This window comes from Candidatus Nanopelagicales bacterium (assembly GCA_030700225.1).
GTDB lineage: Bacteria > Actinomycetota > Actinomycetes > S36-B12.
In genome coordinates this window covers 1-43,714 of record JAUYJT010000028.1, presented here as the reverse complement: position 1 = coordinate 43,714, position 43,714 = coordinate 1, and the positions used below count along the sequence as shown (strand labels likewise).

Annotated in this window: 39 protein-coding genes and 3 pseudogenes; 28 read left to right on the top strand and 14 right to left on the bottom strand. The window is 64.7% G+C overall.

The genetic code is table 11. From position 1 onward, the window contains the following. Positions 1-729: 729 nt before the first annotated feature. Positions 730-1,005 carry a hypothetical protein gene (locus Q8P38_04045; GenBank protein ID MDP4013777.1) on the bottom strand — a complete coding sequence of 92 codons (276 nt, stop codon included), beginning with the start codon at positions 1,003-1,005 and terminating at the stop codon, positions 730-732. 334 nt (positions 1,006-1,339) lie between these two features. On the opposite strand from Q8P38_04045, the gene secG reads away from it, so the two are divergent. Together secG and Q8P38_04035 are read left to right on the top strand one after the other, a co-directional pair. Further along, positions 1,340-1,573, top strand: coding sequence for a preprotein translocase subunit SecG (gene secG / locus Q8P38_04040; protein MDP4013776.1), 234 nt, complete (start codon positions 1,340-1,342; stop codon positions 1,571-1,573). Positions 1,574-1,711: 138 nt separating this feature from the next. After that, a complete protein-coding gene (locus Q8P38_04035; protein ID MDP4013775.1) occupies positions 1,712-2,050 on the top strand; it encodes an RNA polymerase-binding protein RbpA in 339 nt (112 codons plus the stop codon). Between the two features lie 45 nt (positions 2,051-2,095). On the opposite strand, the gene pgl is transcribed toward Q8P38_04035, so the two are convergent. From pgl to tkt, 5 genes are all read right to left on the bottom strand, one after another. Next, on the bottom strand, positions 2,096-2,851 hold the full coding sequence (pgl, locus tag Q8P38_04030) for a 6-phosphogluconolactonase (GenBank protein MDP4013774.1): 756 nt from the start codon (positions 2,849-2,851) through the stop codon (positions 2,096-2,098). Next, complete coding sequence (locus Q8P38_04025) at positions 2,848-3,783, bottom strand: glucose-6-phosphate dehydrogenase assembly protein OpcA (GenBank protein MDP4013773.1); 936 nt, start codon at positions 3,781-3,783, stop codon at positions 2,848-2,850. Before Q8P38_04025 ends, pgl begins: the two co-directional genes overlap by 4 nt. Further along, positions 3,780-5,306, bottom strand: a complete 1,527-nt coding sequence (gene zwf, locus Q8P38_04020) for a glucose-6-phosphate dehydrogenase (protein ID MDP4013772.1) — start codon at positions 5,304-5,306, stop codon at positions 3,780-3,782. The genes Q8P38_04025 and zwf overlap by 4 nt, the downstream gene beginning before the upstream one ends. Beyond that, positions 5,303-6,418, bottom strand: coding sequence for a transaldolase (gene tal / locus Q8P38_04015; GenBank protein ID MDP4013771.1), 1,116 nt, complete (start codon positions 6,416-6,418; stop codon positions 5,303-5,305). Before tal ends, zwf begins: the two co-directional genes overlap by 4 nt. 99 nt (positions 6,419-6,517) lie before the next feature. Beyond that, the gene (tkt, locus tag Q8P38_04010; protein MDP4013770.1) at positions 6,518-8,596 is read right to left on the bottom strand and encodes a transketolase; all 2,079 of its coding nucleotides are present in this window, start codon (positions 8,594-8,596) and stop codon (positions 6,518-6,520) included. A 150-nt stretch (positions 8,597-8,746) separates the two neighbouring features. Here tkt and Q8P38_04005 point away from each other — a divergent pair, with 150 nt between their 5' ends. From Q8P38_04005 to Q8P38_03995, 3 genes are read left to right on the top strand one after another with little or no spacing between them, the layout of a single operon-like run. Continuing rightward, positions 8,747-11,122: a phosphoketolase family protein gene (locus tag Q8P38_04005; GenBank protein ID MDP4013769.1), complete on the top strand. Its 2,376-nt coding sequence runs from the start codon at positions 8,747-8,749 to the stop codon at positions 11,120-11,122. Beyond that, complete coding sequence (locus tag Q8P38_04000) at positions 11,119-11,781, top strand: ABC transporter ATP-binding protein (protein ID MDP4013768.1); 663 nt, start codon at positions 11,119-11,121, stop codon at positions 11,779-11,781. Before Q8P38_04005 ends, Q8P38_04000 begins: the two co-directional genes overlap by 4 nt. Continuing rightward, a complete protein-coding gene (locus tag Q8P38_03995) occupies positions 11,778-13,199 on the top strand; it encodes an ABC transporter permease (protein MDP4013767.1) in 1,422 nt (473 codons plus the stop codon). Before Q8P38_04000 ends, Q8P38_03995 begins: the two co-directional genes overlap by 4 nt. Positions 13,200-13,280: 81 nt before the next feature. Here Q8P38_03995 and Q8P38_03990 read toward each other — a convergent pair whose 3' ends face one another. Next, a complete protein-coding gene (locus Q8P38_03990) occupies positions 13,281-14,648 on the bottom strand; it encodes an MFS transporter (GenBank protein ID MDP4013766.1) in 1,368 nt (455 codons plus the stop codon). 78 nt (positions 14,649-14,726) lie between these two features. Beyond that, positions 14,727-15,503, bottom strand: coding sequence for a tyrosine-protein phosphatase (locus tag Q8P38_03985; protein ID MDP4013765.1), 777 nt, complete (start codon positions 15,501-15,503; stop codon positions 14,727-14,729). 160 nt (positions 15,504-15,663) lie between these two features. On the opposite strand from Q8P38_03985, the gene Q8P38_03980 reads away from it, so the two are divergent. The 13 genes and pseudogenes from Q8P38_03980 to Q8P38_03920 all read left to right on the top strand — a co-directional run bounded on the left by Q8P38_03980 (position 15,664) and on the right by Q8P38_03920 (position 26,909). Beyond that, on the top strand, positions 15,664-16,359 hold the full coding sequence (locus tag Q8P38_03980; protein MDP4013764.1) for a transcriptional regulator: 696 nt from the start codon (positions 15,664-15,666) through the stop codon (positions 16,357-16,359). Next, positions 16,356-16,736: pseudogene (locus Q8P38_03975) on the top strand (Fe-S cluster assembly protein SufB). The gene Q8P38_03980 and the pseudogene Q8P38_03975 overlap by 4 nt, the downstream one beginning before the upstream one ends. A 213-nt stretch (positions 16,737-16,949) precedes the next feature. Continuing rightward, positions 16,950-17,176, top strand: a pseudogene (locus Q8P38_03970) (hypothetical protein). Positions 17,177-17,180: 4 nt separating this feature from the next. Further along, positions 17,181-18,206 (top strand): annotated as a pseudogene (sufB, locus tag Q8P38_03965) (Fe-S cluster assembly protein SufB). Continuing rightward, the gene (sufD, locus tag Q8P38_03960; protein ID MDP4013763.1) at positions 18,203-19,330 is read left to right on the top strand and encodes a Fe-S cluster assembly protein SufD; all 1,128 of its coding nucleotides are present in this window, start codon (positions 18,203-18,205) and stop codon (positions 19,328-19,330) included. Before sufB ends, sufD begins: the two are co-directional and overlap by 4 nt. 49 nt (positions 19,331-19,379) lie before the next feature. After that, complete coding sequence (gene sufC / locus Q8P38_03955) at positions 19,380-20,138, top strand: Fe-S cluster assembly ATPase SufC (GenBank protein ID MDP4013762.1); 759 nt, start codon at positions 19,380-19,382, stop codon at positions 20,136-20,138. Further along, complete coding sequence (locus tag Q8P38_03950) at positions 20,138-21,424, top strand: cysteine desulfurase (GenBank protein ID MDP4013761.1); 1,287 nt, start codon at positions 20,138-20,140, stop codon at positions 21,422-21,424. The genes sufC and Q8P38_03950 overlap by 1 nt, the downstream gene beginning before the upstream one ends. Continuing rightward, positions 21,421-21,894, top strand: coding sequence for an SUF system NifU family Fe-S cluster assembly protein (locus tag Q8P38_03945; GenBank protein ID MDP4013760.1), 474 nt, complete (start codon positions 21,421-21,423; stop codon positions 21,892-21,894). Before Q8P38_03950 ends, Q8P38_03945 begins: the two co-directional genes overlap by 4 nt. Continuing rightward, positions 21,891-22,214, top strand: a complete 324-nt coding sequence (locus tag Q8P38_03940; GenBank protein ID MDP4013759.1) for a metal-sulfur cluster assembly factor — start codon at positions 21,891-21,893, stop codon at positions 22,212-22,214. Before Q8P38_03945 ends, Q8P38_03940 begins: the two co-directional genes overlap by 4 nt. 8 nt (positions 22,215-22,222) lie before the next feature. Then, on the top strand, positions 22,223-23,818 hold the full coding sequence (locus Q8P38_03935; protein MDP4013758.1) for an ABC-F family ATP-binding cassette domain-containing protein: 1,596 nt from the start codon (positions 22,223-22,225) through the stop codon (positions 23,816-23,818). A 110-nt stretch (positions 23,819-23,928) separates the two neighbouring features. Further along, positions 23,929-24,141, top strand: a complete 213-nt coding sequence (locus tag Q8P38_03930; GenBank protein ID MDP4013757.1) for a helix-turn-helix domain-containing protein — start codon at positions 23,929-23,931, stop codon at positions 24,139-24,141. Between the two features lie 11 nt (positions 24,142-24,152). Beyond that, positions 24,153-24,947: an enoyl-CoA hydratase/isomerase family protein gene (locus Q8P38_03925; GenBank protein ID MDP4013756.1), complete on the top strand. Its 795-nt coding sequence runs from the start codon at positions 24,153-24,155 to the stop codon at positions 24,945-24,947. Between the two features lie 75 nt (positions 24,948-25,022). Beyond that, the gene (locus tag Q8P38_03920; GenBank protein ID MDP4013755.1) at positions 25,023-26,909 is read left to right on the top strand and encodes an ABC transporter ATP-binding protein; all 1,887 of its coding nucleotides are present in this window, start codon (positions 25,023-25,025) and stop codon (positions 26,907-26,909) included. Between the two features lie 41 nt (positions 26,910-26,950). On the opposite strand, the gene Q8P38_03915 is transcribed toward Q8P38_03920, so the two are convergent. Together Q8P38_03915 and Q8P38_03910 are read right to left on the bottom strand one after the other, a co-directional pair. Further along, positions 26,951-28,339, bottom strand: coding sequence for a metallopeptidase TldD-related protein (locus tag Q8P38_03915; GenBank protein ID MDP4013754.1), 1,389 nt, complete (start codon positions 28,337-28,339; stop codon positions 26,951-26,953). Continuing rightward, positions 28,336-29,847, bottom strand: a complete 1,512-nt coding sequence (locus tag Q8P38_03910) for a TldD/PmbA family protein (GenBank protein ID MDP4013753.1) — start codon at positions 29,845-29,847, stop codon at positions 28,336-28,338. Before Q8P38_03910 ends, Q8P38_03915 begins: the two co-directional genes overlap by 4 nt. 81 nt (positions 29,848-29,928) lie before the next feature. On the opposite strand from Q8P38_03910, the gene Q8P38_03905 reads away from it, so the two are divergent. Both Q8P38_03905 and Q8P38_03900 read left to right on the top strand, forming a co-directional pair. Continuing rightward, positions 29,929-30,441 carry a histidine phosphatase family protein gene (locus Q8P38_03905; protein MDP4013752.1) on the top strand — a complete coding sequence of 171 codons (513 nt, stop codon included), beginning with the start codon at positions 29,929-29,931 and terminating at the stop codon, positions 30,439-30,441. 199 nt (positions 30,442-30,640) lie between these two features. Further along, the gene (locus Q8P38_03900) at positions 30,641-31,573 is read left to right on the top strand and encodes a DNA adenine methylase (protein ID MDP4013751.1); all 933 of its coding nucleotides are present in this window, start codon (positions 30,641-30,643) and stop codon (positions 31,571-31,573) included. On the opposite strand, the gene Q8P38_03895 is transcribed toward Q8P38_03900, so the two are convergent. Continuing rightward, a complete protein-coding gene (locus tag Q8P38_03895) occupies positions 31,560-32,504 on the bottom strand; it encodes a NotI family restriction endonuclease (protein MDP4013750.1) in 945 nt (314 codons plus the stop codon). The two genes, Q8P38_03900 and Q8P38_03895, sit on opposite strands and share 14 nt — an antisense overlap. On the opposite strand from Q8P38_03895, the gene Q8P38_03890 reads away from it, so the two are divergent. Then, the gene (locus Q8P38_03890; GenBank protein MDP4013749.1) at positions 32,503-32,907 is read left to right on the top strand and encodes a hypothetical protein; all 405 of its coding nucleotides are present in this window, start codon (positions 32,503-32,505) and stop codon (positions 32,905-32,907) included. The two genes, Q8P38_03895 and Q8P38_03890, sit on opposite strands and share 2 nt — an antisense overlap. Before the next feature lie 48 nt (positions 32,908-32,955). Further along, positions 32,956-33,750 (top strand): ABC transporter ATP-binding protein, encoded by a 795-nt coding sequence (locus Q8P38_03885; protein MDP4013748.1) that lies wholly within the window; start codon positions 32,956-32,958, stop codon positions 33,748-33,750. 27 nt (positions 33,751-33,777) lie between these two features. Here Q8P38_03885 and Q8P38_03880 read toward each other — a convergent pair whose 3' ends face one another. Next, positions 33,778-35,277, bottom strand: coding sequence for a peptide MFS transporter (locus tag Q8P38_03880; protein MDP4013747.1), 1,500 nt, complete (start codon positions 35,275-35,277; stop codon positions 33,778-33,780). A 149-nt stretch (positions 35,278-35,426) separates the two neighbouring features. Then, complete coding sequence (locus tag Q8P38_03875) at positions 35,427-35,756, bottom strand: TfoX/Sxy family protein (GenBank protein MDP4013746.1); 330 nt, start codon at positions 35,754-35,756, stop codon at positions 35,427-35,429. Positions 35,757-35,890: 134 nt separating this feature from the next. Here Q8P38_03875 and Q8P38_03870 point away from each other — a divergent pair, with 134 nt between their 5' ends. The 5 genes from Q8P38_03870 to miaB all read left to right on the top strand — a co-directional run bounded on the left by Q8P38_03870 (position 35,891) and on the right by miaB (position 42,184). Continuing rightward, a complete protein-coding gene (locus tag Q8P38_03870; GenBank protein MDP4013745.1) occupies positions 35,891-36,436 on the top strand; it encodes a DUF4916 domain-containing protein in 546 nt (181 codons plus the stop codon). Positions 36,437-36,475: 39 nt separating this feature from the next. Further along, positions 36,476-38,569, top strand: a complete 2,094-nt coding sequence (pta, locus tag Q8P38_03865; GenBank protein ID MDP4013744.1) for a phosphate acetyltransferase — start codon at positions 36,476-36,478, stop codon at positions 38,567-38,569. Continuing rightward, positions 38,566-39,747 (top strand): acetate kinase, encoded by a 1,182-nt coding sequence (locus Q8P38_03860; protein MDP4013743.1) that lies wholly within the window; start codon positions 38,566-38,568, stop codon positions 39,745-39,747. Before pta ends, Q8P38_03860 begins: the two co-directional genes overlap by 4 nt. Before the next feature lie 80 nt (positions 39,748-39,827). Continuing rightward, a complete protein-coding gene (locus Q8P38_03855) occupies positions 39,828-40,748 on the top strand; it encodes a hypothetical protein (protein MDP4013742.1) in 921 nt (306 codons plus the stop codon). Then, positions 40,745-42,184: a tRNA (N6-isopentenyl adenosine(37)-C2)-methylthiotransferase MiaB gene (gene miaB, locus Q8P38_03850; protein MDP4013741.1), complete on the top strand. Its 1,440-nt coding sequence runs from the start codon at positions 40,745-40,747 to the stop codon at positions 42,182-42,184. The genes Q8P38_03855 and miaB overlap by 4 nt, the downstream gene beginning before the upstream one ends. 10 nt (positions 42,185-42,194) lie before the next feature. Here the strand turns inward: miaB and Q8P38_03845 are convergent, their stop codons facing one another. Further along, positions 42,195-42,491, bottom strand: a complete 297-nt coding sequence (locus Q8P38_03845) for an antitoxin (GenBank protein ID MDP4013740.1) — start codon at positions 42,489-42,491, stop codon at positions 42,195-42,197. Between the two features lie 53 nt (positions 42,492-42,544). Here Q8P38_03845 and miaA point away from each other — a divergent pair, with 53 nt between their 5' ends. Beyond that, positions 42,545-43,492, top strand: a complete 948-nt coding sequence (gene miaA / locus Q8P38_03840; GenBank protein MDP4013739.1) for a tRNA (adenosine(37)-N6)-dimethylallyltransferase MiaA — start codon at positions 42,545-42,547, stop codon at positions 43,490-43,492. Positions 43,493-43,714: the final 222 nt, after the last annotated feature.

Here is a 43,714-nt window from a genome sequence, read left to right as displayed (position 1 = left end):
CCCCCCGCAGGCGATCCATCCCAGCCGTGGTGGACCGTCACCCCGACACCGCGACACCGATGGCGAAGACCCCCGCCCTAGCCACGCGGGGGCGCGGGACGGGTTCCTCCGGGGGTCGAGACCAGTCCCCCACTTCGTTGGGGGACCCCCGGCGTGAGGCTTGAAGCCGCCGGGCGCGGCCCCGGAGGAAGCGGGCGCGGGCACCGGAGGAACCGGGCGCAGCCCCCGCAGCCGCCCACAGGGCAGCCCAACAACCCCGAATACAGGTCGCGTTCGACTGCCGGGGCGTCTAGCCCTACTGTCATCATCGGGTGCACTCCTATGCATCAAGACGACGGCCCTTCCGTGTCCGTTAAGACAAACGGAGGGGCCGTCGCCCATCCTTCGCTACATCCTCACTATGACGACGCACATGAACAACTACATGACGGGGTCCCATGCGGCCATCGCATCGCTGAAAGACCAGCCCACCGTGACGGCATCATCCTTAGCCAGCCTGGCGGTCAACACACAAGTCATGTCCCCGGCGTGCATCACGAATAGTGCCCGCGAAACACCCTCGGTGCATCAACTAGGAATGCCCGCGAACCTATGCACCAAGACGGCCCTTCCGTGTCCGTTAAGACAAACGGAGGGGCCGTCGCCCATCCTTCGCTACATCCTCACTATGACGACGCACATGATCAGCGGCATGACGAGGTCTGACGCGGCCCTCGCGTCGCTGAAAGATCAGCCCACCGTGACGGCATCATCCTCAGCCAGCCTGGCGGTCAACACTGGGCCGGCGAGGTCGGTGCGGGGTGTGGCCGGTGATGGTAGGGCGAGTGTGTCTTGGACGGCTCCGGCGTCTATTGGCGGTAGGGCTGTGACGGGGTATCGGATCCAGCGCAGGGCTGGGTCGGGTTCCTGGTCGACTGTCGTCAACAACACAGGCTCCACGGCTAGGTCGCGGGTGGTCACCGGTTTGTCGAACGGGACTTCGCACACCTTCCGTGTCGCGGCCATCAATTCCGCTGGGGTGGGGGCGTTCTCGTCGGCGTCGTCAGCTGTGAAGCCGGTCGGCAAGCCGGCCCGGCGGGCAAGGACACCAAGGCCTGGATGAAGAAGTAGTCTCGGCCGGTGCGCTGCCGCTCAGTGCCCGGCTGCGGTTGTTGTGGCGGCTACCGGTGGCCGTGTGGGTGTGTTGAGACGTTCCGAACCGAGCACGCGATCCTGCGACCGCTCACTACATAGTCGCGCGGCGGGCCACGCCCAGGACTTCTGCGAGTGGGCACGGACTGTCATCCGTCCATGGTCGGGTAGCCTCTGTGTGTTCGCCGGGCCGACGAGGAGATCAGCTGTGACGATTGTTCTGCAGGTGTTTCTTGTGATAAGCAGCTTGCTGCTGATCGCCCTGGTGCTCTTGCACAAGGGCAAGGGCGGCGGCTTGTCGGACATGTTCGGTGGCGGAATCAGCAGCAGTCTGGGCGGCTCGTCCATCGCTGAGAAGAACCTGGACAAGATCACGATCATCGTCGGAATCGTCTGGGCCGCGTGCATCATCGGGCTTGGCCTGCAAGTCAGCGCTGGCTGACTGAGCGCGTCTTCGCCGAAGTGCCGGAAACGCATCTGAAGTCCGGCGCGCCGTGCCTAGGATTAGCTGGTCTTCGCCGTAGGCTCCAGTGCCGTCGGGTTGTCCGGCGGGCACAGCTTCTTGGAAGGAGTCGCGCACATGGCAGGTGGTCACGCGATACGGGGCAGCCGAGTTGGCGCGGGCCCGATGGGGGAAGCGGAGCGGGGTGACGCGGCTCCCAAAGTGATCATCTCGTTCTACTGCGCTCACGGTCACGTCACGACACCGAGCTTCCTGCGCGGCGCGAACATTCCGCAGCAATGGGATTGTCCGCGCTGCGGCTGCCCCGCTGGGCGGGACCAGGAGGCCCCTCCGGCCCCGCCGCGGATCGAGCCTTACAAGACGCATTTGGCGTACGTCAAGGAACGCCGCACAGACTCAGAGGCCGACGCGATCCTAAGTGAGGCTCTGGGCGACTTACGTTCCGGCGAGTTCTAGACGGAGCCCGTATTCGCAGACCATCGCATCTGGCAGCCGCCGCAGTCAGTGAGCAAGTCCCGTAGCCGCTGATCGGTCTATCAACGCGAGGATCCGTCGCCGTCCCCTGGCACCTGCCGCGGGGAAGCGTGTCGGGTCCGCGCCGGGCGCGAGCGCCTCAGCTAGCGCGGCTGCCTTCTCGGCGCCGGCCGCGACAAGCCAAACCTCCTCGGCGGCCGCTATCGCCGGGAACGAGTAACTGATCCGCACTGGCGGCGGCTTGGGCGAGCCCGTGACCGGAACCACGGTCGCTGACGTGACGCGTGTCTGCGGGAACCCCGGGAAGAGCGACGCGACGTGGGCGTCAGGTCCGACTCCCAGCATCAGCACATCGAATCGCGGCACTCTTGCGCCGACGCCTGCCAGGATCGCCAACTCCTCAGCATGCCCGGCCGCCGCTGCTTCGACGTCATCGCCCCAGCGGCCGTCGCTGGCAGGCATCGCGTGGATCCGATCGGCCATGGCGCCTATGGGCGACAGAAACGCCTCCTGAGCCTGGGTCTGGTTGCGGTCCGGGTGACCTGATGGCAGGAATCGCTCGTCGCCCCAGAAGAAGTCGACAGCGCTCCAGTCGACAGCGGCGGACGCTGGACACGCCAGCACAGCGGACTGCGACCGCGTGCCCATGCCGCCACCTGTGAGCACGACCGACGCGGACTCACGGGCTGCCTGGGCATCAATCACCTTCGTGATCAACCTCGCTGCGACAGCTGCGGCCAAGGAGTCGGCATCCGGGTGGACGATGACCTCGACTTGGGTCACGAGTCCTTCCCCGCGCGGTCCAGGCGCCCACTGCCGACCTTGTGGAGCGACTTGAGCGTCTCGCCGTACACGTCGTCCGGGTCGAGCCGACGAAGCTCTTCAGCCAGCAGGTCTCCCACGTTCGGACGCAAGAGCGCGATCTTGGCTGGCGGCAGCCCAGGCCGGGTTAGCGTAGCGGCGCCTCTGTCGGGCCGTGACAGTACGATGTCGCCGGCAGTGGTTAGCAAGCGCACGCCCGATATCCCCGGATTCTTACTGGAGATCATGGACGTCGGCGCCTTCAGCCGACAGCACAGCCAGGAGGCCAGGAGGTGACTTGCCGCGTGGGAGCTCCTGGCCGTGACCTCGACTCCGGTGATCGATCCGTGAGGTTGGTCCAGGGCGGCAGCCAGCAGTGAGCGCCAGCTCGTGATCTGGGTCCAGGCCAGGTCCGTGTCTCCGGGCGTGTAGCCGGTCGCGCACGACGTCAGAGCGGCGACCTGCCTGGACGATGCTGGTGACGTCGTGATCCTGCGCTGCGCATGCTGCCCGATCAGGTCGGATGCGGGCACTTCCGGGGCGAGGTGCGGCCACCAGGCAACGACCGGGGTGTCAGACAGCAGCAGTGGGATGATGACGAATCCGCCGTGTTCGGCGAGCTGCCCCCGTAGACGCAGTTTGGCCACTTCCCCAGGGCCTTCGTCGCCTCCGACTCTTACCTCGGCATCCAGGCGCGGCGCGTTTCGTCCCGGTCGGGGGATCACGACGAGGATGCGCATGGGATGCTCCTGTGCCGCGAAGGCGGCCGCGTCTGATGCGGCGGCCTGAGTCTCCTCATCGGCGATGACGATGAGGGTGAGCACCATCCCAGTCGCCGGAGACCCCATGCGGTGGCGTTCCCGAGCGATCGCAGAGGCCACCGCGTGGCTGGTCGTGTTCTCCAGTCGGATCATGGCCGCCTCCAGGCGCGACCATCGTTGGCGAGCATCTCGTGCGACGAATTCGGGCCCCAGCCTCCGGACGTGTACTGGTCCGGCGCTCCGCTGCTAGCCCAGTGCTCCAGGATGGGGTCCAGAATCCTCCAGGACATCTCGACCTCCTCGCGGCGCGGGAAAAGTGGTTCGTCGCCGAGCAGCACATCCAGGATCAAGCGTTCGTACGCCTCGGGGGAGGACTGGGTGAACGACTCCCCGTACTGGAAGTCCATGGTCACATCGCGGATTTCCATCGTCGCCGGCACTTTGGACCCGAAGCGCACTGTCACGCCTTCGTCGGGCTGGATCCGAAACACGATGGCGTTCTGCGACAGCCCATCGGTGGCCGCCCGCGCGAAAGGCAAGTGCGGCGCCGCCTTGAATACGACCGCGATCTCGGTGACTCGCCGACCAAGCCGTTTGCCCGTCCTCAAGTAGAACGGAACGCCGGCCCATCGCCTGGTGTTGATGTCCAGCCGTATCGCCGCGAACGTGTCTGTTGTGGAGTCCGGCGGGATCCCGGGCTCCTCCAGGTAGCCGCGGACTGGAACGCCGCCTTGCCAGCCGGCCGCGTACTGACCGCGCGCGGTGTGCCTAGTGATGTTCCTTGGCCGCGAAGTGGCCTGCAGGATCTTCTCCTTCTCGTGGCGCACGGATTCCGCCGCGAGGTTGACCGGCTCCTCCATGGCCGTCAGGGCCAGCAACTGGATCAAGTGATTCTGGATGACGTCGCGTGCGGCACCTATTCCGTCGAAGTAGCCGGCCCGGCTGCCGATCCCGATGTCCTCGGCCATGGTGATCTGCACGTGATCGACGTAGTTGTTGTTCCAGATAGGTTCGAACATGTTGTTGGCGAAGCGGACGGCCAGCAAGTTCTGCACCGTCTCTTTGCCCAAGTAGTGATCGATTCTGAACACGGACGATGAGGGGAATACCTCATCGACTATCTTGTCCAACTCCTGCGCTGACCTAAGGTCATGGCCGAAGGGCTTCTCGATGACGACCCTGCGCCAAGCCGAACCCGACGGCGTGCTCAAGCCACACGTCTCCAGCTGCTTCACGACTACAGAGAAGAGTTTGGGCGGGATCGACAGGTAGAACGCGTGATTGCCACCGGTTCCTCGGATGCTGTCCAGCTCGGCTAGCGTGTCGCGGAGCTGGACGAATGCCGTGGCGTCCGACAAATCCCCTGCGACGAAACGGATGCCCTCGGCGATCTGGGCCCACACCTCCTCGCGGAATGGAGTCCGCGAATGTTCCTGCACGGCGTTGTGCACTATCTGCGCGAAACCTTCATGTGTCCAGTCCCTTCTGGCGAAGCCGACTAGAGCGAAGTTCGGGGGCAGGAGCCCGCGGTTCGCGAGGTCGTAGATCGCCGGCATGACCTTCTTGGTGGACAGGTCCCCGGAAACCCCGAAGATCACCATCCCGCATGGTCCGGCGATCCTCGGCAGCCGCCGGTCGCGTGGGTCCCGCAGTGGGTTGGTGGCCCGTTGGTTCATGTCGACGACCGGGACTCCAGGACCGATTCCAGCGAGTCGAGCAGGTCGTTCCAGGCGACGATGAACTTGTCGACCCCTTCGTCCTCCAACTCGGTGAACACCTCGTCCATGTCAATCCCGACTCCCGCCAGGGCTTCGAACACCTGGGACGCGTCGTCCAGGTACGGCTGGATTGTGTCGCCATGGACGACACCATGATCGGCGACCGCCCGCATCGTCTTCTCCGGCATCGTGTTCACGGTGCCGGCGGTGACGAGCTCGACGACATAGCGCGTGTCGTCGTAGGCGGGGTCCTTGACCCCGGTGGACGCCCACAACGGCCGCTGGGGCCTCGCGCCCGCAGCGGCCAGAGCCAGCCACCGCTGGCTGGCCATCACCTTGGAGAACTCGGCATAGGCAAGCCTGGCGTTGGCGATGGCGGCCTTGCCCAGCAGTCCAGCGGCGGTGTCCGTGCCGATCGCTTTGAGGCGCGTGTCGACAGCGGTGTCAACACGGCTGACGAAGAACGACGCGACTGATTCGATGGTTGACAAGTCACTACCCGCGGCTTGCGCGCTTTCCAGACCCGTCAGCCAAGCGTCCATTACGTCGACATAGCGCTTGGGGGAGAAGATCAATGTCACGTTCACGCTGATGCCCTCGCCGAGGGCTGCGGATATCGCTGGCAGACCCTCGACTGTGCCCGGGATCTTGATCAGCGTGTTGGGTCGGTCAACTGCCCACCACAGCGCGCGCGCTTCCGCGACCGTCTCGGATGTCTTACGGGCCAGGCGCGGGTCGACTTCGATGGACACCCGTCCGTCGATGCCGTTCGTGGCTTCCCAAACGGGCCGGAGCACGTCGCAGGCGGACCGCACGTCCGCACCTGTGAGGGCACGAACTGCCTCGCCTCGGCTGACCCGACGGATGGCGAGGTCGCGCAACTGATCCTCGTAGGCGCCAGCCTCCCTGGCCAGAGCGATGTTGAAGATCGACGGATTCGTGGTGACTCCGGTTACGAAGCTGTTGGCAACCAGGTCCGCCAGTCCGCCGGAGCGCAGCCGGTCACGGTCCAGATCGTCTAGCCAGATGGACACTCCGGCATCGGCCAGGGTACGCAGGCGCTCCGACATCGGTGTCTCCTTCCCGGCACCAGGCCGAGATCGATCGACTTCTCGCCGCGAGGCTACTCACCGGGCGGCATGAATGCCCACCTTGACATGCGCGCGGCCCTAGCTGCCGACAGAGGCCAGGGAGGCAGACGCGGCTGCCACGACTGCCTCGGCGGTAACTCCGAACTCGCGGAACAGGGTCGCACCGTCCGCCGAAGCGCCGAAGTGGTCGATACCAATCACCCGGCCGTGGTCCCCGACGTACTTCCACCAGCCCTGCGTCGCGCCGGCCTCGACGGAGACACGGGCCCGCACACCCGTTGGCAGGACTGACTCGCGGTATTCAGCGTCCTGCTCGTCGAACCACTCAAGACACGGCATCGACACGACTCGGGTCGGGATGCCGTCGGATTGAAGGGTCTGCCTGGCCCGCAGAGCCACGTGCACTTCCGACCCGGTTGCCAGGAGCAGGACCTGGGCCTCGCCACCGTCTGCTTCCGCAAGGACGTAGCCTCCCCGATCCACTCCCTCGAAGGTGGCGTCGGAGCTCGCCAACGTCGGCACGCCTTGCCGGGTCAGTGCGAGTCCTGCGGGCTCGCGGCGGCGGAGCACAGCCTGCCAGGCGGCAGCCGTTTCAGTGGCGTCAGCGGGGCGCACGATAGACAGGCCGGGCATTGCCCGCAGGGACCACAGATGCTCGATCGGCTGATGCGTCGGCCCGTCCTCGCCGAGCCCCACTGAGTCATGGGTCCAGACGTAGACGACAGGTACCCGCATGAGCGCCGACAGGCGAACGGCGCCGCGCATGTAGTCGCTGAAGATCAGGAAAGTGCCCGCGAACGGGCGCAGCAAGCCCGACAGGGCCATGCCGTTGACTGCCGCGCCCATGGCATGCTCGCGAATCCCGAAGTGCAAGACGCGGCCATAGGGCGAATGTGGTCCGGCGAAAGGTGAGTCGGACTTGATCTGGATGCTGTCGGGCAGGAATGAAGGCGCACCCTGGATCGTCGTCAGGTTGCTTTCAGCCAGATCCGCCGAGCCGCCTACGAACTCCGGCAGGGCCGCGGCGATCGCCTGGATGACTAATCCCGACGCCTTGCGTGTCGCTATCGATGCGCCGGGTTCGAACGTAGGCATTTCGATCGTCGGCAGGTCGCCGGACTGGATCCGGTCAAGTAGCGCTGAGCGGTCCGGGTTGGTGGCGCGCCACAGATCCAGGCGTTCGTTCCACTCAGTGTGCGCGACCCCCCCGCGATGCTTCACCTGGCGAACGTGTTCCAGGACTCCGGCGGGGATGTGGAAGGCCAGGTGAGGGTCCCACCCCAAGATGTGCTTAGTCGCCGCCACTTCAGCTGCTCCCAGTGCCGAACCATGGGCCTTGTAGGAGTTCCGAAGATTCGGCGCGGGCCAACCGATCACTGTTCGCAGGCGGATGAACGATGGCCGTCCCGTCTCCGCCACCGCTGCGTCGAGGGCTCTGGCGAGTCCCGCTGTGTCGACGCTTCCGTCGGGTGACATCTCGACGGACTCGGTGTGCCAGCCGTAGGCGCGGTAGCGCTCCAGTACGTCTTCGTTGAAGGCAATGGCCGTGTCGTCCTCGATCGAGATGTGGTTGTCGTCCCAGATAACAGTCAGGTTCCCCAGTTGCTGGGTTCCCGCCAGGGACGACGCTTCCGACGTGATGCCCTCCTCTAGGTCCCCATCACTGCACAGGACCCAGACGTTATGGTCGAACGGGCTCTCGCCCGGGGCGGCGTCCGGATCGAACAGACCTCGCTCGTAGCGGGCGCCCATCGCCATGCCGACTGCGGTCGCAAGCCCCTGCCCCAGAGGGCCGGTAGTCGTTTCCACGCCGACGGTATGGCCGTACTCGGGGTGGCCTGGCGTGAGGCTTCCCCACTTGCGGAACGACTCAAGGTCCTCCAGCTCAAGGCCGTAGCCGGAGAAGAACAGCTGTGTGTACAAGGTCAGGCTCGAATGACCGCAGGACAGAACGAACCTGTCGCGTCCGATCCACCCCGGGTCGGCTGGGTCATGGCGCATGTACTTCTGGAACAACAGGTACGCGGCTGGGGCCAGGCTCATCGCTGTTCCCGGATGGCCGTTTCCCGCCTTCTGGACGGAATCCATCGCCAGGACTCGCGCTGTATCCACCGCCAGGTCGTCCATGTCGGTCCAGTTCAGCCTCTGGTCGGTCACCTGCGAGTCCCTCCTGATGGTCCTGGCCCGCGCGGACCAGATGGTTGGCAGCCTATCCGGATGCGCGCGGACTGCTGCGACTGGCGAAGCACCGCGAGCTTGGCGAGACTGTGAGCCAGGAGTGGAGGCGGACGTACGACAGGGAGAGCTGTGAGCGACGTATTCCTGGACGATCAGGAGTTGGCCAAGATCGACGCCTGGTGGAGGGCGAACAAGTACCTGACGGTTGGGCAGATCTACCTTCAGGAGAACGTCCTTCTTCGGCGCCCGCTCACGAGCGAGAACATCAAGCCCCGTCTACTTGGCCATTGGGGGACTTCCCCAGGACTGTCGTTCATCTACGCGCACATGTCACGACTTATCAGGGAGCGCGGCCAGCAGACCGTCTACTTCGCCGGACCCGGGCACGGGGGTCCGGCTTTGACCGCGGCGTCCTGGCTCGAGGGCACCTGGACCGACGCTTACCCCGACACTCCTCAGGACGCGGACGGAATGAAGACGCTCTTTCGTCGGTTCAGCGCACCGGGCGGGATTCCGAGCCACGTCAGTGTGACCACGCCGGGGTCGATCCACGAGGGCGGTGAGTTGGGCTACGTCCTCGTCCACGCCTTCGGTGCGGCCTTCGACAACCCTGACCTGCTCTGCCTGGCGGTCGTTGGCGATGGCGAGGCCGAGACTGGTCCGCTGGAGGGCTCCTGGAAGGGGATCTCATTCCTGAACCCGGTTCATGACGGTGCAGTGTTGCCGGTCCTGCACTTGAACGGGTACAAGATCGCGAGCCCGACGGTCTCCGCGCGCAAGGACCCCGAGGTTCTGCGCAAAATGCTCGAGGGCCATGGCTACGAGGTTCTCGAGGTGTCAGGCGGCGACTTGCCCGGCATGCATCATCGCTTCGCCAGGACTCTTCAGGAGGCCCATGACAAGATCCTTCAGATTCAGCGAAGCGCCCGGGAGACGGGCTTCTCGGGCCTGCCCCGGTGGCCGATGATCGTCTTGCGAAGCCCGAAGGGATGGACTGGCCCGGAGGAGGTGGATGGCGTGCGGGTAGTTGACTCCTGGCGCTCCCACCAGGTCCCGCTGTCAGGCGTCAAGGGCAACCCTGAACATCTTCGGATCCTTCGGGAGTGGATGGAGTCCTACGACCCGGAGTTCCTGTTCGATGACACCGGCGGCCCAGGCGATTTGGTTTTGTCGGCGAACCCGGTTGGTGACTTGCGGATGACCGCCAGCCCGCACACCAACGGTGGCGCCGAACTGCATCCACTCTCACTTCCGGACTTCGGCGACTATCAGGTGGCGCTGGACGGTCCAGCGGTCGAGCGAGTCGAAAGCACGCGCCGACTGGGTGAGTTCATGCGCGACATCTATACGGCCAATCCGACCGGATTCCGAGTCTTCTGCCCAGACGAGACGAACTCCAACAGGATCGGCGCCGTCTTCGAGGTCAGCGACCGGGCTTGGATGGAGAAGGTGATCCCCGACGACGAGAAGCTGAGCCCGCAGGGCCGTGTGATGGAGGTCCTCAGCGAGCACAACTGCCAAGGTTGGCTGGAGGCCTACACGCTGACTGGGCGCCAAGGCCTGTTCGCCACCTACGAAGCATTCGCCATGGTCAGTGCCTCGATGACGATCCAGCACGCGAAGTGGCTCGAAGAAGGGTCGGCGCTGAAGTGGCGCAAGCCCGTCCCCAGCCTGAACATCCTGTTGACGAGCACGTGCTGGCGTAACGACCACAACGGTTTCAGCCATCAGGGTCCTGGCTTGATCCAGAACGTGATTACCAATCGCGGCGAGGTGGCGCGCGTCTACCTGCCTCCAGACGCGAACTGTCTGCTCAGCGTCGCTGACCACTGCTTCCGCAGTGTCGACTACCTGAACCTGATCGTGATCGACAAGCAACCGCAGTTGCAGTACTTGTCGATGGATGAGGCGGTTGAACACTGTGAACGGGGCGCATCGGCTTGGGAGTGGGCAGGCACGGACGACGGCTCGGCCGACCCCGACATCATCCTGGCCTGCGCAGGCGACGTCCCGACGATGGAGACGGTCGCCGCGGCCGAGATCCTCAAGCTGCGCCTACCGGAGATGCGTGTGCGCGTGGTCAACGTCGTAGATCTGATGACTCTGCACCGACGCAGTGATCATCCGCATGGGATGGATGATCTGTACTTCGACGAGCTGTTCACGGACTCAGTTGATGTTGTCTTCGCCTTCCACGGATACCCGGGAGCGATCCATGAGATCGTCCACGGACGCCCCGATGCCGACCGGTTCCATGTGCGCGGATTCAAGGAGCAGGGCTCGACGACTACCCCATTCGACATGGTCGTGCGCAATGGAATGAGCCGGTACCACTTGGTGATGAACGCTCTGCGCAGCGCTGGCAGGACGGTCGACGGCGCTCATGCGCTGCGCGAGTGGTGCCAGTCGCAACTGAGGCGCCATGACGAGTACGTCATCGAGCATCTAGAGGACATGCCGGAGGTGGCCAACTGGTCGCTGGGGGATCCGCTGGAGGCCCGGTGATCCAACTTGAGGACGTCACCAGGGCCTACCGCCTGGGCGACGAGAGGATTGAGGCACTGTCGCATGTGAACCTGTCGATCGACGACGGTGATTTCGTGGCCATCATGGGTCCATCGGGAAGCGGCAAGACCACGCTGGCTAACGTGATCGGCGGACTGGACCGGCCGACCTCGGGACGTGTCGTCGTTGAGGGCCGTGACCTGTCGCGATGCGGAGACGCCGAGATGTCGCATTACCGGAATCAGCATGTGGGGTTCGTCTTCCAGAACTTCAACCTTCACACGCGCCAGACGGCTGAGCGGAACGTGATGCTCCCTCTCGTGTTCGCGAAGGTCAACGCGCGAGAGCGAACGCGGCGGGCGCGCGCTGCGCTGGAGAAGCTGGGTATGGGGGACCGACTGCGCCACAGGCCCAACCAGCTGTCGAGCGGGCAAAGGCAGCGCGTCGCGATCGCTCGAGCTCTCGTCAACAACCCGCGCCTAGTGATCGCGGACGAACCGACGGGCAACCTGGACAGCAAGCGGGGTGCCGAGATCATGGACCTCTTCGTCGAGCTGAACAACCAGGGTGTGACTCTGCTCGTCATCACTCACGACTCGAACGTAGCGGCGCGAGCTAGCAGGACGCTTCACATCCAGGACGGCCGGGTCTCGGCATGAAGTTCCTCGACTACATCCGCATGGTCAACGCCAGCCTCGTTCAGCACAAGCTGCGCACAGGGCTGACTGTCCTGGCTGTGGTGATCGGATCCGTGGCCGTGATATCGGTCCTGGCCGCGATCATCACCGTGCGCACCGTCTTCGAACAGCAACTCGAGGCCTCGGGAGCGCTGACGCGGATCATCGTCTCGAACGAGTCACGAATGAACGAAGGGCCCGGAGGCGGGGGCCCGCAGGCCATCCCTCCCGGGCAGCAGGGACAGGAGGCCGTTCGCCTGACCCCGAAGCTCGCCGCGCGAATCGCGGCGCTGCCTCACGTGACGGCCGTGAGCCCGGCTTTGCGCGTCTACCCGATCCAGTCGATTCGCCTGAAGGACGGGGACGGCAAGCAGTACGCGATCGAGAACATCACCGCGATTGAAGCGAACGCGGCGGGCACCATGCCCGTTGCGATAGGTCGCTTCGTCAAGCCGGGCGAGATGCGGGCCATAGTTCTCAGCTCTGGCTACGCCGAGAGCTTCGGCTTGGGTGCCAACCCGCGGGAGCTCATTGGGCAGAAGGTGATCCTGAAGGGCAAGCCCGGTGAGCCACTCGGGACTCGTCCGCCTCCAACCAAGTCGGGCGAGCCGGTCGACTACGACGAGAATCAGGTCGTCGAGGTCACGGCCACCGTAGTCGGCATCGCCGGGGGCGGGCCTGGCGATGGCTCCGAGAGCTTCGTGAGCCTGGAGTGGGGAACCGCCCTCATGACGCGGTACTTCTGCAAGTTCGAGGAACCGCGGAAGGGTCAGGACCCGAACGACTTCGACGAGTCCGGCGAGAAACAGTGCACTTTCGTTGGGGAGAATTCCATAGCGCGTGAGGGCTACAGCGTCATAGGGGTCAACGTTGACTCGGTTGCCAACGTGGCTGGTGTGGCTTCAGAGATCCAGGAGATGGGGGTCTTCACGCAGACCGCCCAGGACATGCTCAGCGCCATCACCACTGTCCTGACGATCGTCGGGTCGATCCTGGGGGGCATCGGAGCGGTCTCACTTCTTGTCGCCACCATAGGGATCGTCAACACAATGATCATGGCGACTTACGAGCGTCGGCGTGAGATTGGCGTCATGCGCGCTACCGGTGCCAGCCGACGCACAGTTCTGACACTGTTCACGCTTGAAGCGGGCATGATCGGCTTCTGGGGAGGCGTAATTGGGCTCGGTTTCGCGATGGTCGTGCGGCTACTTGGCAACGCGGCTTTGAACGCTGAGCTGTCTGGCCAAGGCCTCGCGGAGGGCAACTACATCTCGTTCCCCATCTGGCTGATCGTTGGAGTCATCGCGGGGACCACTTCGCTTGGGATCCTGGCGGGAGTCCTGCCTGCTGCGCGGGCGGCGAGGGCTGATCCGGTCGACGCTCTGGCCAGCGGGGGGTGACGACGCAGCCGGTTCCCCAGGGTCGCGCTCAGACCGGCTCCTCGGTGATGGTGGGGTCTGGTTGGGGTTGGGGCGCTTCAGTCAAGCCCGTGGCTCCGCTGTCATCTCAGAGGGGCCTGGCTTGTTAGCGGGAGCACTGGCATCCAGCGCGGCCAGATCGCAAAACGCGGTTTCTCGCGTGTGGCGCAACACAGGAATCATCAGGAGTGATCCAACCAGCAGTATCAGGGCTGGTGACCAGTTCCAACCAGTAATGGCGATGAGTGCGGTGGCCGCGAACGGCACGGTGCCGCCGAAGACCGAGTTCCCTATGTTGTAGCTGATGGTGGTGCCTGTGCTTCTGAATTTCGCCGGGAACATCTCAGGCCCTAAGGCGCCGTAGGACCCCCATATGGCCATCAAAGGAAGAGACAATGCGATGACCGAGAGGTAGGTCCAGCCGGATGAACCAGTACTGAAGGCCGCGAAGCAGGGTACGGATATCAGAATGATGAAACCAACGCTTATGGCTAGCGGACGCTTGCGACCCACGCGATCAGTGAGGCTTCCCCAGAGCGGCGCCGAGATCGCGAATATGGCGGAGAATATCGACACGATGACCAGTGACTTAGTCGACTGAAACCCGTACACGACTGTCAGATACGTTGGTATGTACGAGGCGATCATGTAGTACACAACATTCGCGTAGCCAGAGATAGCTACCGTCTTGACCAGCGTTCGCCACTGGAATCTGAAGGTGTCTCGAATCGGGGCGGGTGACAGCGTGCCGGACCGCCTCATCGCCGAGAATGACTCGGTCTCTGACATCTTGGTCCGCAGGATGAAGACAATGATCGTGAGTATCGTGCCGAAGACGTACGCGATCCTCCACGCCCATGACTCCAATCCGGCTGGCGTGCTCAAATATGTGAGGGAGGCGGCCACGCAGGCGGCGAGCAATACACCCACGCCGGATGTCATGGTCGCGTAGCTGGCGACTCGTCCACGTCGGCCGGCCGAGGCGGATTCGATCATCACAACCATCACTCCGCCGTACTGGCCACCTACCGCGAACCCCTGTATGAGGCGCATTATCAAGAGCAGAATTGGAGCGGCGATCCCTATTGTCGCGTATCCCGGCAGCATCGAGGTAGCCATCATTGGGAAGATCATCATTCCTACAGTGACGGTCAGAACCCATTTCCGCCCTTTGCGGTCACCCTTGCTGCCGAAGTAGAAGCTCCCCACTGGCCCCATGAGGAAACCCGCCGCGAATATCGCCAGGGTCTCGAGCAGCGCCGTTGGACCGGCTGAGCCCGGGAAGAACACCTTCGCGAAGACAGGGGCCAGGTACGCGAACAGCATGAAGTCGTACCACTCCATGACCGCTCCCGCGGACGCGAAAAGCACATCGCGACGACGGGCGATGGGTGCCGGTGATGCGGCGGCCCGTGGAGTGTACAAGGGCATCGCGCGAGGCTAGCGCAACTCAGCGCACTTGGCAGGTTGGTCGCCTACGGTCCAAGGATGCGCGTCGACAGAACGTAGTCAGCCCGTCAGCATGCGGGCGGCCAGGCGAGTCCGGAAGTCCGCCGGAAGACCCAGCCCGGAGGTCAAGTAAGCGTCTATGGATCCGAACTCGGTCAACATCTGATCCCGGGATGCCTCCAGATACTCCGGGAAGACTCCAAGGGCGACCTTGATGGCGTCCAGGTTTCCGCCGTGCTCCAGAAACGTGTCCTGAAACGGCTCGAACAGGCTCCAGACGGGTTCGGCTGACGCCTCGTAGTCGGCCAGCACGTCCTCCCAGGGCGTGCCGAGTGTGAGAAGCAGTAGCGCCGCCAGCCAGCCCGTGCGGTCCTTGCCAGCTGTGCAGTGGACGAGGATCGCCGGTTCGTATGGATCGGCCACCGCTGACAGGAACTCCCGGGAGGCCCGGCGGGCGCTGCCCATCGAAACAAACGACCTGTATCCGGTCCTGAAGGTCTCGCGAAGCGCTTCGGTGTCGACGTCGGTGCCATCGTCGCCCGTCATCGCATGTTGGGCGATCTTGCCCAGTGACGCCGGACCGGACGCCGGGTCATCGCTGAGAACATCAGCTACGATCAAGCGTGCCGCTTCGGGCAGGACGTCGGGCCGTGAGTTCCGCTCGCCCGCGGTCCGCAGGTCGAAGACCCGGCGAATCCCCAGGTGGGTCAGTGGCTCCAGATAGCGCCCCTCGGACAACGCGGCCGAACGGTAGACGAGCCCCTCGCGGATAGTCCTACCCTCGGCCCCGGGACGACCCCCGAGATCTCGAGCATTGGGAAGTGAATCGAGGGGCACTTGGTCTGTCCTCCGATGCTCGTGATCGCGTTGCGCGGAGAAGCCCGCATTCGTAAGTATCCTCCAGGCGCGACGCCCTGGCGGCCAGATCCGATAGCGGTCATCTACGTCACACTCGCCGGGGATTGGCGAACGCGCGGAATAAGGCAACAATGGGGTTGTGAAAATCCAGTCCGAGGCGAGACAGCGCGTCGCGCGTTCACTTCTCGTCACGGGACCTGGGACCGCCTTCGATCTGTCGGGCCGCCTGCGAATGACGCCGACGGGAGTCCGCAAGCACCTCGACTCCCTATGCGAGGACGGACTGGTCGTCGCCGGATCGCGTCCAGCTTTCGGCCGGACTCCGGATCGCGGCCGTGGCCGACCTCCACGCATCTACTCGATCACCGAATACGGTCGGGATGCCTTCGATCAGGGCTACCAGGATCTGGCTCTGGATCTGCTGAGGTTCCTGGCTGAGGGTCAAGGCGAATCAGGGATCTCCCAGTTCGCCAAGGCCCGTGCCAAGGCCCTCCAGGACAGGTACTCAGCGGAAGTAGCTGCCGGGGCATCGACGAACGAGCGCGTCGAAATACTCGCTGCCGCGATGACCAGGGATGGTTTCGCCGCGTCTCTGGCCCCCGGCACGGGTCCGGGAATCCAGATCTGCCAGCACAATTGCCCGATCCTTCACGTGTCCGAGGAGTTCCCGGAGCTGTGCCGGGAGGAGACCGAAGCGCTCAGCCGACTGCTCGGGGCTCACGTGACGCGCTTGGCGACGATCGCCCGCGGGGATGGTGTGTGCACGACGCTGGTAAGTGAGGTCCCGGCCAGAGATGTTCCGGCCCAGGCCCGACGAGAGAACGTGCCGACATGACAACTTCCCCCGACGACCTCGCGGGCCCCGCTGCCTACGAGTACGGCTGGAGCGACTCCGACGAGGCCGGGTCGGGCGCCCGGCGCGGCCTGGACGAAGACGTGGTCCGGGACATCAGCGCGAAGAAGAACGAACCGGATTGGATGCTGCAGCTCCGCCTGAAGGGACTGCGGCTGTTCGAGAAGAAGCCTCTGCCCACGTGGGGCGCGGACCTGTCAGGCATCAACTTCGATTCGATCAAGTACTTCGTGCGGTCCACCGAGAAGCAGGCCGCCACTTGGGAAGACCTCCCCGCAGACATCAAGAACACCTACGACCGACTCGGGATCCCTGAGGCGGAGAAACAGCGACTCGTGGCTGGAGTTGCCGCTCAGTACGAATGTCTGGCTGGCGAGTCCCGAGTCTGGACCGCCAGCCGCGGCCTGGTCCCCATCCAGGATGTCGGTCTTGGAGACGGGGTTTACACATTCGACGAGCGGAGCGGCCGGTTCATCGTCGCTCCCGTCCGGGCTTCGCAGTGGACCGGCGATCGGCAGACTTTCAAAGTGACCGCCGGGGTCCGGGCGATCCGGGCCACGGCGAACCATCCGATGCTGGTGCGCGAGATCGATGGTCCCGGCGAGTCAGCGGATCAGCGGCTCAAGTGGCGAACGGTTGAGTCACTCAAGGTCGGGGATCTGGTCGCGACTCCAGATCAGGGAAGCGAGGACCTTGGGTTCACCAGGGTCACCGCCATCGAGCCGTTCGGAGTCGAGCCGGTTTTCGACATCGAGGTTGACGGTCCGCACAACTTCGTGGCCGAAGGCCTGGTCGTCCACAACTCCGAAGTCGTCTATCACAAGATCCGCGAAGACCTCCAGGAACAGGGAGTGATCTTCCTCGACACCGACACCGGGTTGCGGGAACACGAGGACGTGTTCAAGCAGTACTTCACGTCCGTGATTCCGGCCGGGGACAACAAGTTCGCCGCGCTGAACACGGCAGTGTGGTCAGGCGGTTCATTCGTCTACGTCCCCAAGGGCGTTCGCGTGGAGATCCCTCTGCAGGCGTACTTCCGCATCAACACCGAGAACATGGGGCAGTTCGAGCGGACTCTGATCATCGTCGATGAAGGCGCGTTCGTGCACTACGTGGAAGGTTGTACGGCGCCGATCTACAGCACAGATTCTCTGCACTCCGCCGTCGTGGAGATCATTGTCAAGGACGGCGCGCGCTGCCGCTACACGACGATCCAGAACTGGTCGACGAACGTCTACAACCTCGTGACCAAGCGCGCGATCGCTCAGCGGGGCGCCACGATGGAGTGGGTCGACGGCAACCTCGGGTCGAAAGTGACCATGAAGTACCCAGCCGTGTGGCTCACCGGGGAGCACGCCAGAGGCGAGACGTTGTCCATCGCCTTCGCCGGGCCGGGCCAACACCAGGACGCGGGATCAAAGATGATCCACGCGGCGCCGAACACGTCGTCCTCTGTCGTGTCCAAGTCGGTTGCTCGCGGTGGCGGCCGCTCTTCCTACCGCGGACTGGTTCAGATGCAGCCGAACGCCCACGGCTCAGCGAGCACGGTCCGCTGCGACGCGCTGCTAGTCGACGATGTCAGCCGGTCTGATACCTACCCCTACAACGTGGTCCGCACCGACGACGTGTCCATGGGGCACGAAGCCACGGTCAGCAAAGTGAGCGAAGACCAACTCTTCTACCTGCGCTCCCGCGGCATCCGCGAGGACGAAGCTATGGCGATGATCGTGCGTGGCTTCATCGAACCCATCGCCCGCGAGTTGCCGATGGAGTACGCGCTGGAGCTCAACCGGCTCATCGAGCTGCAGATGGAAGGGACGGTTGGATGATGGCCGCCACCCTTCCAGCGCTAGCGACCGCTGATCCGGGCCCATTCGATGAGCCCACTGGTCACGAGGAAGCTTGGCGGTTCAGTCCTCTGCGCAGGATGAGGGGTCTGCACGCCGAGCCGACCGAAAACGTCGGCGTCAGCTACGCGGCTCAGGCTCCGGGCGCGGCTGAGTTCAGCGTCCTTGAGCGTGGCGATGAGCGGTTGCGCGAGATGGCAGCGCCAACGGACCGGATTTCGGCGAACATCGCGCGGTTGTTCGAGACGGCTGCGGTCGTGCGGATCCCCGACGGGGCCAGGCTTGACGAGTCGGTGGTTCTAGATGCTGTCGGCGGGTCGGGTGGCACTTCGTTCGGCCAAGTCCTCGTAGCCGTCGGAGCCGGGGCTCGGGTGCGCGTCGTCGTGCGCCACACGGGATCGGGCGCGTATGCCGGTGACATCACCGTTCGGCTCGCCGAGGGAGCCCAAGCCACCGTTACGACCGTGCAGGACATGGCTCCCAAGGGAGTTTTCGCCGGACGCGTGCGCGCGATCCTGGGGCGCGATACACAGCTTCGGGGGGTTGCCGTCACGATCGGCGGGGATCTCGTCCGGCACTCCACCGAGGTGTCATTCGACGGCCCCGGCGGTGACGCGGAGTTGCTCGGTGCATTCTTCACATCGGCCGGGCAGCACCAGGAACATCGCTTGTTCATCGATCACGGCGAGCCGGACTGCCGCAGCGACGTCGCCTACAAGGGCGCCCTCGCCGGTGACAAGGCCCATTCGGTTTGGGTGGGCGACGTTTTGATTCGACCTGGCGCGAGGGGTACGCGCGCATACGAACTCAACCGGAACCTGATTCTCACCCGCGGCGCGCGAGCCGACTCGGTCCCGAACCTCGAGATTGAAACCGGGCAGATCCTTGGCGCCGGTCACGCATCGGCGACAGGAAGATTCGATGACGAGCAGCTGTTCTACCTGAGGTCGAGGGGGATTCCGCCTGCTGAGGCGCGGCGGTTGGTGGTGCGTGGATTCCTGGGGGGAATCATCCGCCGGATCGGAGTTGGCCCGGTCGTCAGCGCGCTCTCGGATGCCATCGACAAACGACTATCAGTCCTGGACGGGATGGGGGAGTCGCCATGAGCCCGCGTATCGCACCCCGTCCCGGCAACCGGCACTACCTGGAGGACCTATGACCACATTGGAGATCCGGGATCTTCACGTCGAAGTGGACGCGGACCAGGAATCCCGTCAGATCCTGAAGGGCGTGAATCTAACTGTCCGTTCAGGGGAGACGCACGCGATCATGGGGCCGAACGGCTCCGGGAAGTCGACACTCGCCTACGCCGTGGCCGGTCATCCGAAGTACCGGGTGACCTCAGGCGAGCTCGTGCTCGACGGCCAGAACGTCCTGGGCCTCACAGTCGACGAACGCGCCCGGGCCGGCTTGTTCCTGGCGATGCAGTACCCGGTGGAAGTGCCGGGCGTTTCGATGTCCAATTTCCTGCGCACATCCGCGACCGCGATCCGAGGTGAGCCCCCGAAGCTTCGGCTGTGGCTCAAGGAGATGCGGGCCGCGATGGCGGATCTGTCGATGGACCCGTCGTTCGCCGAGCGGAACGTCAACGAGGGGTTCTCTGGAGGAGAGCGCAAGCGCGCTGAGATCCTGCAGATGGAACTGCTGCGGCCTACCATCGCGATTCTGGATGAGACCGACTCCGGGCTCGACGTGGACGCCCTCAGGACCGTTTCGGCAGGGATCAATCGCGTGCGCGAGGCGGGCAAGACCGGATTCGTGCTCATCACGCACTTCACGCGGATCCTTCAGTACGTGCGACCCGACTTCGTCCATGTGATGCGGGACGGACGGATCACTCTGGAAGGCGGCCCCGAGCTGGCCGCTGTGATCGAAGCGCAAGGATACGAAGACCTCAGCACGGCAGGCACCTGATGCGCTGGTGGGACGTCGACGAGATCAGATCGGATTTCCCGATCCTTGACCGCAAGATGCGTACGGGCAACCGGCTTGTCTACTTGGATTCGGGCGCCACGGCTCAGAAGCCCCGACAGGTCCTGGACGCCGAACGGCGGTTCATAGAGACCAGCAACGCCGCCGTCCATCGCGGCGCTCATCAACTCGCCGAGGAAGCGACAGCCGAGTACGAACGCGCGCGCAGCGTGATCGCCGGGTTCGTGCGTGCACAACCTGATGACATCGCCTTCACCAAGAACGCCACGGAGGCACTGAACCTCGTGGCCTACTCATTCCTCAACGCGACTCTGCTGGCTGCGCGCGAAGCGCCTCTGCCCACTGGCGCTGAGATGTTCGTTCTGGCTGAGGGCGACGAGATCGTCGTCACGGAGATGGAGCACCACGCGAACCTGGTGCCCTGGCAGGAGCTGTGCGCCAAGACCGGCGCGCTCTTGCGCTGGATCGGGCTAACCGACGAAGGCCGACTGGAGCTGGATGACCTGGACTCCGTCGTCACCGAGCGGACCCGCGTGCTGGCTTTCGTCCACCAGTCCAACCTGCTCGGAACGCTGAACCCTGTCGAACCTCTCGTGCGCCGAGCGCGCGAGGTGGGGGCGCTTACCGTCCTTGATGCCTGCCAGTCAGTGCCCCACATGCCCGTGGCGCTCCCGCGGCTCGGGGTCGATTTCGCGGCCTGGAGCGGTCACAAGATGCTCGGACCGACGGGAATTGGGTGCCTTTGGGGCCGCCGCGAGCTGCTGCACTCCATGCCCCCGTTCATCACCGGTGGCTCCATGATCCAGACCGTGACAATGGAACGCAGCACCTTCGCCGATCCGCCGCAGCGGTTCGAGGCCGGAGTTCCGATGGTTTCGCAGGCAGTCGGCCTCGCCGCTGGCGCCGAGTACCTGGAGCGCCTCGGGATGGACTCGGTCAGGCAGCACGAACTGCGGCTCGTCGAACGGACCCTGGCGGGCCTGGCCGACATCCCCGGTGTGCGCGTGATCGGCCCGACCAGCACGGTTGATCGGGGCGGAGCGGTTTCCTTCGTAGCTGAAGGCATCCATGCTCACGATCTGGGCCAGATCCTGGACGACAGGGGAGTGGCGGTGCGCGTGGGTCACCATTGCGCTTGGCCGACCTGCCGCCGCTACGGGGTGCCGGCGACCGTGCGGGCCACGTTCCACGTCTACAACGACGAGGCCGATGTTGATGAGTTGCTGGCCGGAGTGATCGCGGCCCAACGCTTCTTCGGGGGGGCATGATGGGCCTCGAGTCGATGTACCAGGACGTGATCCTTGATCACTACCGCAATCCCCAGGGCCGCGGCCTGCGCGACCCGTTCGACGCCGAGGTCAGTCACGTCAACCCCACATGCGGCGACGAGATCACGCTTCGCGTGGCCGTGGTCCCGGGCGAGGATCCGCTAATCCAGGACGTGTCCTACGAGGGCGAGGGCTGCTCGATCTCACAGGCAGCCGCTTCGGTGATGTACGAGGAGACTTCTGGCCGGAAAGTGTCCGATGCGATGAGCGTCATGGAGGCGTTCGTTGACCTGATGCGTTCTCAGGGCCGCGGCGAACCTGACGAAGCCAAGCTGGGGGATCTGGTCGCGTTCCAGGGTGTCGCTCAGTACCCGGCCCGAGTCAAGTGCGCGCTGCTTCCCTGGATGGCGCTGAAGGACGCGCTCGCACAGGCGGGGGCCGCGATAGAAGAACCGGAGGTCCAGGAGTGAGCAGTCAGACGCTGGCCACCGAAGAAGACGTCATCGAAGCGATGCGTGATGTTGTCGACCCAGAGCTTGGTATCAACGTCGTGGACATGGGCCTGGTGTATGGGGCTCATGTCGACGAGCAGAACAGGGCGGTCATCGACATGACCCTGACCTCCGCCGCCTGCCCCCTGACAGACGTGATCGAGGACCAGACCCGGGCGGCGCTGGACGATGTCGTGTCGGAGTTCGCGATCAACTGGGTGTGGATGCCGCCCTGGACGCCGGACAAGATCACTGACGAGGGCCGCGAGATGCTGCGCGCCCTCGGGTTCAACGTCTGACGTCTGAGGTGATCACTGCTACCGGGATTGAGCTGCGCGCGGGCGCGCGGTTGCTGCTCGCGGACGCTTCCTTCAAGGTCACTGACGGGGACAAGGTCGGTCTGGTTGGCCGCAACGGCGCGGGTAAGACAACTTTGATGCGCGTGCTGTCCGGCGAATCTCAGCCAGCCGCCGGCGTCGTCGGTCGCGCTGGCGAAGTTGGCTACCTGGCCCAGGATCCCCGCGAGAGTGACCCCGCGGAAACCGCTTTGGAGCGCATCTTGTCCGCCCGCGGGCTTGCGGATGCGCGCGGCCGCATGGACGCCTCCGCTGGGAGGATGGCGAGCGCTGTGCCCGAAGTCCGCGAGCGCGCGATGCGGCGCTACTCAAACGCGGAGGCTGAATTCACCCGGCTCGGCGGTCACGCGGCCGAATCGGAAGCGGGGGCGATCGCGAGCAACCTGGGGCTAGACGCGCGCTCACTTGGAAAGACCTTGGGTGCGTTGTCAGGTGGTCAGCGGCGGCGCGTGGAGCTGGCGCGCATCCTGTTCGCCCGCGCTGACACGCTCCTGCTAGATGAACCGACCAATCATCTTGATGCGGATTCGATCGCCTGGCTGCGCTCCTTCTTGGCATCGTTCCGGGGCTCGGTGCTGATGATCAGCCACGATGCGGGACTGCTGAGTGAGACAGCCAACCGCGTTCTGCACCTGGACGCCACGAGGTCGCACCTGGATATCTACAACATGGGCTGGGGGGCTTACCTTCAACAGCGCGAGACCGACGAGCGCAGGCGTAGGCGCGAGAGTGCCAACTCGCAGAAGCAAGCGAGCGCGTTGCGCGATCAGGCTGAGCGGATGCGGGCGAAGGCGACCAAGGCGAAGGCCGCGCAGGTCATGCTGAAGCGCGCGGACCGGTTGATGGATTCTGTGGAAGTCCGGCGCGAGGAACGAGTGGCCCGCATCCGACTCCCGAAGCCAGTACATTGCGGTCGAGTCCCACTGGCCGCCGAGGGTCTGAGCCGCAGCTACGGCTCGGAGGAAGTATTCACGGATGTAGACCTAGCGGTCGATCGCGGCGCCCGAGTCGTCGTGCTGGGCTTGAACGGAGCTGGCAAGACGACGCTGCTGCGGGTTCTCGCCGGGGTTGACGAACCCGACACCGGCCAGGTCATCAGGGGACACGGCCTACAGATCGGGTACTACGCGCAGGAACACGAGCGACTGGATCCGCGGGCCACGGTTCTGGATAACCTTCGGCGATCCGCTGCCGATCTTGGTGCCCAGGAAGCCCGCGACGTACTGGGGTCCTTCCTGTTCGGAGGTGACGACGCCGCCAAGCCAGCCGGTGTGCTATCCGGAGGCGAGAAGACCAGGCTCGCGCTGGCGATGCTGGTCGTGTCGGGCGCCAATGTGCTGCTCCTCGACGAGCCCACGAACAACCTGGATCCTGCCAGTCGGGCGGAGATCCTGGGCGCGTTGCATCGCTACGAGGGCGCGGTGGTCCTGGTTACGCACGATGAAGGAGCGGTCGATGCGTTGAGCCCGCAGCGCGTACTTCTGCTGCCCGACGGCGTCGAGGATCACTGGGGTCCGGATTACGCGGACCTAGTGGCGCTGGCCTGACGCTGAGTTAGGGTCCCGACGCGCAACGTCTGGACCGTGTGGGTGATGATTGGTCATCAGTCCCCCGGTCGCCCGACTGGAGGATCAACGGAGGACCAACGGAGGTTGATGTGGCGAAACTCGCGCGAGGCCAGCGAGTCACTGGGGACGACCGTGAGAAGTTGACCAAAGTCTTGAGGAAGAAGTACGAGGGGGGCGCGAGCGTCCGCGAGCTAGCGTCAGCTAATGGCCGTTCGTACGGCTTCATCCACCGCATGCTCAAGGACGATGGAGTTGCGATGCGTGGTCGCGGCGGAGCTACCCACGGGAAGAGCAAGTCCTGAGCCAAAAGGCGGTGATTGAGTCCGCGCCGGTAATCGACGGGATTCGCCTGGCACGGGACGGAAGTGTCGCGCGTGTCAGACTGGCCCGTCCAGAGGCGCGCAATGCTCAGACCCCGGCGATGTGGCGCCGGATGGCTGGGGAAGGGGCAGACCTGGCTCACGACGAGGGCGTGTGCGTCGTAGTCGTCGACGCTGAGGGGCCGTCGTTCTCGGCGGGCTTGGATCGGCGGATGTTCACTCCTGAGGGAATCCCCGGCGAGGGGTCGCTGCTCTCGCTGGTGGACGGCGATGACGCGGAGATTGACTCCACGATCGCGTTCTTCCAGACAGCGTTCTCTTTCCTGACCGACGCTCCGGCGATCTCGATCGCCGCGGTTCAGGGTCACGCGGTTGGCGCCGGTTTGCAGCTCGCGCTGGCCTGCGATCTCGTTGTGTGCGCCGAAGACGCGCAGTTCTGCATGCGCGAGGCCGCCTACGGGCTGATTCCTGATCTGACCGGTACCTCCCCGCTGGTGAGGGCGGTGGGGTATCACCGCGCCTTGGAGATGTGCCTGACCACGCGCTGGGTCTATGCCACCGAGGCGCCTGCGCTGGGTCTGGCCGCTCGCGTGGTCCCGGCTTCGTCACTTACGGCAGAAGTCGACCAGCTAGTCGGCCAGGTCCTGGGTCTGTTGCCTGGAACGGCGCCGGAGATGAAGGCCCTGCTCAGGCAGGCGGAAACCGCGTCGCCCGAGCAGCAGCGGTCCAATGAGCGAGCAGCCCAGACCCGGCGTCTCAGGGCGCTGGCTGCCCTAGCCGGGTCCTGAGCGATCATGGAGTAACCCGGCCCCCTGTCATCCGCCGGATCCAGGTCGAGGCCGGTGGCGCCGGGGAGGTCCCTTATGTCGATGCCGGGCCCTCGCGCGGCGGCGATCTCGTACTCCCGTGATCGTCGCGTCCTGGAGCGCAAGCTCGCCCGGGGCACTGTGCGCCGTGTCATCCGCTACGCGGGGCCGTTCCGGCAACTGGTCATCCTGTTCTTGGGCACGCTCCTGGTCGGGGCTGTGCTCACAGTCGTGCAGCCGCTGCTGTTTCGTCGCATCGTCGACGACGGGATCTCGGTGGGAGACAGTGGGGTCGTGACGGTCACGGCGGCTCTGGTCGCATTGGCCGCCGTGGCCGACGCGAGCTTCGGCCTGTGGGGACGCTACCTGTCCGCGCGAATTGGTGAGGGATTGATCTTCGCCCTGCGCTGCGAGGTGTTCGGACACGTCCAAAGGCAGTCGCTGGCCTTCTTCACGCGCACGCAGACGGGCGCGCTCGTCTCGCGGTTGAACACGGACGTTATCGGCGCTCAACAGGCGTTCACGTCGACCTTGAGCGGCGTCGTGGGCAACCTCATCACGGTCGTAGTCATGCTCGCGACGATGTTCTGGCTGTCGTGGCAGATCACGCTGCTGGCGATGGTCCTGGTTCCGCTGTTCCTTCTGCCCGCACGGTGGATGGGTCGTCGGCTGCAGTCCCTCACCCGCGAGCAGATGGAGATGAACGCAGAGCTCAGCACGCAGATGACCGAGAGGTTCAACGTCGCCGGGGCGCTTCTTGTGAAGCTGTTCGGGCGTCCCGAACAGGAAGACTCCGAATTCGCCGTGAGGGCGGGGGCCGTGCGCGACACAGGCGTGCGGATCGCGACTGTCAGCCGGTACTTCATCACCGCTCTAGCGTTGATCGCCGCACTTGCGACCGCGAGCGCCTACGGCGTGGGCGGCAATCTAGTGATCGGGGGAGCCCTCACCCTTGGCACATTGCTCGCGATCGTGGCGATCCTTGGGCAGATGTACGGGCCGCTCACGGCGCTGTCGAACGTCCGCGTGGACGTGATGACCGCGTTGGTGTCGTTCGAGCGTGTGTTTGAGCTCCTTGACCTTCCACCGCTCGTCGCCGACGCTCCCGACGCTCTCGAGTTGGCATCTGGGCTCCCCACTTGCGTCGAGTTGCGTCACGTCAGCTTCGCGTACCCGCCCGCTTCCCGTGTTTCGCTCGCGTCCTTGGAGCCGGTCTCGAGACCAGACTCGCGCGGCGCGGGAGGCGAGGTTCTGAAGGACGTCTCCTTCCGTGTGGAGCCTGGGCGGATGGTGGCGCTGGTGGGGCCTTCGGGAGCGGGGAAGACAACGATCTCGTCGCTCGTAGCCCGCCTCTACGACGCTGACGACGGGTCGGTTCTGGTTGGCGACACGGACGTTCGGACGGTGACACAGGAGTCGCTGCATCGGGTCGTCGGCGTGGTCACTCAGGAAGCCCACATGTTCCACGACACGATCCGGGCCAATCTCCTCTACGCGCGCCCAGACGCTTCGGAGGAGGAACTCTGGCGGGTGTGCGGGCAGGCTCGAATCGCCGAGCTCATCGAAGCCCTGCCGGAGGGGCTGGACACCGTTGTTGGGGACCGTGGGTACCGGCTGTCCGGCGGCGAGAAGCAGCGCGTTGCGATAGCCAGGCTCCTGTTGAAGTGTCCCGACGTTGTTGTCCTGGACGAGGCCACGGCGCATCTGGACAGCGAGAGCGAGTCCGCCGTGCACGCCGCTCTCACGACGGCGCTGGCTGGCAGGACCGCCTTGGTGATCGCCCACCGGCTCAGCACCGTACGGCGCGCCGACGAGATCCTCGTTGTCGTAGCCGGTCGAGTCGTCGAACGCGGGACCCATGAGGAGCTTCTCGCCTCTGGTGGCACCTACGCCGACCTCTACCTGACCCAGTTCGCCGCCCAGGAGCGGGACGCCCAGTGCTAGCGGGGGGTTGGGGATTTGCACCATCGGACGCCCGCTCCCGGCTAGAGCGCCTCGCTGGCGGTTGACATGTTGAAGCCGTCCACGAGCAGCGGCGGCATGGCGGCGCGGTTGAAGTAGTCGCCCATCTCGCGCGCGAGGGTGCGCACTGTTGACCCGGCGTCCACGATGCGGCCCAGGATCGAGACGGGGGATTCGTTGAAGCGGAAGTTCCCGCAGGATCCGACAATCTCGCCGCCTTCGACGACGTACACGCCGTCGCGCGTCAGCCCAGTCACAAGCAGGGTTTGGGGGTCAACGACCCGGTTGTACCAGAGGCATGTCACGACCAGGCCGTCCCCCATGCGCGCTATCAGGTCTTCCGGCGACCCGGCTCCACCCGCGTAGGCCAGCCGGAGATTGTCGATGCCGGGTGTTGCGGAGAGTCCGGCCCGCTCGGCGGTCTGGCGCGTCGACATCAGGTGCTTGAGCTTGCCCTCCTCCAGCCAAGACGTGGCACCGAGCGGCAGCCCGTTGTCGAAGGGCGAAGTAGCGGCGCCGGGCGCGGCACATGTCTCGAAGTCGGCGCATCGCATCGACGGGTCACGATCGAGAGGCTCGCTGCTGAGGGTTACGGACCGGGCGGCCAGATCCTCCCCGATGCGCGTGCGGCCGCCTCCGCTGGCGAAGACGCTGCGGCCTTCAGTGGCCGAACGCAGGTCCGCCGCCCAGTACAGCTCGATCATCAGGTCGGCGACAGCGCTGGGCATGAGAAGCACCGGGTAGCGACCAGGCGCCCTACTGATCAGGGTTGCCTGCCTGTCCAATGAAGCGCGTAGCCGTTCGTCGATCGCCTCGACATCGGTTGACGCCAAGTCCGTATCCGCGATGCCGGCCCAGGCAGACCGCGTCCGGGCCGCTCCCTTGGCGGTTCCCTCGAGCCTGCCCTGCGGCTGGACGTACCGGCGCCGCAGTCCTGATGACGTTCCCAGGTAGGTAGTCGTGATGTCGTGTTCGGCATAGCCGAAGTGCTCAACGCCCGTGGCCGCTCCGCGCTGAAACACGGAGCCCAGACCGGCGGCGACGTCGGCCAGCGCGGCGGCACCTGTCTCCGCGGGCGAGTCACCCCAGTCCGCGTCCGAGCTGCCACCGACCAGAGGCATGTTGTCTTCGCTGTCCTTGGCCTGGCTGGCCGCCCGGCTGGCCCGCCTGACGAGATCGTCGACCTCGGCCGCCGTGCGGACCTGTCCAGACACCGTCGCGGTCGCGGCCGCGCCAGCTCGACGGTCGAACGCCACCACGTCCACGTCCCGGGACGTCATGTGTCCGTTTGTCGTCAGACTGTTGGCCGCCCAGCGCAAGTGCACTTGGCTGCTGTGATTTGCCACGACCGCCAGGTCGGCTCGGCCAGCGCACTCAAGCGCTCGCTCGATGATCTCCTGGGGGCTGATCACGACACACCCTCCGCCGCGCTGTTCAGGACATTGACATTCTCGAGCACCGCAGGCGGGCAAGCGTGGGAGACGGGCGCGACCTGCCCGGGCTGCCCCTTGCCGCAGTTGAATGCCCCGCCAAGCAGAACCGAATCCGGCCCGCCGAGTGCTACCAGGGAACCCCAGAAGCCCGGTGTCGAGCCTTGGTAGGCCACGTCCTTGACCTGTCCCACGAGGCGACCCGCCTTGATCCGTTCGAACCGCTGACCCGTGAACTGGAAGTTGTATCTCTGCATGTCTATCGACCAGGAGCCGTCGCCCACGATCAGGATTCCGTCTTCGACGCCGCCGACCAGATCCTCCAGGCGACCGCCGTCCGGGTCCGGTTCAAGGCCGACGTTGGGCATGCGCTGGATCGGTGTATGGAGTGCGGAGTCCGCGTACGCGCAGCCGTTGCTTCGCGACTGACCAGAGGCAGCCGCCATCGCGCGGTCCAACTGAAGACCCACCAGGACCCCGCGCGAGACCAGCGGCCAACGCTGCGCCGCGACGCCTTCGTCATCCCAGCCGACCGTGGACAGTCCATGTGGTGTCACCCGGTCGGCCATGACGTTCATGTGCGGCGAACCGTACTTGAGCCGACCGAGACCGTCGGTGGTCACGAATGACGTCCCCGCGTAGTTCGCCTCGTACCCCAGAACCCGGTCGAGTTCCGTGGCATGGCCGACCGACTCGTGGATCGTCAGCCACAGGTTCGTGGGATGCAGGACGAGGGTGTACCTGCCAGGTTCTATCGAGGGTGCCGCGGCCTTCTGCTCCAGCCGCCCCGGCAGCTCTGACAGTTCGGCGTCCCAGTCCCATGGTCTGGCGGGTCCGACCGGCTCGCAGCCCCCGATCAGGTACTCCCAGCCGCGCCCGGTCGGCGGTGCCGTCGTGCGCAGCGACTCGAATCCCCCGTCATCGGAGACACGGATCCCGGTGATCTCAGCATGTATGCGGACCCGCTTCTGGTTGAGGCGGCTCCCGGCGCTGCTGCCGAAGGCGGTCTCCTCACGAACAGCCATCACGCTGCCAGACGCGTGATGCACTGGGCCCGCCGCCAACAAGTTGTCGCATTGCGCCGAAAGCCAGCTCATCCGGTCCGCTGGCGGTATGTCGAACGGGTCGACGTCGAACTGGCTTGACCACTCACCGGCGTGAACAGGTTCTGGCGCGAGCTCAACGCGTGAGGTCGCGGCCGCGCGGCTCGCCCGCAGCATGGCCGAGGCCTGGGTGGCCGCCTTCGCCGCTCCCTCAGGGGTGACGTCCGCGGTGCCAGCGAATCCCCAACAGCCCTGGTCGAGCACCCTGACTCCAACTCCCAGGGCGAGTTGATCCACGTTCGCCATCGGGTCGCGGTCGCGCTGAGTCAGGTAGGCCGTTCGCGTCGCGACGACTCGTACATCGCAGTGGTCCATCTGCCTGGTCGCGTCGAGAGCCGCGTCAATCACCGCGTCGACATCGATTCCGGTCAGGGAGGAAGGGCTCACGGCCCTATGGTGCAGGAGTACCGTCGCGTCGGCGAACCGAGGTAGCTGCCGATGAGCGATCCGGCCCTGCTAGGAGGCATCGTGAGTGAGCGAACGTTGGTAGTCATGCGCCACGCCAAGTCGGACTGGCCGCTGGGCGTCGCGGACGCGGACCGCCCGCTGGCACTGCGTGGCCGCCGGGACGCGTTCGCTGCAGCCCGCTGGCTTGCCGCTGAAGTCCCTGTGATCGACAGAGTCTGGCTCTCTCCAGCAACGCGGACGCGGCAGACGTGGGAGATCGTGTCCCGCGACCGGACCGACGAACCCGTGACGTGCATTGAACCCGCCGTCTACGCGGCGCCCGGGGGCGGACTGCTGGATGTCATCCGGACGTCAGCAGGCGAGGATCGAGTCGTGGCCGTGGTCGCCCACAACCCGGGCTGCCAGGACCTCGTTGAGAGCCTGGCGGGCTCGGGCAGTGACTCAGCCGCGCTCGAGCGAGTGAGGGTCAAGTATCCGACGATGGGCATCGCCGTGTTGCGGTTCGTCGGACCCTGGGCGGATCTCGATGAAGGGTGCGCTCAACTCGTTGAGTTCGCGGCGCCCAGGGGCTGATCAGATGGGCGCGCGGCGGTGCCACGAGGTTGCCTCGCGGACCATTCCTGTCTTGGGCTACTGCTACGCACACCATCACTGTTCGGTGGAGGGTGTGACCTTTCCCGGGTGCCAACTGTGTCCACAGCTTCGCCGAGTCATCCGGGAGGTGACCACGTCCGCAAGCTAGTGTGACCTTGAAGGCGACTTGGAGGTGATCATGGCGGGTGGTGGGGACAGGACGCGCGCGACTGGCTGGTCCTACGACGAGCCTCTGTTCGACTGTGAACAACTTCCGCTCCCTCCCACCCGGGTGGGACTCAAACCCGTGAACGTCGCGCAAGTGCCTCTCATCTCGCCCTTCCGGTATCCGGGCGGCAAGACGTGGCTCGTGCCGTGGGTTCGCACATGGGCGAGGAAACACAGGCTGTCGACGTTCGTCGAGCCATTCGCCGGCGGAGCCTCGTGCGGACTGATGGTGGCATCTGAAACTCTCGCCAGGACCGTGCACCTCAATGAGCTCGATCCGGTCGTCGCGTCTGTGTGGGAACTCTTGGTCAACGGGTCAGACGCTGATACGAATGCGTTGTGTCAACTTATCCTCGAGTTCGAAGTAACACTCGACAATGTGAAACGCGAGCATGAGCGAAAGCCAGACACGCTGGTGAGTCGGGCCTTCCAGACGATCGTGCGAAACCGGACGGCCCGAGGCGGCATCCTTGCCAGCGGAGCCGGGATCAGCAAGGCGGGCGAGGCTGGAAGGGGACTGCGCTCCAGATGGTATCCGGAGACGTTGGTTCGCAGAATGCGAATCATTCGCACGATCCGTCAGCGACTAGTCTTCACACAGCTTGACGCCCTGGACTTGATGGTTGACCGCAACCTCGATCAATCCGAGTGCGGTTGGTTCATCGATCCGCCCTATACCGTCGGCGGAAAGCGGGCTGGTAGTCGGCTGTATACGCAACACGAAGTCGACCACAAGCAGGTCTTCTCGCTGGCTGCGGAACTGCGAGGCCCAGTCATGATGACCTACGACGAAAGCCGAGAGGTGCGCGAACTGGCCGACGAATTCGAATTCTTAGTTGAGCGAGTTCCCATGAAGTCGACCCATCACGCGCTGCACAGGGAGCTTGTGCTCAGCAGAGGGTGAAGACCTTGGTCCCTTGATTCGATGGCTTGCGGAGGGTCACTCCTAGATTCGCGTCGAACTCACGACGTTCCATCGGGCGCACCGCGTCCATCGCCAGAACAGACTCGTCGAGGGAAGCGTAGGCGATCTCAGATGGCCCCAGTCCGCCTCCCACCTGATACTCGGCCACGAACCATGTCAGGTTGTGGAGCCCCTCAGTAGAAGCGGGGGTTCCTGACAGGATCCCTTGAGCCATCTGCTGGTGGAAGTACCTGTCAACCAGCACAGCAGTCCCTATCCCGAGATCAGCCAGGGCCGGAACCTTGACCCTAAGTTGGGGCGCGAGTCTCTTCGGGCCTCCAGACCGATAATCTGGCCGCCGCGGCCTCGCTGGGAACACAAGGCCACTCGAGCCCACGTATCGCTGAATATCGTCGCCCATATTGTGTCCTGAGAAGTAGAGCGACTGAATCTCGACTGCAACCTTGTTGTCAGGAGACTTGGTGTCGATCAACAGCCAGTCGATGCGCCCCGCCGTGTTCCTGTCATCGGAGTCAGCAACTTCGTCGCCGAGCCTCCTCAGGAACGGCGTTTCCTTGACCGCCAGCACGCTTGACGATCCGAGGATCGTCTTAGCGATCCAACGGAGCAGTTTCAGCCTGTCCCCCCAGAAGCGCTGAGGACACGTGACGGCTGGGACCGCGTGGGGAACAGGCGACACGTGGCCGTGAGACTTCATCAGTGGCTGGATCGAGCACACCCCGCCCGGCTTGTTGCACGAAGCACCGGGCGCTACAGAGGCGTGAAACGGACATGGATCTCGCACAGCATCTTGTTTCTCGCGGTAGTGCTCCAGCGCGCGCCGGGCGAGAGCCTGTCGCTCGGCGACACCCAGATCCTGGACGATGTTGCCGTACCACTCGTGGATTCCGAACGAGGTGCTTGTCATCATGCCAGCGCGCCATGCCCTGCCCTGCCCCCTTCGTTCGCGTCTGGGTCTCGCCAGCAACTCGGACGAGGCAGACCTAGGGGAGATCGTGTCACGGGACCGAACCGACGAGCCGGTGACGACCTCCCGCCCAGGCGTCTACGCGGCGCCCGGGGGCGGACTGCTGGATGTCATCCGGACGTCAGCAGGCGAGGATCGAGTCGTGGCCGTGGTTGCCCACAGTCCAGGCTGCCAGGACCTCGTTGACAGCCTGGCGGGCTCGGGCAGTGACTCAACCGCGCTTGACCGGATGAGGGCCAAGTATCCGACGATGGGTATCGCCGTGTTGCGGTTCGCCGGATCCTGGGCGGGTCTCGATGAAGGTCGCGCTCAACTGGTCGAGTTTGTGGCGCCGCGGGGTATCTGAGGGGCGCGCCCGACGGCGGTCGCACGGGAATGAGCCCAGGCTCAGGTAGTGTCGCGAACTGTGAGCGAGGTCATCCAACTAGCGGCCGCCACGGTGGTGCGCGGGGGTGTTCCCGTGCTGGACCGTGTCGACTGGTCCGTGCGCACGGGGGAGCGCTGGGTCGTACTGGGCCCGAATGGGGCGGGAAAGTCGACGTTGCTCGACATGGTTGCAACTGTTGTCCACCCGACTCGTGGACAGGTCAAGCTGCTTGGCGAGACGCTGGGCCTAGTGGACGTGTTCAGTATTCGTCCCATGATCGGTGTGGTTTCGCCGCGTTCCGCAACGCTCATACCTGACGGGGAGTCCGTGCTGGACGCGGTGATGACAGCCGCCTGGGCCAGGTCGGGCCGGTGGCGTGAGGAATACGCCGACGAGGACGTGGAACGCGCCCACTTCCTGCTGCAGGTGATGGGTGTCGTTTCGCTGGCGGATCGTGCCGTCGGGACGTTGTCTGATGGTGAGCGGAAGCGCGTTCTCATAGCCAGGGCACTGATGCCCAACCCTGAGTTGCTCCTGCTGGACGAGCCAGCGGCGGGCCTGGATCTGGGAGCGCGCGAGGCGTTGGTCGAGCGACTCTCCGTGCTGGCCAAGGAGCCCACGGGTCCGGTTCAGGTGCTGATCACGCATCACGTCGAGGAGATCCCGCCTGGGTTCGACCACGCGTTACTGCTACGGGATGGCCAAGCCATGGCGTCTGGCCTGACCGAAAGCGTGCTGACCGACGAGAACGTGACCAAGACCTTCGACGTTCCGCTCACCGTACGCCGGGTGTTCGGGAGGTACTGGGCTTTCGCCGACTGAAGTCCCGGTCGGAGACGGCCAGGCGGCTCAGCGGGTTCCGCGCATCAGTTTGCGTACGACCGGGGAGAGTGCGAACAGCACTACGCCGAAGACCACGGCCGCTCCGCCGAACACCGCGTAGTAGGAGCCGAACTGCAAATCCTCAAGTTCATTGGCGATCTGCCCTCCCAGCGTGTCCCCGACTGCGAATGACAGGAACCACAGCGCCAGGAGTTGGCTTTCCATTCCGCGCGGCGCGAGCCGGGTGGTCGCTGACAATCCCACCGGGGAAAGCAGGAGTTCCGACCAGGTTTGGATTAGGAAGACCAGGATGAGCCACCACACTGCGGAGGGGATGCCGTTGTCCGCGTTTGTCCCCGGGATGATCATGATGAGGAATGACCCTCCGATCCCGAAGAGCGCCAGCGAGAACTTCACGGGTGTGCTGGGAGCCCGGTCGCCCAGCTTGCTCCACAGGCGAGCGAACACAGGCGCGAACAAGATGATGAACAGTGGATTGACGGCCTGAAGGAACGGTGCCGGCATTTGCCAGCCGAGGATCGTGCGATCGGTGTTGTCTTGGGCGAAGACGTTCAGGGTCGATCCCGCCTGATCGAAGATCATCCAGAACATGGCAGAAGCGAGGAACAGAAACACGTACGCCCGCGCGCGGGATCGCTCGTCGTCGCTCAGATCCCTTGATCGGAACAGCCGCCAGAAGTAGACCACGGGCAGGGCGACGATGACGATGGTGAGGATGTCCACGAGGTTCGCCATGCTGAACCCTCGCCAGAGCGAGTCCGCGGCGACGGCGATCGCGAAGCACAGCAGTCCGATGGAGGCGCCGACGAAGACCCGCTTCCGTGTTTCCGGGGAGGCAGGGTTGTCGGGCTGACCTCCTACGTTGCCGAGGTGTCGCCAGCCTGCCACGTACTGGATCAGGCCGAGCGTCATGCCCACGCCCGCCGCGGCGAAGCCCCAGTGCCAGTTGATCGCGTTGGCCAGCGTTCCGCAGACAAGGGGGGACAAGAACGCCCCAATGTTGATACCCATGTAGAACAGCGAGAAGCCAGCGTCCCGGCGTGAGTCGTCCCCCGGTGCGTACAGACCGCCAACCATCGCCGACATGCAGGGCTTCAGCAGACCTGTCCCCAGCGCTATCGACAGCAGGCCCAGCCAGAACGTCAGTTCGGTCGGCACGGCCATCATGAAATGACCGGACGCGATCACTATCCCGCCGATGAGCACTGAGCGCCGGGCGCCCAGGATCCGGTCCGCGATCCAGCCTCCCGCGAGCGGGAACATGTACACAAGCGCTATGTACGTCCCGTAGATCGCTGTCGCCTCGCCCCTGGAGAACCCCAGCCCACCTCCGGGGGGAGTCACACCATCCGGTGGAGCTACTAGGTACAGGGCGAGCAGCGCGCGCATGCCGAAGTAGGAGAAGCGTTCCCACATCTCGGTCATGGAGAGGGTCGCCAGTGCGCGTGGATGTCCGAGGAACGTTGACCGGGTGACTCCGGCGTCGCCTGGTGGTTTACTCGTCATGACACCCCCTCGCCCGCGTGGAGATCACCGTAGCGGCCGGTTGCCGGGTTTGATCCGGAATCGGCTGAATTCGACACGTCGTACGAGTGCTTGCCGGTAGAGCTTGCTGTTGTGCTACTGGGCCTTCGCGGACTGATTGGCGAACGTTCCTACTTGGCCGGAAGCGTCCCCACGAAGTCCTTCGCTTTGCCGATCCACTCGGCCAGCGCTGTTTCGTCACCCAGCACGGACGGGGAGACCATGAGCATGCCCTTCATGGGCCTGCCGGTGAAGTCCATCGGCCGGGCGCCGGGTCGATCGATGAGATCGTCATAGGCGTCCGCGCCGACCCTGAGCGCCAGGTCATCGCCAATGACGCCGCCGAGCATGTTCCCGCGCCACATCACGCAAAGCCCTCCGAACATCTTGCGCGTCATTACGTCCGGTTCGTCATCCATCTCGGCTAGGACCCTGTCAGCTAGCCCCCGGTCGTAGGCCACGGCTCACCTCCGGCTACTCCTTTGCGACCCTACGCGCCGGCGTCAGCGGATGCGGGGCGAGCGCGGAGGCGATCCGAATCACCAAAACGGTCGCGAATCCCCTGGTTACCCGGCAGGATTCACTCGGAGGACACATGGGCGAGGTTGCCGACTTCACGCAAACGCAAGGCGGGTGGCTCAGCGACGACGACTTGATCCAGGCAAGAGGCCAGCTGCCGGTCGTGTACTTGGACGCGGTCCCTGTTCGAGTCGACGCGGTCGGGCAAGTCACTCATGTCGGACTTCTGCTTCAAGCGATGCCAGACGGCTCCCTGAGTCGAACCGTGGTCTCAGGCCGCGTTCACGTGGGCGAGCGGATTCGGGACGCTCTTCTCAGACACCTGGAGAAGGACCTGGGACCCGTCGCCCTGCCCCGAATTCCCGCGGCTCCGCAGCCATTCACCGTCGTGGAGTACTTCCCCGACCCCTCCATCACCGGATTCCAGGATCCCCGACAGCACGCTGTGAGCCTGGCGTTCGTGGTACCGCTCGACGGCGACTGCCAGCCGTCGCGGCAGGCTCTGGATCTCGCCTGGTACACCCCGGCGCAGGTCGTGAGCAGTGACGTCGTCATGGAGATGACCGGAGGTCGCGACAGGCTGTTGCGAATGGCCCTGGCCCATGCGGGAGTGCTGCCGTGAATTCCCCGCGCGGCTGGCTAGGCGGGAAGTAGTGATCAGATGACGCCTGCTGTGTACATCACGTCGGTCGAGCCCGAAAGCGGGAAGTCGATAGTGTCCCTCGGCTGCATGGAAGAGGCCGCCGCGAGGACGGGCCAGCTGGGCTACTTCCGGCCGGTGATCAAGGGCGGTGACGAACTTGACCCTGTCATTGAGTTGATGCGAAGCCGCTATCACTTGGCGCAAACCTATGACCAGTCATTCGGCGCAACGACTGATGACGTGGCCTTACTGGGCGAGAGCGCGCCACGTGCTCTCTTGGACAGGGTGTTGTCGGCTTACGACTCACTGACCGAGTTCTGTGACGCTGTGGTTATCGAGGGAACCGACTTCGCGGGCGCCTCGGCGGCGTTTGAGTTCGCCCTGAACGCGCAGATGGCATCCGAGCTGGGCGCGCCTGCGCTGGTCGTCGTGAACGCGCGCCGTCATCCGGTGGGACAGGTCCACGGTGTGCTTGACGCGGCCCGCAAGAGCTTCGACGAACATAAGGTCCCAGTCTTCGGTTTCATCGTTAGCCGGGTGATTCCAGAGCAGATGTCAGCGCTCGTTGACGCGGGCAGCGACGTGGGCGGCGTTCCGATCTGGCTGCTTCCCGATGAGCCGTCGCTAGCTCTGCCAACTGTCGCCGACGTTGCCGGCGCGATGGACGCGAAGGTCCTCGCGGGCAGTGGTGCCGGACTCGCGCGCACAATCTCCACGTTCGCGGTCGGTGCGATGTCATTGGCTCACGTCATGGAGCGGCTGCATCCAGAAGCATTGGTGATCGTTCCCGGCGACAGATCTGACATCATCCTCCTCGCGCTTGTTGGGCGGTTCAGCTCAGGCATTCCGCCGGTTTCCGGCTTGCTGCTCACAGGCGGGTACGAACCCGATCCCGCGCTCCTGCGGTTCGCGAGGGGACTTCGCGGTGAGTCGGTGCCCGTCCTGCTAACAGCGGCACAGACATACGAAACTGTTGAGCGCCTCTCGCACTTGCAGGGTTCACTGACCAGCGGTGATCGGAACCGGGTGGAGTTGGCGGTACGGCTGTTCGAGGACAACATGCCGGTTGAACAACTCGTGGACCGGCTGAGCGCGACGCGTTCGGACGCGGTGACGCCGGTCATGTTCGCGCGGAGGCTACTTTCCCGCGCTCGCGCCGACAAGCGAAGAATCGTCCTGCCTGAGGGATCGGACCCGCGTGTTCTCGCGGCTGCCGACAGGCTGCTGCGCATGGACGCTGTTGACGTGACTGTACTGGGGGACCCCGACGGTATCGCTGACAAGTGTGTGCGAGCGGGCTTGGACCTGTCGAGCGCCGCGGTGATCAACCCATGGACCAGCGAACTGCGCGACGGGTTCGCTGCGGAGATTCTGCGGAAGCGCAAGGCCAAGGGGATGACCGAGGAAAGCGCCCATGACCTGTCTGGGGATCCCACGTGGTTCGGCACGATGATGGTGAACGCCGGGTTGGCCGATGGCATGGTCAGCGGAGCCACGCACACCACGGCTGACACCGTCAGGCCAGCCCTTCAGATCATCAGAACCGCACCCGGAACTTCGGTCGTCTCCAGCGTGTTCCTGATGGCGATGTCGGACCGGGTTCTTGTTTATGGGGACTGCGCCGTGATTCCCGATCCGGATGAGCGGCAGCTCGCTGACATCGCGCTTTCATCGGCCAGGACCGCGCGGGCGTTCGGGATCGACCCATACGTGGCGATGTTGTCGTACTCCACAGGGTCGTCCGGAAGTGGTGAAGACGTGCAGAAGGTCGCGGCCGCGACCGCCATAGTCAGGGAGCTGGAACCGGACCTGCCCGTAGAGGGTCCGATCCAGTACGACGCCGCCGTTGATCCTGGAGTCGCCGCCGCTAAGTTGCCTGGATCGGCTGTGGCCGGACATGCGACCGTGCTGGTATTCCCCGATCTCAACACAGGCAACAACACCTACAAGGCTGTTCAACGATCCTCGGGGGCTCAGGCGATGGGCCCGATCCTGCAGGGGCTCCGGCTACCCGTCAACGACCTAAGCCGCGGCGCAACGGTCGAGGACATCGTCAACACTGTGATCATCACCGCGCTGCAAGCCCAACAGATCCAACAGAGGTCGTCGTGACTCAGGTGCTGGTGATCAACGCCGGCTCGTCATCGCTGAAGTACGCGGTGGTCGATTCCGGTAGCGGGGCCAGAATGGTGGCCGGCATAGTCGAGCGAATAGGTGAGGCGACGTCAACGATCTCGCATGAGCCCGCCTGCGGTGCCGCCGGGGAGCAGACGCAGACGCCGGTTCCGGATCACGATGCGGCGTTCGCTGAGGTCCGGCGCCGGTTGGACGTGGTTGGAGTTCACCACCCAGGCGTTGTCGGCCATCGGGTTGTTCATGGCGGCGATTCGTTCACGCGCCCGACCCTCATCGATCGCGACGTCATCGCCGCGATCCAGGACTGCGTCCCCTTGGCGCCGCTTCATAACCCGGCTGGCCTGAGTGGGATCGGTGCGGCGATGCGGACGTTTCCAGGCGTGCCGCAGGTCGCTGTCTTCGACACGGCCTTCCACACGACGATTCCCGCCGACGCGCGAACCTACGCGATCGACCGCGAAGTCGCTGGTAAGCACCGCCTCCATCGCTACGGATTCCACGGCACTTCCCACCAGTACGTCAGCCAACGCGCGGCGGAGTTCCTCCAGATTCCGCTCGACCGGATGCGCGCCGTGACGATGCATCTGGGCAACGGGGCGAGTGCTTGCGCCGTTGCTGGTGGCCGCAGCGTTGAAACGTCGATGGGCGTCACGCCTCTGGAGGGCCTGGTCATGGGCACCCGCAGTGGTGATATCGATCCGTCGATTCCAGTCATCCTGGGGCGCGAATGCTGGTCTGCGGACGACATCGACTCGATGCTGAATCACAAGTCGGGGCTGCTGGGATTGTGCGGAGTCAACGACATGCGCGAAGTGCACCGGCGAGCGGAATCCGGCGACAAGGATGCCGATCTCGCTAGGCGCGTCTCCGCTCACCGGATCCGCAAGTACCTGGGCGCCTACGTTTTCACGCTGGGTGGCGTTGACGCGATCGTCTTCACCGCTGGCATTGGAGAACACGACCCCTGGATCAGGGCGACCGTGTGCGCTGGACTCAAGTCCCAGGGGATTGAACTGGATCCGGTGGCCAACGAGGGTGGCTCCGGGATCCGCGACATCAGCGCGAAGCGAGCCCCGGTCCGGGCGCTAGTGGTGCCGACTGACGAGGAGCACGCCATCGCGGAACAATCAGCGGAGGTCCTCGCCATGAGCTGACCGGCAATGGTCCAGATGGCGTGGCCTATCCTTGGGCTTCACTACGAAAGCGGGTTGCGGTGAAGCGCAAGGGTCTCGCGGTGGGTCTCCCGCTTCTGGCGGTCTCATTGGTTCTTTCAGGATGCTCCCTCTTCCAGACCGGGTCTAACCAGCCGGGGGACGGGACCGGAGACGACCCGGCGCCCAGCCCATCCGCCCCGCCGCCCGAGCTGCCGCGAGGTGGCCGCGAGATCTTCCCCGAATACCGACTCTTCGGCTACTCCGGACTGGAAGGGGCTCCGGCTCTAGGGAGGCTATACGGTGACTTGGACGCGGTGGGTGCTCAGATCGAGCGCGTCGGAGCCCGCTACGCGGGAGGCCGCAAGGTGCTGCCGGTGTACGAGTTGATCACCGTGCTCGTCATGGGGTCGCCAGGCACGGACGGCATGTACCGAGTCCGGCAGAGCGACAAGCTCGTGCGCAGGTACCTGAACGCCGCGCGTCGCGACAAGGCCCTTCTGCTGCTGGACATTCAGCCCGGTCGGTCGGACTTCCTGCCCGAGCTCAAGCATTATGAGAAATTCCTGAAGGAGCCGGACGTCGGCGTCGCGCTTGACCCCGAATGGGCTATGGATCCGGACGAGGTGCCGATCCGTGATGGCTACGGCAACTCGTCAGGCAAGGAACTCAACGAGGTGGCCGAGTACCTATCCGAGATAGTGGCTCAGTACGACCTGCCGGAGAAGGTAATGGTCTTCCACCAGGTGGCGCCGTACGTGGTCGCCAAGCCGAAGGCGCTGAAGCCACACGAAGGCGTCGTGATTATCCGATCGGTTGATGGAATAGGTAGTCCGAGCGCGAAGACCTACACATGGAACGTGCTGACCAAGAATCAGCCCAAGTACATTCACGCGGGCTTCAAGCTGTTCTACGAGGAGGATGTCGCGACGGGCGGTGTCCTTATGACGCCCAAGCAGGTTCTGAAGCTTCGGCCGCAGCCCGAGTACATCCTCATCGAGTGAAGCCGGCACCGACGGCATCGCGGGCGCGCACGTTCGAAGTGCGCACGATCGGATGCCAGATGAACGCGCACGACTCTGAGCGGATCGCGGGAGTCCTTCACACCGCCGGATTCCGGCAGGCATCGCCCGGAGACCAAGCGGACGTCATCGTGATCAACACCTGCGCGGTCCGCGAGAATGCCGATAACCGCCTCTACGGGAACCTGGGCATACTGGCGGCGCGCAAGAGGGAGAACCCCAACCTTCTCGTGGCCGTGGCGGGTTGTCTGGCTCAGAAAGACCGGGAGCGCATCCTCGAAAGAGCCTCGTGTGTCGACGTCGTGATCGGCACGCACAACGTGGACGCGCTGCCCGTACTGCTTGAACGCGCCAGCGGTTCCGGCGAAGCTCAGATCGAAATCATCGAGTCGCTGCGGGCCTTCCCGTCAGACCTTCCAGCTAGGCGGGCATCGGCGCATTCAGCGTGGGTGTCGATCAGCGTGGGCTGCAACAACACCTGCACCTACTGCATCGTGCCGAAGCTGCGAGGCCGCCAGCGGGATCGTCGGCAGGAGCAGATCGTGGCGGAGGTGCGCGCCCTGGCGGAATCGGGAGCGCGGGAGATATCCCTGCTGGGGCAGAACGTGAACGCCTACGGTGTCCAGTTCGGTCAGCGCGGAGCCTTCGCGGAGCTACTGCGCACAGTCGGGGCTGTTCCTGGCATTCGCCGCGTGCGCTTCACGAGCCCGCACCCGAGGGACTTCACCGCTGACGTGATCGCCGCGATGGCGGAAACACCGACCGTCATGCCGCATCTGCACATTCCACTGCAAAGCGGCTCGGATGACGTGCTGCGACGGATGCGCCGCTCGTACAGGGCTGACAAGTTCTTGCGGACTATCGCGGACGTTCGCGCCAGCATCCCGGACGCGGCGTTCACCACGGACATCATCGTTGGGTTTCCGGGCGAAACAGACGACGATTTCGACCAGACGATGGCGGTTGTCGAACAGTCGCGGTTCGCCGGGGCGTTCACGTTCAAGTACTCGCCCAGGCCCGGCACGCCAGCTGCCGAATACGAGGATCAAGTGCCTGCCGATGTCGTGTCGAGTCGCTATCACCGCTTGGAGCGACTGGTCGCGGGAATCGCGATGGAAGAGAACGCCAGGTTCACCGGGCGCACGGTGGAGGTAATGATCTCCGACTCATCCGGGCGCAAGGACGGTTCCACGAGCAGAGTCAGCGGGCGAGCTCGGGACAACCGGCTCGTACACGCGGCAAGGCCGGAGGGGGTGACGTTGGCGCCCGGGGATGTGGCGATCGCGACTGTCACTGCGACCTCCCCTCACTACTTGGTCGCGGACAAAGACGTGGCGGTGACGGATCCTTTCCCTCAGACGACTGTCTGCGGCGACCCATCTTCGGTGACGGAGATTGGGATGCCAACTGTGCGATGAGCTCAGGCGCTCAGGATGTCTCTTGATCCCCGCTCGCACCTAGAGCTTGGGCGATCCTGTTGGTGACGTCCTCGACCTTGTCGGTCACTGGCGTCAGCTTCCCGCCTGTCTTTTCGTCGATGATGCCCTTGGCGAGTCCGACAGCTCCGGTGACCTTGTCTCCGTGCTGTTCGGCCAGCTCGCTGACTTTCCCCGTGACCTGCTGAACGGCACCGCTGACCTGTTCTTGAACTTCGCCTGCTCCGGCGGCGGCTTTGCCCAGAACGTCACTGGCTTTGTCCTTGAGACTGTCCAACGCGTCGCTCACTGCGTCTCCTCCCATTGGGTTAGTGGTGTGAAGCATACGGAATCATGATTGGTATGCCCGACTCGCCCCTGAACGCAGCAGCGGTCGTGGCGATCGTCGGTCCAACGGCGGCGGGCAAGTCCGCACTGGCTACGCGACTGGCCCTCCGGATTGGCGGCGAGATCGTCAACGCGGATGCGATGCAGCTGTACCGAGGCATGGACATAGGGACCGCCAAGGCGAGTGCGGCTGAGCGTGCGGCAGTGCCACACCACTGCCTCGACATTTGGGACGTAGCCGAGCCAGCGTCCGTCAAGGAGTACCGTGACCTCGCTCGCGCGATCGTCGTGGAAGTCTGGGACAGGGGTCGGATTCCGCTGGTCGTGGGTGGGTCTTGGCTGTACGTGCGCGCAGTGTGCGACGTGCTGGAGATCCCGCCGCGCGACGCTGGGATCAGGGCTGAGCTTGTCGCGGAGTTAGCGGCCGTTGGCCCCGAAACGTTGCATGCGCGCTTGGCTGAGTTGGACCCAGCCGCCGCGTCCGGGATCCTGCCGGGAAACGGCCGGCGAATCGTCAGAGCCCTGGAAGTGATTTCACTGACCGGCAGGTACCGGGCTGTGCTGCCCGAGCCTCATAGCTGGCATCCCACGCTGTGGCTCGGGGTAACTCGACCCAGACCCGAGCTCGATGACCTGATCGCGCAGCGTGTTGCCCGCATGTGGGAGTCGGGGCTGATCGAGGAAACACGTCGGCTGATATCGGCGGGTTTGCTGTCCGGGCCCACAGCATGCAAGGCAGTCGGGTACTCACAGGCCATCGGGTTCATCGAAGGGGAGATGACCCAGGCCGAGGCTCAAGCTGAAACGGTCAGAGCGACGAAGCGCCTGGCTCGTCGGCAGGACCGTACGTTCCGGGCCGACACGCGCGTCAAATGGCTGGACGGCTGTGATCATGACAGGCTCGAGGAAGCGGCGGACTTGTTACAACGATGGAGGGAGTCCGGGTCAACGCCCCAGGATTGACTCGAATCCACCGGCGCATTCGTCTCTACGGAGGCCCAGATGATGCGAATCCTCTGATGATCAAGCTCGTCAGCGATCATTCCTTCCTGGGTGATCGTCGACCTCCATGATCATCAGAGGAGTGTGTCCTGAAAGGCGAGTGGTTGCGATGTAGGAGGTCGTGATTGTGGACCGTGCTGTGTTGGTGATGGAGGTAGGTCCTCCGGGCTCGCTGTGCAGGCA

What these genes read in the sequence shown, in the direction of transcription:
- Q8P38_03890 (MDP4013749.1), top strand. Translation starts at nt 32,503, where the DNA reads ATGCCAGCGCGCCATGCCCTGCCCTGCCCCCTTCGTTCGCGTCTGGGT.
- Q8P38_03995 (MDP4013767.1), top strand. Translation starts at nt 11,778, where the DNA reads ATGAAGTTCCTCGACTACATCCGCATGGTCAACGCCAGCCTCGTTCAG.
- Q8P38_04025 (MDP4013773.1), bottom strand. Translation starts at nt 3,783, where the DNA reads ATGATCCGACTGGAGAACACGACCAGCCACGCGGTGGCCTCTGCGATC.
- sufC (MDP4013762.1), top strand. Translation starts at nt 19,380, where the DNA reads ATGACCACATTGGAGATCCGGGATCTTCACGTCGAAGTGGACGCGGAC.
- zwf (MDP4013772.1), bottom strand. Translation starts at nt 5,306, where the DNA reads ATGAACCAACGGGCCACCAACCCACTGCGGGACCCACGCGACCGGCGG.
- Q8P38_03895 (MDP4013750.1), bottom strand. Translation starts at nt 32,504, where the DNA reads ATGATGACAAGCACCTCGTTCGGAATCCACGAGTGGTACGGCAACATC.
- Q8P38_03990 (MDP4013766.1), bottom strand. Translation starts at nt 14,648, where the DNA reads ATGCCCTTGTACACTCCACGGGCCGCCGCATCACCGGCACCCATCGCC.
- Q8P38_03920 (MDP4013755.1), top strand. Translation starts at nt 25,023, where the DNA reads ATGTCGATGCCGGGCCCTCGCGCGGCGGCGATCTCGTACTCCCGTGAT.
- tal (MDP4013771.1), bottom strand. Translation starts at nt 6,418, where the DNA reads ATGTCGGAGCGCCTGCGTACCCTGGCCGATGCCGGAGTGTCCATCTGG.
- Q8P38_04045 (MDP4013777.1), bottom strand. Translation starts at nt 1,005, where the DNA reads ATGGCCGCGACACGGAAGGTGTGCGAAGTCCCGTTCGACAAACCGGTG.
- miaA (MDP4013739.1), top strand. Translation starts at nt 42,545, where the DNA reads ATGCCCGACTCGCCCCTGAACGCAGCAGCGGTCGTGGCGATCGTCGGT.
- Q8P38_03870 (MDP4013745.1), top strand. Translation starts at nt 35,891, where the DNA reads ATGGGCGAGGTTGCCGACTTCACGCAAACGCAAGGCGGGTGGCTCAGC.
- Q8P38_03950 (MDP4013761.1), top strand. Translation starts at nt 20,138, where the DNA reads ATGCGCTGGTGGGACGTCGACGAGATCAGATCGGATTTCCCGATCCTT.
- Q8P38_04035 (MDP4013775.1), top strand. Translation starts at nt 1,712, where the DNA reads ATGGCAGGTGGTCACGCGATACGGGGCAGCCGAGTTGGCGCGGGCCCG.
- pta (MDP4013744.1), top strand. Translation starts at nt 36,476, where the DNA reads ATGACGCCTGCTGTGTACATCACGTCGGTCGAGCCCGAAAGCGGGAAG.
- sufD (MDP4013763.1), top strand. Translation starts at nt 18,203, where the DNA reads ATGATGGCCGCCACCCTTCCAGCGCTAGCGACCGCTGATCCGGGCCCA.
- Q8P38_03945 (MDP4013760.1), top strand. Translation starts at nt 21,421, where the DNA reads ATGATGGGCCTCGAGTCGATGTACCAGGACGTGATCCTTGATCACTAC.
- Q8P38_03900 (MDP4013751.1), top strand. Translation starts at nt 30,641, where the DNA reads ATGGCGGGTGGTGGGGACAGGACGCGCGCGACTGGCTGGTCCTACGAC.
- Q8P38_03880 (MDP4013747.1), bottom strand. Translation starts at nt 35,277, where the DNA reads ATGACGAGTAAACCACCAGGCGACGCCGGAGTCACCCGGTCAACGTTC.